The organism is Gulosibacter sp. 10 (assembly GCF_900163695.1).
Classification (GTDB): Bacteria; Actinomycetota; Actinomycetes; order Actinomycetales; family Microbacteriaceae; genus Gulosibacter.
This window is the reverse complement of record NZ_FUIC01000038.1, coordinates 1-57,398: the sequence shown is the minus strand read 5'-3', so window position 1 is coordinate 57,398 and position 57,398 is coordinate 1. Positions and strand designations below refer to the sequence as shown.

The window sequence follows — 57,398 nt, the reverse complement described above, 5'->3', positions numbered from 1 at the left end:
GCTGCGCGCGCCTACGAGTCGGTGGACTCGGTCATCCAGTCGGGGCAGGACCCGCGCCGCTTCGTCGAGGACCTGCTCGAGCGCGTGCGCGATCTCATCGTCGTCAAGGCGCTGGGGGAGTCGGCCGGCGCCGTGCTGCGCGGCGCAGCGCCCTCGGACCTCGAGCAGATGCGCGAGGCGGCCGGGCGGTTCTCGCCGAACGCGCTCAGCCACATCGCCGACGCCGTCAACGCGACCCTCACCGAGATGAGCGGCGTCACCGCGCCCCGGGTGCAGCTCGAGCTCATGGTCGCGCGCATCCTCGTGGGCATGCGCGCCGTCTTCGGCGGGGAGGCGGCGCCCGGGGGATCGTCGGGCGCGCAGACGGCCGGCATGCAGGCCCCGGGTGGACAGACTTCTGGCGGGCAGGCTCCGGCTGCGGCGCAGGCCGCTGGCGGACCGTCGGCGGGGGAGCAGCACGCCGCGCAGCGGCAGACGCAGGATTCGGAGCCCGGCCAGGCCGGCGCGGGCACCTCGCGGTCCGCGGCGGACGGGGCGACCGGCCGTGGCGCCGCGCCCGCGGAGGCCGCCCCGGGCACCCGAGACCGCGCCGCCGAGCCGTCGGGCAACCCTGCCGCCGCAGCGGCCGCCGCGTGGGATGCGGTGACGCCGGGCGCCGATGAAGCTCGGACCGACGATGCCCGGCCCGCCGAAACGGGCCCCGGTGACGTTTCGAGCCCCGTCGCATCGGGACCCGGTGCCTCGAGGCCCGATGATGCTTCGAGCGCCGCCGATGCCTCGAACCGCGCTGCTGCTTCGAAGCGCGCCGGTGCCTCGGACTCCGGCGCGGCCGGGCCGGACCCGGGGATGGAACCGACCGGCGGATCGGACCGGCGCCCGGCCTCGCAGGACGAGGAGTCGACGGCGGATGCGCAGCAGACCGCCCCCGCAGGTCCTGGACCGGCCGAGGATCGGCCCGCGCCCGAGGAGGCGCCGGACGGCTCGCCCTCGGAGGCGGAGCCGAATCAGAGCGCCTCCGACGCGGCGCCCGCCGACAGCCGATCGGAGCCGGCACCCGCAGATCCCGATGGCGCCGCCCCCGACCTGCCCCCGGAGGAGGCCGAGCGCACGGCGACGGCCGAGCCCGCCCCCGGGCAGGACCGGCCCGCATCCGGCGAGCCCGAGGACCGGCACGGCGCCGAGCAGTCGCCCGCCGAGGTCCTGGGCGGGGTGGACCCCGCCACCGTCGACCTCAGGCGGGTGCGCGACACCTGGCCCACCGTCGTCGAGCAGGTCAACGGCATCGGCGGCCGCAGCTCCTGGAGCGTCATGAACTCGGTGCACCCCATCGAGTACACCGACGCGAAGCTGCGCATCGAGTTCCCGAACCGCGGCGTGTTCGAGCAGTTCGCGCACGGGCGCGAGCGGGGCGACTCCGTCGGCGACCACCTCAAGCAGGCGCTGCGGGAGGTCTTCGGATTCGAGATCACCATCTATCCGCGCGTGCGCCAGAACGACGCCGACGCGGCGCCCCGGCAGGAGGGCGCGCCGCCTTCGGACCCCGAGCGCCACCGAGCCGGTCCGGGCGGCTCCGAGCCCGGGCCCGATCCGGCCGCCGGGGGAGCGGCCCCGACCGCGTCCGGCACAGCGCCGACGGATGACTCCGCGCCCGCCGCCGGCCCCGCATCCGCCCGCGAGCAGACGAGCCCGTACGCGAGCTCGGCGACGGCGCACCTGGCCCCGGCCGATGAGCCGGCTCGGGACCGACGCCCCGCCGCCTCGACGCCCGCCGCCCGCCCCGCGGCGCAGCGCCCTCCGGCCGAGGGGCAGAGTTCGCCCGCTCCGGAGGCCTGCGTCGCGACCTGGGACGTCGTCGCGATCCCCGGATCCGCCGACGGCCCCGGCTCGGGCTGGGACGAGTACGCCACCGGCTCGGGCGAGGACTCGCCCTCGCAGCCCGAGGCGTCCGAATCGCCGGCCGCGACGCGCGCCGGTGCAGTCGCCTCCCCGCAGGGCGCCGACGGGCGCGCCGAGGCTCCGGCGGAAGCCGAGGGCGGCGAGGTCATCGAGATGAACCGCTGGTCGCGCACCCGGCCGGGAAGCGGGCAGGAGACGGCGGCGTCCTCGCCCTCGTCAGCGCCCTCGGAGCAGGCCGCGCCCTCCGAGCAGGCCGCACCCCCGGAGCAGGTGGCGCCTCCTGCCCCGGCCGCGTCCCCGGCGCCCAAGGCGCCGCCAAAGCGGCATCCCGCCCTCGCGGCCGGCTCCGAGCGCTACGGCGAGTCCGTCATCAGGGAGAAGCTCGGCGCCCGGTTCGTTGGCGAGGAGATCATCGAGACCCCCATCGAGTCCCCGATGGACCCGGGGGACATCCCACCGGACGACTTCGAAGCACCGCCGGAGGAGTACTAGACCGTGTACGAGGGAATCGTCCAGGAGCTCATCGACGAACTGGGCCGACTGCCGGGCGTGGGCCCGAAGTCGGCCCAGCGCATCGCGTTCCACATCGTGCAGACCCAGAGCTTCGACGTGAGCAGGCTCGCGAAGGTGCTGCTCGAGGTGCGCGACCGCGTGCGCTTCTGCAAGTACTGCGGGAACGTCGCGGAGTCCGAGGTCTGCAACATCTGCGACGACCCGGAGCGCGACCGCACGCTCATCTGCGTCGTGGAGGAGCCCAAGGACGTGGCCGCGATCGAGCGCACCCGCGGCTACGAGGGGCTCTACCACGTGCTGGGCGGCGCGATCTCGCCCATCGACGGCATCGGGCCGGACCAGCTCAACATCCGCGGGCTCATGCCGCGGCTCGAGACGGGCGAGGTGGCCGAGGTCATCATCGCCACCGACCCGAACCTCGAGGGCGACGCGACCGCGAGCTACCTCTCCCGGCTGCTCGCGGCCGTCGGGGTGCGCGTCTCGCGCCTCGCCTCGGGCCTGCCCGTGGGCGGCGACCTCGAATACGCGGACGAGGTGACGCTCGGCCGGGCGTTCGCCGGTCGGAGGATCATCGGCGAGTAGCCGCTCCGGCGGCTCCTCGAGGGCGGCCCCGCGGATCTCGGCAGCACCGTTCCCGACGGCTGCTCCCTCCCGGCCCCGCTTCGGCCCGTCTCCGCCCGGGAAACCGCGGCTCTCGGACTGCGTGTCCGCCGCGCGGCGACTAGAATCGGCCGGGGGCCGCATCCGCGCGCCCGAACCACCTACCGGGAGCGAGGGTACGTGAGCCTCATCGTGCAGAAGTATGGCGGATCGTCGGTCGGCGACGCCGAGGGCATCCGCCGCGTCGCAAAGCGCATCGTCGACACGAAGCGCGAGGGGCACGACGTGGTCGTGACCGTCTCCGCGATGGGCGACACCACCGACGACCTGATCGACCTCGCGCACCAGATCGCGCCGATCCCCGACCCGCGCGAGTTCGACATGCTCGTGACCACCGGCGAGCGCATCTCGATGGCGCTGCTCGCGATGGCCATCAAGTCGATGGGCTACGACGCCCGCTCCTACACCGGCAGCCAGGCCGGCATGATCACCGACGCGAAGCACGGCGACGCACGCATCGTCGACGTCACCCCCATCCGCGTCCGCGAGGCGCTCGACGAGGGCGCCATCGCCATCGTCGCGGGCTTCCAGGGCTTCAACCGCGACACCAAGGACATCACGACGCTCGGCCGCGGCGGATCCGACACGACCGCCGTCGCGCTCGCGGCCGCGCTCAAGGCCGACCGCTGCGAGATCTACAGCGACGTGGACGGCGTGTTCTCGGCCGATCCGCGCATCGTCCCCAAGGCGCGCAAGCTCGACCGCGTCTCGAGCGAGGAGATGCTCGAGCTCGCCGGCAGCGGCTCCAAGATCCTGCACATCCGCGCCGTCGAGTACGCGCGGCGCCAGGGCGTCACGCTCGTCGTCCGGTCCTCGTTCTCGAGCGACCCAGGAACCATCGTCTACAACCCCAACGAGGAGAACCAAGTGGAAGAAGCCACCATCGCGGGCGTCGCGCACGACCTCAGCCAGGACAAGATCACCGTGGTCGGCCTGCCCGACGTCCCCGGTTCGGCGGCGACGCTCTTCAACATCGTCTCGCAACAGGGCGCGAACATCGACATGATCGTGCAGAACGTGCAGACCCAGAACGACGGCGTCACGGACATCTCCTTCACGCTGCCCAAGACCTCCTCGGAGCAGGTGCTCAAGGCGCTCGACTCGGCCAAGGCCGAGGTCGGGTACGAGGAGCTCCGCTTCGACGACCACATCGGCAAGGTCTCGCTCGTGGGCTCGGGGATGCGCACCAACATCGGCGTCTCGACGACGCTGTTCGAGTCGCTCTCGAGCGCGGGCATCAACATCGACATGATCTCCACCTCCGAGATCCGCATCTCGATCGTCACCAACGCCGACCTCGTGCCCGAGGCCGCCCGCGCCATCCACGCCGCATTCGGCCTCGACGGCGAGTCGGAGGCCGTGGTCTACGCCGGCACCGGCCGATAGCCGAGCGCCGCGGTCCCGACCGCCGAAGGCCCGCCGCGCATCGGCGGGCCTTCGGCCTATCCGAGCCGTGCCGCCCGCGATACGCTTGAACCCCCGCGCATCCGCGCGAACCGCCACCGCTGATCCCGTTGAAGGGTGGCCGACACCGAAGGAGTGCCCTGAGAGATGACTGACCAGTTCACCGTTGCCGTAGTCGGTGCAACCGGACAGGTCGGCGGCGTCATGCGCCGCCTGCTTGCCGAACGCGACTTCCCGATCGCGAAGATCCGCCTCTTCGCCTCGGCCCGTTCCGCCGGCAAGCAGATCGAGTTCAAGGGCGAGCAGATCACGGTCGAGGACGTCGCGACCGCCGACCTCGACGGCATCGACATCGCGCTGTTCTCGGCGGGAGGCGCCACCTCCAAGGCGCAGGCCGAGCGCTTCGCGGCGGCCGGCGCCGTCGTGATCGACAACTCCTCCGCCTGGCGCCTCGACCCCGATGTGCCGCTCGTGGTCTCCGAGGTCAACCCCCAGGACATCGCGGAGCGCCGCAAGGGCATCATCGCGAACCCCAACTGCACCACGATGGCGGCGATGCCGGTGCTCAAGGCGCTGCACGACGAGGCCGGACTCGAGCGCCTCGTCGTCTCGACCTTCCAGGCGGTGAGCGGCTCCGGCCTCGCCGGCGCGCGCGAGCTGTCGGGCCAGATCGTGGCGGGCGCGGACCAGGGCGAGGACGCGCTCCTCGGCCTCGTCGAGGACGGCTCCGCCGTGGAGCTGCCCGAGCCGCAGAAGTACGTGCACCCGATCGCGTTCAACGTGGTCGCCCAGGCCGGCGACTTCGTCGACGACGGCACGGGCGAGACCGACGAGGAGCAGAAGCTCCGCAACGAGTCGCGCAAGATCCTCCACGCGCCGGACCTGCTCGTGAGCGGCACCTGCGTGCGGGTGCCGGTGTTCACCGGCCACTCGCTCACGGTCAACGCCGAGTTCGCCCGCGACATCAGCCCGGAGCGTGCGCGCGAGGTCCTCGCCGAGGCGCCCGGGGTCGAGCTCGTGGACGTGCCGAGCCCCCTCGCGGCGGCCGGGGCAGACCCGAGCCTCGTCGGCCGCATCCGCCGCGACCAGTCGGCGCCCGAGGGCAAGGGCCTCGTGCTCTTCATCTCGAACGACAACCTGCGCAAGGGGGCGGCCCTCAACACGGTGCAGCTCGCCGAGCTCGTCGCCGAGGACCTCAAGGCGCGCGCGACCGTCTGACGCGTCCAGCACCCCTCCGGAAGGGCGACCGCGGATCCCGCGGCCGCCCTTCCGCATTTTCCGGGGCCGGATGCGGGGGCCGGTGGGGCAGAGAGCACCGCGGGGCAGAGGACACTGCGGCGGGGCGCGTGGATGCCGGCGGTCCCGCCGCGGAATGCGGGCCGAAGTGCGCCCGGAATGGGGTGCATGGCTGTGCGATCGCGGTATTCGGGGTGGCTCGGTTATACGCCCCGATCCGGCCGCGGGTTCGGGTGCGGTGCGGCATGGGGAGACCCGCGTCGCGAGGCGGAGGGGTGAGGGGCGGGGAAGCAGACAGGCGTCGGCGCGCCCGGATCGGGATACATGGCTGCGCCGTCGCGGTATTCGGGGTGGCTCGGTTATACGCCCCGATCCGGTCGGCGGGTTCGGGTGCGGTGCGGCATGAGGAGGCCCTCGTAGCGAGGTGGAGGCGAGACCCCGTAGTGAGGCGGAGGTGGCGGGGAGACAGCCGGGCCGAAGTGTGCCGAATTGGGGTGCATGGCTGCGCGGTCGAGGTATTCGCGCCTGCCCGGCTATACGTCCCGATGGGGGAGGCCCGGCGCAGGCGGCGCCGAAGAGTTGCCCGCACCCCGCACAAGAACGGGCGCGACTGCTACGCTGTTTCATGTAAAGAAAAAAAGATTCCGCAATGCGGAACAATTAGGAGAAAGTGAGGAGAAGCATGGTGCAACGACTCGAAGTCGGAGCCGCCGCTCCGGAGCTCTCGCTCTCCACCGCCGGTGGGGAGCGGGTTTCGTTGAGCGACTACCGCGGTCGCAAGGTGATCGTCTACTTCTACCCCAAGGCCTTCACCCCGGGCTGCACGACCGAGGCCTGCGACTTCCGCGACAACCTCGCCTCGCTCCGTGGCCAGGGCTACGAGGTGCTCGGCGTCTCGGCCGATCCGGTCGAGCGGCTCGCGGAGTTCGCCGAGGCGGAGCAGCTGCCCTTCCCGCTGCTCAGCGACCCCGATGCGGAGACGGCCAAGGCCTGGGGCTCCTGGGGTGACAAGGTGCTGCCGGACGGCAAGGAGATCACCGGCGTGCTCCGGAGCACGTTCGTGGTCGACGAGGCCGGCGCCCTCGAGCTCGCCGAGTACAACGTCCCCGCCGAGGGGCACGTCCGCGCCCTGCGCGAGCGCCTGGGCGTCTAGGCGCCCCGCGGAGCCCTCGGCGCGCGGCCGGAGTGCGAAATCCCACCCCCGGAAACGTTGCATCCTCCGAGGATCCATGCTTAACTAACTCCTACATTACGGAATAAAGATTCCATAATGTGAAAGTCGAAAGGTGAGCAATGTCGCTTACAGTATTCAATCGTCTCGATGCCGACGCGGCGGCGGACATGATCCGCCCGTGCGCCGACATCCCGAGGTGGATTGAAACCGTCGTCTCGAGTCGTCCGTACTCCAACGTGGAGGAGGCTCTGTCCGTGGCGAAGAACGCCACTGCGGAGTGGTCGGCGCAAGAGGTGGACGGGGCTCTGTCGGGTCACCCCCGCATCGGCGAGCGCGCCGATGGGGAGGATAAGGAAGCCGAACTCTCCCGGGCCGAGCAGGCCGGCGTGGAGGCCGAGGATGCGCAGGTCCTGGCGGACCTCGCTCGCGGCAACCGCGAGTACGAGGAGCGGTTCGGGCACATCTTCCTCATCCGCGCCGCGGGCCGGAGCGCCCGCGAGATGCTCGACGAGCTGCACCGACGACTCAGCAACTCACCCGAGGACGAACTCGACGAAAGCGCAGGCCAACTGCGCGAGATCGCCCTGCTTCGACTGGAAGGAATCCTGAACGCATGAGCCAGATCACCACCCACATCCTCGACTCGACCGCGGGCCGACCCGCAGCCGATGTCGCCGTGGACCTCGTGACGGGCGCCGGAGAGGTGCTCGCGACGGGTCGCACGAACGACGACGGCCGCATCCCGGACCTCGGCCCCGAGTCGCTGGAGCCCGGCACGTATCGACTCGTGTTCGCGGTCGGCGAGTACTTCGCCCGCCTCGAGCAGGAGGCCTTCTATCCCTCCGTCACGATCGACTTCACGGTCGCCGACGGCGAACAGCACTATCACGTACCGCTGCTCATCTGTCCGTTCGCATACTCAACGTATAGAGGTAGCTAATAATGTCTGACAACAACAACACCTGCTCCAACACCCTCCAGACCGCGCCCGACGCCGCCCCCGTCCTCGGGTTCAACCAGTACGGCAAGGACGAGGTCCACGTCGTCAAGGTCAACCGCGACACCGAGCGCCACGCCATCGAGGACCTGGTCGTCCGCAGCCAGCTGCACGGCGACTTCGACTCGGCCTACTACGACGGCAACAACGAGCACGTCGTCCCCACCGACACGCAGAAGAACGTCGTGTTCTCCTTCGCCAAGGACGGCATCGGCTCGCCCGAGGAGTTCCTCCTGCGTCTCGGCAAGCACTACCCGGAGAACTTCGAGTGGGTCACCGGCGGCCGCTGGTCGGCCCGTCAGGTGACCTGGGACCGCATCCCCGTCGAGGGCGAGGAGCACGACCACTCCTTCTACCGCGGCGGATCCGGCGGAGAGACCCGCACGGCGGTGCTCAAGGTCGACGGCGACCGCAAGTTCCTCATCTCGGGTCTCGAGGACCTCTCGGTGCTCAAGACCACGCAGAGCGGCTTCGTCGGGTACCCGAAGTGCAAGCACACGACGCTGCAGGAGACCGAGGACCGCATCCTCGCGACCTCGGTCACCGCCCGCTGGCTCTACAACACCACCGACGTCGACTTCAACGCGGTCTACGAGTCCGCGCGGAAGATCCTCCTCGAGGTCTTCACCAACCACTACTCGCGCGCGCTGCAGGAGACGCAGTGGCTCATGGGCCAGGCGCTGCTCGCAGCCCACCCCGAGATCGCCGAGGTGAAGTTCTCGATGCCGAACCTCCACCACTTCGTCGTGGACCTCTCGCCCTTCGGGCAGGAGAACCCCAACGAGGTCTTCTTCGCATCGCACTCGCCCTACGGACTCATCGAGGGCACCATCCGCCGGGACGGCCTCGCCGACACCGACGCCATCTGGTCCGGAACCCCGGACTTCATCTAATCCCCGTCGAGGGGAGCCGCGGACTACGAGCTCCGCGGCTCCCTCCCCGGCTAGGAGGGCGGTGGGGCGCGCAATCGCGCCCCGCCCCCTCCGTCTACCGACAACGAGGTCGTTATGGCAAAGAATTCAGCAAACCCGTCGAAACCCAAGAAGCAATTCCCCGGCACGATCGATGTCCAGGGCGAGCCCGAGGACGAGCGGATCGGCTTCGGGCGCACCATCGCCTACGGCCTGCAGCACGTGCTCACCATGTACGGCGGCATCATCGCACCGCCGCTCATCATCGGCGGCGCCGTCGGCGCCAGCTCCGACGAGATCGCGATGCTGATCGCCTGCTGCCTGTTCATCGGCGGCCTGGCCACCATCATCCAGAGCTTCGGCCTGCCCTTCTTCGGCTCGAAGCTGCCCCTGGTGCAGGGCGTCTCCTTCGCCTCGGTCTCCACGATGACCGCCATCGTCGACGGCGGCGGCACGATCAACGAGATCTTCGGCGCCGTGCTCGTCGCCTCCGTGCTCGGATTCATCATCACGCCGTTCTTCGCGCAGATCATCCGATTCTTCCCGCCGGTGGTCACCGGCGTCGTGATCACCTCCATCGGGCTCACGCTGATGCCCGTCGCGGCGCGCTGGATCATGGGCAACAACCCGGACGTCGAGTACTACGGCTCCATGAAGGCCATCGGCCTCGCCGCGGCGACGCTGCTCGTGGTCATCGTCTGCTCGAAGCTCGGCCGCGGCATGATCTCGCGGCTCGCGGTGCTCATCGGCCTGGTCGTGGGCACGATCATCGCGATCCCCATGGGGATCGCCGACTTCTCGAACGTCCCGAACGGGCACATCTTCGAGCTGCCCACCCCCTTCGCGCTCGGCTTCCCGGAGTTCAAGGTCGCCTCGATCATCTCGATGTTCATCGTGGTGATGGTGATCCTCACCGAGACCGCCGCCGACATCCTCGCCGTCGGCGAGATCACCGGCTCCAAGGTCAACCGCAAGCGGATCTCGAACGGCCTGCGCGCCGACATGATCTCGAGCATCGTCTCGCCGATCTTCAACTCCTTCACGCAGTCGGCGTTCGCGCAGAACGTCGGTCTCGTCGCGATCACCGGCGTCCGCAGCCGCTTCGTCGTCACCGCCGGCGGCGTCATCCTCGTGGTCCTCGGCCTGCTGCCCATCATGGGCCGCGTCGTGCAGGCGGTGCCGTTCCCCGTCCTGGGCGGCGCGGGCATCGTCCTGTTCGGCTCCGTGGCGGCCTCCGGCATCCGCACGCTGTCCAAGGTGTCGTACAAGGACAACATGAACCTCATCATCGTGGCCGCGTCGCTCGCGTTCGGCATGCTGCCGATCGTGATGCCGGACATCTACCACGACTTCCCGGACTGGTTCCAGGTCATCTTCCACTCGGGCATCTCGTCGGCCGCGCTGATGGCGATCCTGCTGAACATCATCTTCAACGAGCTGAAGTTCGGCAAGGGCCGCAACAAGAACACCTTCGCGGCGAGCCCTCCCCGGATGGTGCGCGAGGACGAGATCCAGTCGCTCGAGGACGGCGACACCTTCGTCGGCGGCAAGCTCTACTCGAGCGACGGCGAGGAGATCCCGATCGTCCGCGTCAACGAGAGCGGCAGCCAGACGACCTCCCTGCACATCCCGTCCGCGGACAGGATCCGGCCCGATACGGGCAACCACCGAACCAAGTAACCGACTCCCATCGGAGGGCGGGCGATCCTCGCCCTCCGATCGGGCGCATCACAGAGGAATAGGCGTACAGGTGAACAACCCCAACGTTTCCCAGCTCCAGCACAACCAGGCCGATTCGGACCCCGAGGAGACCGCCGAATGGCTGGAATCCCTCGACGGCCTCCTCGCCGAGCGCGGCAAGGACCGCGCGAAGCGCATCGTCGAGCAGCTCGGCGCACGGCTCGGCGACGCGGAACCGGCGCCGCGCGGAGCCGGCCCGGTCACCACCGACTACGTCAACACCATCAGCCCCGAGGATGAGCCCGCCTACCCGGGCGACGAGGAGCTCGAGCAGCGCATCCGCTCCTACGTGCAGTGGAACGCGTCGGTGCTCGTGCACCGCGCGCAGCGCCCCGACCTCGCGGTCGGCGGCCACATCGCCACCTTCGCGGGCGCGGCCACGCTCTACGAGGTCGGCTTCGAGCACTTCTTCCGCGGGCGCGATCACGCCTCGGGCGGAGACCAGGTGTTCTTCCAGGGGCACGCCTCGCCCGGCATCTACTCGCGGGCCTTCCTCGAGGGCCGGCTCGACGAGGCCGCCCTCGACGGCTTCCGCCAGGAGCGCTCGCGCCCCGTCGGGCTCTCGAGCTACCCGCACCCGCGGCTCATGCCGGAGTTCTGGCAGTTCCCGACCGTCTCGATGGGCATCGGGCCGATGAACGCCATCTATCAGGCGCAGTCGAACCGCTACCTGCAGGCCCGCGGCATCCGCGACACCGCCGATCAGCACGTGTGGGCCTTCCTCGGCGACGGCGAGATGGACGAGCCCGAGTCGCGCGGCCTGCTGCAGCTCGCCGCGAACGAGGGGCTCGACAACCTCACGTTCGTCGTGAACTGCAACCTGCAGCGGCTCGACGGCCCAGTGCGCGGCAACCAGAAGATCGTGCAGGAGCTCGAGGGCTTCTTCCGCGGCGCCGGCTGGAACGTGGTCAAGGTGCTGTGGGGCCGCGAGTGGGACGACCTGTTCGCCCGCGACCGCGAGGGCGCACTCACCGAGCTCATGAACCGCACGCCGGACGGCGACTTCCAGACCTTCAAGGCCGAGAGCGGCGCCTTCGTGCGCGAGGAGTTCTTCGGCCGCGACCCGCGGACCGCGGCGCTCGTGAAGGACTACACGGACGAGCAGGTCTGGAACCTCCGCCGCGGCGGCCACGACTTCGCCAAGGTGCACGCCGGCTACGCGCGCTCGCGCGAGCGCAACGGCAAGCCCACCGTGGTGCTCGTCAAGACGGTCAAGGGCTACCAGCTCGGCCCGTCCTTCGAGGGGCGCATGGCCTCGCATCAGATGAAGAAGATCGCCAACGACGACCTTCTCGCCTACCGCGACGCCCTGCGGCTGCCGATCTCCGATGCCGAGATCACGGCCGATCCGTACTCGCCGCCGTACGTCAAGCCCGCGCCGGGCTCGGACGAGGAGACCTATCTCCTCGACCGACGTCGCGCGCTCGGCGGGCCGGTGCCGGCGCGCCGCTCGAAGTACACGCAGATCGAGCTGCCGAAGGAGGCCTCCTACGGGGCCGCGCGCAAGGGCTCGGGCAAGCAGGCGGCGGCGACCACGCAGGTCTTCGCCCGCGTGCTGCGCGACATCATGCGCGACGGCGAGTTCGGCAAGCGCATCGTGCCGATCATCCCGGACGAGGCGCGGACCTTCGGCATGGACGCGTACTTCCCGACGCAGAAGATCTACAACCCGCACGGCCAGCAGTACGTCTCGGTCGACCGCAACCTGCTGCTCGCCTACAAGGAATCCGAGTCGGGGCAGATCCTGCACATGGGCATCAACGAGGCCGGGGCGGTGGCCGCGTTCACCGCGGCCGGCACGGCGTACTCGACCCACGGCGAAGTGCTCGTGCCGGTGTACATCTTCTACTCGATGTTCGGCTTCCAGCGCACCGGCGACGGCTTCTGGGCGGCGGGGGATCAGATGACCCGCGGCTTCGTGGTCGGCGCCACGGCGGGCCGCACCACGCTCACGGGCGAGGGGCTGCAGCACGCCGACGGGCACTCGCCCATGCTCGCCGCAACCAACCCCGCGGTCGTCAGCTACGACCCGGCCTACGGCTACGAGCTCGCGCACATCGTGCGCGACGGCATCGAGCGGATGTACGGCGGGCAGCACCCCGACCCGAACGTCATGTACTACCTCACGGTCTACAACGAGCCGATCCCGCAGCCGGCGGAGCCCGAGGGCGTCGACGTCGACGGCATCCTCAAGGGCATGCACTGCGTGCAGCCGGCGCCGGAGGGCTCGGCCGACCCGGTGCGCATCCTCGCCTCGGGCGTCTCGGTGCCCTGGGCCCGCGAGGCCGCCCGGGTGCTCGAGGAGGACTGGGGCGTGCGGGCCGCCGTGTGGTCGGTCACCTCGTGGACGGAGCTGCGGCGCGAGGCGCTGCGCGCGGACTCGCGATCGATCGCGGAGCCGGGCGCCGAGAACACCGAGCCCTGGTTCGTCTCGCGGCTGCGCGAGCAGGGGAGCGGCCCGGTGGTCGCGGTGAGCGACTACATGCGGCAGGTCCCCGACCAGCTCGCGCAGTGGATGCCCGCCACCTACCGCTCGCTCGGCGCCGACGGCTTCGGGTTCTCGGACACGCGGGCGGCGGCGCGGCGGCACTTCCGCATCGACATCGAGTCGATCGTGGTGCGGGCGCTCGAGGCGCTGGCCGCCGACGGCCGGGTGGACGCCGGGACGCCCGCGCAGGCGGCGCAGCGGTACGCGCTCGACGAGATCGCCCGCGGCCGCACGGGCGGCGGAGGCGGCGACGCCTGAGAGACCGGCCGGGCCCTCGGGGGCGGGTCCGGCCTCATAGCGAAGCCCGGCTCGGGCGGACGGCGGTCCGTCCGAGCCGGGCTTCTTCGTGCGCCGCGGCGCGGGCCTCGGACGAGAACCGCGCGGACGAGAACCGCGCGGACGAGAACGGCGTGAACGAGAATGGGGCGAACAGCCGCCGCATCCCCGATACGGGTGCGGCCGGGCTGTTCGCCCCTTTCCGGGCGGCGGCTAGCTGTCCTCGATGGAGGCGACGATGCGGGCCGCGGCCGCCTGCAACAGCGGCACGGCCTGCACCGTGAGCTCCTCGGTGACGCGGGTGTTGGGCCCCGAGATCGAGATCGCCGAGGGCGTGGGCGCGTTCGGCAGCGGCACGGCGATGCAGCGCACCCCGAGCTCCTGCTCGCCCTCGTCGATCGCGTACCCGCGCTCCCGGGTGAGGGAGAGGTCGGCGAGCAGCTCCTCTACGGTGCCGAGGGACTGCTTCGTGGGGGTCGGCATGCCGGTGCGGCCCACGATGGCCCGGACCGCGTCGTCGTCGAGGGTCGAGAGCATGGCCTTGCCCACGCCGCTCGCGTGGGGATGCACGCGCTGGCCCACCTCGGTGAACATCCGCATCGCGTGCGGCGAGGGCGCCTGGGCCACGTAGAGCACGTAGTCGCCGTCGAGCACCGCCATGTTCGCGGTCTCCTCCATGTTCTTCACGAGCTCGTGAAGCTCGTGCTTCGCATTCGCGCCGAGCTGGCGGCCGGCGGCGTCGCCGAGGCGGATGAGGCGCGGCCCGAGTGCGTACTTGCGGTTCGCGAGCTGGCGGACGTACCCCTTGCTGAGCAGGGTGCGCAGGAGCCGGTGGATGGTGGGCAGCGGCAGCTCGCTCTCGGTGGCGAGCTCGCTGAGGGTTGCGGTGCCGCCCTGGCCTGCGATGATCTCCAGGAGATCGAATACCCGCTCGACCGATTGAACGCCGCCGCCCGATTGCTGTGCCATGAAGGTCCCTCCGTATTTCCTTGTTCGAGCCTACGTCCTCGTGACCCGGGGAGGGTGCTTGCGCGACCGCCTCCTGAGTTCTAGTATTTCACAGAGCAGAAGTTTATATCCATATGGCGAAACTTCCGCGCATCGCGACCGGTCCGATACCGCGGCCCGCGAAAAGCTGCGAACGCAGCGGCAATCCGATCAAGGAGGATCACATGGCCATCAACCCCTCACCCGGACACTCGATCATCATCCGCGTCGACGCGCCAGTCGGCTACCGGACCACGAGCGAGATCGCGGAAGCGGTCGGCCGTGCCGGAGCGCAGGTGACCGCGCTCGACGTGGCCGAGTCCCAGCACGACAAGATCGTCGTCGACGTGAGCGCGAACACCTCGAACCAGAGCCAGATCGACGACATCCGCGCGGCGATCGAGGAGATCGAGGGCGCCCACGTCCGCGAGGTCAGCGACCGCACCTTCCTCATCCACCTCGGCGGCAAGCTCAGCGTCGAGCCCCGCGTGACGCTCCGCAACCGCGACGACCTCTCGCGCGCCTACACGCCCGGCGTGGCCCGCGTCTGCACCGCGATCGCCCAGGACGTCAGCAAGGCCCGCAGCCTCACCGTCAAGCGCAACACCGTCGCGGTCGTCACCGACGGCACCGCGGTGCTCGGCCTCGGCGACATCGGCCCCGAGGCCGCGCTGCCGGTCATGGAGGGCAAGGCCGCCCTCTTCAAGCAGTTCGCCGGTGTCGATGCGTGGCCCGTCTGCCTCGACACGAAGGACACCGAGGAGATCATCCGCATCGTCAAGGCCATCGCGCCCGTGTACGGCGGCGTGAACCTCGAGGACATCGCGGCGCCCCGCTGCTTCGAGATCGAGCGCCGCCTGCGCGACGAGCTCGACATCCCGGTCTTCCACGACGACCAGCACGGCACCGCCATCGTGGTGCTCGCCGCGCTGAACAACGCGCTGCGCGTGGTCGACAAGAAGATCGAGGACATCAGCGTCGTCGTCTCGGGCGTCGGCGCCGCCGGCAACGCGATCATCCAGCTGCTGATCGCCTCCGGCGTCTCGAAGATCCGCGCCGCGGGCCGCGAGGGCGTCATCGCCCGCGGCGTCGAGCAGCGCGACGAGCACCGCGCCTGGATCGCGGAGCACACCAACGAGGAGGGCTTCACCGGCTCCCTCAAGGAGGCGCTCGTCGGCGCCGACGTGTTCATCGGCGTGAGCGCGCCGAACGTCATCGACGGCGACGACGTGGCCGCGATGGCCGACGACGCGATCGTCTTCGCCCTCGCGAACCCGGACCCGGAGATCAACCCGAGCGACGCGGCCGAGCACGCCGCGGTCATCGCCACGGGCCGCAGCGACTACCCGAACCAGATCAACAACGTCCTCGCCTTCCCGGGCCTCTTCCGCGGCCTGCTCGACGTGGGCGCCTCGAAGATCACGACCGACATGCTCGTGGCCGCGGCGGACGCGATCTCCTCCTGCGTCACGGACGAGGAGCTCAACTCCTCCTTCATCATCCCGAGCATCTTCAACGCCGAGGTCACCCAGCGCGTCGCCGCGGTCGTGGCGGAGGCCGCCGAGCGCAACGGCGACCGCACCGTCTCCGAGCGCGCCAGCGAGTTCGACACCGCCGGCCTCACCGAGCGCGCATAGCCTCGAGCCGTCCGCGCCGCCGCGCACCCAGCCCACGATTCAAGGAGCCCCAGCCATGACCATCACCATCACCGACCCGAACCCCTGCGCGAACGCCGAGGACATCCTCACCGACGAGGCCCTGGCCTTCGTCGAGGCGCTGCACGAGCGGTTCGGCGCACGCGTGCCCGAGCTGCTGCAGCAGCGCGCCGAGCGCCGCGACCGCATCTCGCGCACCGGCACGCTCGACTTCCGGAGCGATACCGCGCACATCCGCGAATCCGACTGGCAGGTCGCGCCGATCCCGGAGCCGTTCGCGGACCGCCGGGTCGAGATCACGGGGCCCGCGAGCCCCGAGAAGATGGCGATCAACGCGCTCAACGCGGGCGCGAAGGTGTGGCTGGCCTGCCTCGAGGACGCGTCCTCGCCGACCTGGCACAACGTGATCGACGCGCAGGTGAACCTCAAGCAGGCCGCCTCGCGCCGCATGGAGCACACCTCGCCCGAGGGCAAGCAGTACCGCCTCCGCGAGGACGGGGGCGACGCGATCGTCGTCGTCCGCCCCCGCGGCTGGCACCTGCCCGAGCGGCACGTGCGCGTGGACGGCGGGGACGCCGTGGCGGCCTTCGTGGACTTCGGCCTCCACTTCTTCCACAACGCGAAGACGCTGACCGAGCAGGGCCGCGGCCCGTTCTACTACCTGGCCAAGCTCGAGGCGAGCGAGGAGGCGCGGCTCTGGAACGACGTGTTCTCCTTCGCGGAGGAGTACATCGGCATCCCGCACGGCACCGTGCGCTCGACCGTGCTCATCGAGACGATCACCGCGGCCTTCGAGATGGACGAGATCCTCTACGAGCTGCGGGAGCACGCCGCCGGCCTCAACGCGGGCCGCTGGGACTACCTGTTCTCGTTCATCAAGAACTTCCGCGACGCGGGCGAGGGCTTCGTGCTGCCGGACCGCGCCGACGTCTCGATGACCGCGCCGTTCATGCGCGCCTACACCGAGCTGCTCGTGAAGACCTGCCACCGCCGCGGCGCCTTCGCGATCGGTGGCATGGCCGCGTTCATCCCCGACCGCAACGACCCGGAGAAGGCCGCGCAGGCCTTCGAGAAGGTGCGCGCGGACAAGCGCCGCGAGGCGAACGACGGCTTCGACGGCTCCTGGGTGGCCCACCCGGCGCTCGTGCCGATCGCGCAGGAGGTCTTCGACGACGTGCTGGGCGCCAAGCCCAACCAGATCGACCGCAAGCGCCCCGAGGTGGAGGTGACCGCCCAGCAGCTGCTCGACGTGAGCTCGGCGCCGGGCCGCCGCACCGAGGAGGGCCTCAAGGACAACCTCTACGTGGCCACCTGGTACATCGCCGTGTGGCTGCAGGGCAACGGCGCGGTGGCGATCCACAACCTCATGGAGGACGCGGCCACCGCCGAGATCTCGCGCTCTCAGGTGTGGCAGCAGCTCAACGCGGGCACCGTGCTCGAGGACACCGGGAGCACCGTGACGGTTGAGCTCGTGAACCGCCTGCTCGACGAGCAGCTCGAGGTCATCCGCGGCCAGGTCGACGAGGACGCGTTCACGCGCTTCTTCTCGCCGGCGGGCGAGCTCGTGCGTGGCATCACCACGAGCGAGGAGTACGTGGACTTCCTCACGCTCCCCGCCTACGACATCGTGTGCGCGAACGAGGCCGCGGCGGAAGGCGGTCGGGCGTGACGACCACCGCGATCAGCGACCCCTTCTCCGAGGCCGCCCTCAGCCGGGTCGAGGAGCAGCTCGCCGGCACCGACTCGCTGCTCGCGAACGCCTACCCGGGTGACACGGCCGACCGCCAGCCGGTGCATACCGTCTACGTGGCGGCGCACCTGCTCACCGCCGACACCGTCGCCGAGTGGGGCCGGGCCGCGCTCGCCGCGGTGGACGGCGTGGGCGGGCTCGAGCGCCTCGCGGGGCACCTGGGCGAGGAGCTCGGCCTCGACGCCGATGCCGACCTCGACCCCGCCGTCCTCGCGCGGCTCGTCGAGGCGAAGCTCGCGAGCGAGCCGATCGAGGACCTCCGCGTGGACTTCGAGGACGGCCTCGGCGCCGTCTCCGACGCCGAGGAGGACGCCGCGGTGGCCTCCTCGCTCGCGGCGATCGCCGCGATGCGGGAGCGCGGCGCGCTGCCCCCGCACGTGGGCCTGCGCTTCAAGTGCTTCGAGAACGACACCCGGGCCCGCGGCATCCGCACCCTCGGGCTGTTCATCGCCGGGCTCGCGGAGCAGGAGGGCGGCCTGCCCGAGGGGCTCGAGATCACGCTCCCCAAGGTCACCACGGTCGAGCAGGTCGAGGCCATGGTCTACCTGTGCGAGCAGCTCGAGGAGCGCCTCGGCCTGCCGGCCGGGCGGCTGCGCTTCGAGGTGCAGGTCGAGACCCCGCAGGTGGTCATCGACGCCGAGGGCCGCGTGCCGCTCGCGCGCCTCATCCACGCCGGCGGCGGCCGCGTCTCGAGCCTCCACTACGGCACCTACGACTACTCGGCCTCGCTCGGCGTCGCCGGCGGCTACCAGTCGATGGAGCACCCGGTCGCCGACTTCGCGAAGTCGTTCATCCAGGTGGCCGCGGCGGGCACCGGCGTGCGCTACTCGGACGGCTCGACCAACATCGTGCCGGCCGGGGACGGCCTCCAGCGCCTCGACGCCTGGGCGCTCCACGCCCGCCTCGTGCGCCGCTCGCTCGAACGCGCGATCTACCAGGGCTGGGACCTCCACGCCCACCAGCTCCCCACCCGCTACCTCGCGAGCTTCGCGTTCTTCCGCACCGGGCTCTCGAGCACGATCACGCGGCTGGACAACTACCTGGGCGGCAAGGACTCGGCCGTGATGGACGAGCCGGCCACGGCCCGCGCGCTCGCGGCCTTCCTGGTGCGCGGCGTCAACTGCGGCGCCGTGCCGGAGCAGGAGCTCTCCGAGCGCATCGACGTCTCGCCCGACGCGATCCGCGCCCTCGCCTACCCGAACCGCTCGACGAAGGAATAGATTCTTGACGAAGAACACGAACGCCACGTACCCGAAGCTCGACACCCCGCTGCCCGAGCAGCACGAGCACCTCTCCTCGGCCGCCGTCGTCAAGGACGCCTACACCTTCATCCCCGCCTCGGTGATGCGCGACATCGTCGCGAGCGTGCTCCCCGAGTTCACGGGCGCGCGCGCCTGGGTCCTCAACCGGCCCGTGGCCGGGGGAGCGACCACCTTCGGCCAGATGCTCGTCGAGCTCGAGCCGGGCGGCGGGTCGGATGCGCCCGAGCCGCAGCCCGAGGTCGCGAACTTCGTGTTCGTGCAGCGCGGCACCGTCTCGGTCGTGCTGGACGAGGGCCGCGAGCCCGTGGAGCTGGGGGAGGGCGGTTACGCCTTCGCGCCGGCCGGGTCGAACTGGTCGATCCGCAACACGGGCGACGGGGTCGCCGAGTTCATGTGGGTGCGCAAGCGCTACGAGGAGTACGACGGGCCCAGGCCCGCCGCGTTCTCGGGGCACGAGCAGGACATCGAGCCGACGGCCATGCCGGGCACCGACGGCCGCTGGGCGACCACGCGCTTCATGGATCCGGAGGACGTCGCGCACGACTTCCACATGACGGTGGTCACCTTCGAGCCGGGCGCGAAGATCCCGTTCCTCGAGACCCACGTCATGGAGCACGGCATCTACATCCTCGAGGGCAACGCCGTCTACCGGCTCAACGAGGACTGGATCGAGATGTCCGCGGGCGACTACTTCTCGCTCCGCGCCTTCTGCCCGCAGGCCTGCTACGCCGGCGGGCCGGGCAAGTTCCGCTACCTGCTGTACAAGGACGTCAACCGGCAGATCCGTCTCTGAACCGTCGCCGCCGCCTACCTGGCGGTCCGCTGAACACCGATCGCCCGGGGGTTGCCCCGGGCGATCGTTGTACGCTACGCTTTCATTATTCAGAAGTTATCTTCCGTAATGCGAAATCAACCAGCAAGACCCACAGCACAGTGAAGACCGCGATGCCACCATCGCTCAGCAAAGACAAGGGAGTCTGATGACGTACACCGTGAACTGCTCGATCCTCCTCACCGAGCTGCCCCTCCTCGACCGCGCCCGCGCCGTCCGCGAGGCGGGCTTCGACCAGGCCGAGTTCTGGTGGCCGTTCGCGAGCTCGACTCCGGCCGCCGACGAGATCGAGGCATTCGAGGCCTCGCTCCGCGACGCGGGCGTCAGCCTCACGGGCCTCAACTTCAACGCGGGCGACATGCCCGGCGGCGAGCGCGGCCTCGTCTCCCTCCCGAACCGCGAGCAGGAGTTCGTCGACAACCTCGACGTCGTCACCGGCATCGGCGAGCGCACCGGCTGCCGCGCCTTCAACGCCCTCTACGGCCTGCGCGACGCGGAGTTCACCCCCGAGCAGCAGGACGAGATCGCCGTGGAGCAGCTCGCCCGCGCGGCCGACGCCGTGGCACGCATCGACGGCACCGTGCTTCTCGAGCCCGTATCCGGCGCCGAGGAGTACCCGCTCAAGACCGCCGCCGACGCCCTCGCCGTCATCGAGAAGACGGGGCGCTCCAACATCAAGCTGCTCGCCGACTTCTACCACCTCGCCGCCAACGGCGACGACGTCCCCGCCGTGATCGAGGCCCACGCGGCCGAGTTCGGCCACATCCAGATCGCGGACTTCCCCGGCCGCGGCGCCCCCGGCACCGGCGACCTGCCGCTCGCCGAGTGGATCACGCGCTCGCGCGAGCTCGGCTACCAGGGCCCGATCGGCCTCGAGTACAAGCAGGCCGAGGACCCGTTCGGCTGGGTCGCCCAGGGACTGCTGCCCGGGCTTCCCGCCGAGACCGGGCGCTGACGCGCCGCCGCGGCACCGAACACGCTTCAGACTGAAAGGTACGACATGACCACCATCGCATTCATCGGACTCGGGATCATGGGCCTGCCCATGTCCAAGAACCTCGTCCAGGCCGGCCACAAGGTCGTCGGATACAACCGCAGCCCGCAGAAGGTCGAAGAGCTCGTCTCGGCCGGCGGCACCGGCGCCTCGGCCATCGCCGAGGCGGTGGCCGAGGCCGACGTCATCGCCACGATGGTGCCGGACTCGCCCGACGTCGAGGCCGTCGTCTCGGGCCCCGAGGGCGTCTTCGCGAACGCGAAGGACGGCGCGCTGTGGATCGACTTCTCGTCGATCCGCCCCGACGTCTCGGCGCGCCTCGCCGACGACGCCCGCGAGGCGGGCGTCCGCCCCCTCGACGCCCCCGTCTCGGGCGGCGAGCCCGGCGCGATCGACGGCGTGCTCTCGATCATGGTCGGCGGCGAGGCCGCGGACTTCGCCGAGGCCGGACCCGTGTTCGACGCGGTCGGCAAGACCATCGTCCACGTCGGCCCCTCGGGCGCCGGCCAGACGGTCAAGGCGGCGAACCAGCTCATCGTGGCCGTGAACATCCAGGCCCTCGCCGAGGCCGTGACCTTCCTCGAGGCCTACGGCGTGGACACCGACGCCGCGCTCAAGGTGCTCGGCGGCGGGCTCGCCGGCTCGAAGGTGCTCGACCAGAAGGGCCAGAAGATGCTCGACCGCAACTTCGACCCCGGCTTCCGCCTCGAGCTGCACAACAAGGACCTCGGCATCGTCACCTCGGCGGCCCGCGAGGCCGGCGTCGTGGTGCCCCTCGGCTCCGCCGTCGCGCAGCTCGTGTCGGCCCTCGTCGCCCGCGGAGACGGCGCGCTCGACCACTCGGGCCTGTTCAAGCTCGCCACCGAGCTCTCGGGCCGCGACGGCGCCTGACCCCCTCGGAGCCCGGCTGCGCACATCCCCGTCGCGGCCGGCTCCCACCCCCATCACCCGATCGGGGCAACGCCGCCCCGATCCCCAATCGTTCTGATAGCTCAGGAACCCCTGAGGACAAGGAGACACCCCCATGGCAAAGATGCGCGCTGTCGACGCAGCGGTACTGATCCTCGAGAAGGAGGGCGCCACGCAGGCGTTCGGCCTTCCCGGCGCCGCAATCAATCCCTTCTACTCCGCGATGCGCGCCCACGGCGGCATCAAGCACGTGCTCGCCCGCCACGTCGAGGGCGCCTCGCACATGGCCGAGGGATACACCCGCACCCGCCCGGGCAACATCGGCGTGTGCATCGGCACCTCCGGCCCCGCCGGCACCGACATGATCACCGGCCTCTACTCGGCCTCCGCCGACTCGATCCCGATCCTCTGCATCACGGGCCAGGCGCCGGTCGCCAAGCTCGACAAGGAGGACTTCCAGGCGGTGGACATCGCCTCCATCGCGAAGCCCGTGACCAAGCTCGCGAAGACCGTGCTCGAGGCCGGCCAGGTGCCGGGCGTGTTCCAGGAGGCCTTCCGCCTCATGCGCTCCGGCCGCCCCGGCCCGGTGCTCATCGACCTGCCGATCGACGTGCAGCAGACCGAGATCGAGTTCGACATCGACAGCTACGAGCCGTCGCCCGTGGCGAAGCCCGCCGCGACCCGCGCGCAGCTCGAGCGCGCGCTCGAGCTCATCGAGGGCGCCGAGCGCCCCCTCCTCGTGGCCGGCGGCGGCATCCTCAACGCCGCGGCGGAGGCGGACTTCCGCGCCCTCGCCGAGGAGCTGGGCATCCCCGTCGTGCCGACGCTCATGGGCTGGGGCATCATCCCCGACGACCACCCGCTGCACGCGGGCATGGTGGGCCTGCAGACCTCGCACCGCTACGGCAACGAGAACCTCCTCGCGAGCGACCTCGTGTTCGGCATCGGCAACCGCTGGGCCAACCGCCACACCGGCGACGTGGACACCTACCGCAAGGGCCGCACCATCATCCACGCCGACATCGAGCCGACCCAGATCGGCCGCGTGTTCGCCCCCGACTACGGCATCGTCTCCGACGCCGGCGAGCTCATCCGCGGCCTGCTCGAGCTCGTGCGCGAGCGCAGCGGCTCGCTCCGCGACCGCAGCGGATGGGCTGCCGAGTGCCAGGACCGCAAGGCCCGTCTCCAGCGCAAGACCAATTTCGACAACGTGCCGATCAAGCCGCAGCGCGTGTACCAGGAGATGAACCGCGCCTTCGGCGAGGACGCCCGCTACGTCACGACGATCGGCCTCTCGCAGATCGCCGGCGCGCAGATGCTCCACGTGTTCAAGCCGCGCCACTGGATCAACGCGGGCCAGGCCGGCCCCCTCGGCTGGACCCTGCCCGCCGCCCTCGGCGCCGCGGTGGCCGAGCCCGAGACCCCGGTCGTGGCGCTCTCGGGCGACTACGACTTCCAGTTCCTCATCGAGGAGCTCGCGGTCGGCGCCCAGCACCGGATCCCCTACGTGCACGTCGTGGTGAACAACTCCTACCTCGGCCTCATCCGCCAGGCCCAGCGCGGCTTCGAGATGGACTTCGAGGTGTCGCTCGCGTTCGAGAACATCAACTCGAGCCTCGAGGTGCAGGGCGAGACGGTCAAGGGCTACGGCGTGGACCACGTCAAGGTGGCCGAGGGCCTCGGCTGCAAGGCCATCCGCGTGGAGGACCCCTCGAAGCTGCAGGAGGCGTTCGCGCAGGCGCAGGAGCTCGCCGCAGAGCACCGCGTGCCCGTGGTGGTCGAGGTCATCCTCGAGCGCGTGACGAACATCTCGATGGCCGGCGCCTCGATCGACGCCGTGAACGAGTTCGAGGAGATCGCCGAGACGGCCGAGGACGCGCCCACCGCGATCCTCCCCATCGGCTCCCGCGAGCAGGCCGCGGCGCCCGTGGCCTCCGGGGCCTAGGGAAGGCTCGGGCGGGCATGAGGATCGTCATCGCACCGGACAAGTTCAAGGGCTCCGCGAGCGCGGTCGAGGCCGCCGAGGCGCTGGCCGAGGGCGTGCGCGAGGCGCTCGAGGGCGCGGAGGTGCGCTGCCTGCCCATGGCGGACGGGGGCGAGGGCACCGTGGACGCGGCGATCGCCGCGGGCTACGAGCCCCTCGCCACCCGGGTCCGCGGACCCCTCGGCGCGCCGGTCGAGGCGCGGTGGGCGATGGACGGCCGGACGGCCGTGATCGAGATGGCCACCGCCTCCGGACTCGAGCTCGTGCCCGAGGCCGAGCGGGATGGCCCGGCCGCCACCTCCTTCGGCACGGGCGAGCTCATCACCGCCGCGCTCGATGCCGGGGCCGACCACATCGTGCTCGGCATCGGCGGCAGCGCGTCGACCGACGGCGGCGCCGGGATGCTCGAGGCCCTCGGCCTGCGGCTGCGGGACGCGTCCGGCCAGCCGGTCGGGCCGGGCGGGCTCGGCCTGCTGCGGCTCGCCGAGGTGGACGCCTCCGAGCTCGACCCGCGCATCCGCGACACGCGCTTCACCCTCGCGAGCGACGTGGACAACCCGCTGTGCGGGCCGCGCGGCGCCGCGGCGGTGTTCGGCCCGCAGAAGGGGCTGGCGCCGCGCGAGGTCGAGCAGGTCGACCAGGCGCTCGCCCGCTGGGCCGAGCTGCTGTGCACCGCCCTGGACCGGCCCAAGAACTTCGGCAACCGGCCCGGCGCGGGCGCCGCGGGCGGGGTGGGCTTCGCCGCCCTCACCGCGCTCGAGGCGTCCGCCCGGCCGGGTGCCGAGCTCGTGGCGGAACTCGTGGGGCTCGACGCCCTGCTCGAGGACGCCGAGCTCGTGATCACCGGCGAGGGCAGCTTCGACGAGCAGTCGCTCGGCGGCAAGACCCCGATGGGCGTGCTCGCCGCGGCGAAGCGCCGTGGCGTGCCCGCGGTGGTGGCCTGCGGCCGCTCGCTGCTCGAGGAGCGGCAGTGGCGCGAGGCCGGATTCGCGGCCTGCTTCGACGTGCTCGGACGGGCAGGATCCACCGAGGAGAGCATCCGGGGCGCGCTGCCGCTGCTGCGGGGCATCGGCGCCGAGATCGCGCGCACCGCGCCGTTCGCGCAGACCGCCGCGGCGGCGGACGGATAGGCCGCTCCGCGGCGATGCGGGACGCGGGCGAGGGCCCGCGTCCCGCATCGCCCGTTTCCGGGCCGGGCGGCCCGGGGCGGGAGCGGGGACCGCGGCCATCCGGCGCGGTCCCGGGCGCGGCCGAGGGCGCCCCGTGCGATAGGGTGACCTATGTGACAAACGCGAACGTTTATGATGCAGTGCTCATCGGCGGCGGCGCCATGTCGGCGACGCTGGCGGCCTTGCTCCTCGAAGTCGAACCCGACTGGTCCATCAAGATCATCGAGCGGCTCGACGACGTGTCCCAGGAGTCCTCCGGGCCGTGGAACAACGCCGGCACCGGTCATTCGGCGCTCTGCGAGCTGAACTACACGCCCGAGAAGAACGGCGAGATCGACATCTCGAAGGCGCTCAGCGTCAACGAGCAGTTCCAGGTGTCGCGCCAGTTCTGGGCCTCGCTCGTCGAGCGCGGCGACCTCAGCACGCCGTCGGACTTCATCAACCTCGTTCCGCACATGACCTACGTCAACGGCGCCGAGAACGTCGAGTTCCTCCGCCGCCGCTACGACCTGCTGCGCGAGCAGCCGCTGTTCTCCGGCATGGAGTTCAGCACCGACCCGGCCGAGATCTTCGACTGGGCCCCCGCGCTCGTCGTGGGCCGGCCCAAGGACGAGCAGATCGCCGTGACCCGGGCCGAGCACGGCACGGACGTCGATTTCGGCGCGCTCAGCCGCAAGCTCATCCAGTCGGCCATCGACCGCGGCGCCGTCGTGCGCCTGGGCACCGAGGTCACCGATCTGCGCCAGCGCCCCGACGGGATCTGGCAGGTCGCCACGCAGGTGCGCTCCGGCGCCGAGAAGGGCCGCCGCAACGTCACGCAGGGCCGGTTCGTGTTCGTCGGCGCCGGCGGCGGGGCGCTCCCGCTGCTGCAGAAGTCCGGCATCGACGAGATCAAGGGCTACGGCGGCTTCCCCATCTCGGGCGAGTTCTTCCGCACCGACAATCCCGAGGTGGTCGCCCGCCACCAGGCGAAGGTGTACGCGATGCCCCCCGTGGGCGCGCCCCCCATGTCGACCCCGCACCTCGACACCCGCGTCGTGAACGGCAAGAAGTCGCTGATGTTCGGCCCCTACGCCGGCTTCAACACCCGCTACCTCAAGCAGGGCTCGCTCGCCGACATGTTCAAGGCGCTGCGCTTCGACAACATCCCCACCTACCTCGGCGTGGGCGCGACAAACCTCGACCTCGTGAGCTACCTCGCGGGGCAGCTCCTCGCCTCGCCCGACAAGAAGTTCGAACAGCTCTACGGCTTCTTCCCCGAGGCCGAGCGCGAGGACTGGCGCCTCATCACCGCGGGCCAGCGCGTGCAGGTGATGAAGAAGAACCCCGCGGGCAAGGGCTACACGCTGCAGCTCGGCACCGAGCTCGTCGCCAAGGGCGACGGCTCCATCGCCGGCCTGCTCGGCGCATCCCCCGGCGCCTCGGTCGCGCCGCAGATCATGCTCGACCTGTTCAAGCAGTGCTTCCCCGACAAGATCGCCGAGTGGGAGCCGAAGATCAAGCAGCTCATCCCCACGTACGGGACCTCGCTCAACGACAACCCGGCGCTCGCGAAGTCGGTGCAGAACTCGACCGCCGAGATCCTCGGCATCGGGAAAGTCGACTAGCGCGATGACGGCGCCGTTCGTGGTCGGCATCGCGGGCGGGTCGGGGAGCGGCAAGACCGAGCTCACACGCTCGCTCGCCGGCCGCTTCGGCGACGACGCGGCACTGATCTTCCACGACGACTACTACTGCAGGCAGGACGAGCTCACCTACGAGGAGCGCTGCCGCACCAACTACGACGCGCCGGAGTCGCTCGATACCGCGCTGCTCGTCGAGCACCTCGACCGGCTGTGCGCGGGCGAGGCCGTCGACATACCCGTGTACGACTACGCGCAGCACAACCGCTCCGACCGCACGCAGCGCATCGAGCCCGCGCCCATCGTCTTCGTCGAGGGCGTGCTCCTGTTCGTGGAGGAGGAGCTGCGAGAGCGGCTCGACCTCAAGCTCTTCGTCGACACGGACGCCGACGTGCGCATCCTGCGCCGGCTCAAGCGCGACGTGGTCGAGCGCGGGCGCACCGTCGAATCGGTCGAGGCGCAGTACCTCGCGACGGTCAAGCCCATGCACGACCGCTACGTCGAGTCCTCGAAGCTGTGGGCGGACGTGATAGTGCCCGAGGGCGGCTACAACCACGTCGCCCTCGAGACCATCGCGGGCGGCCTCGCGGCCAACGTCGCGAAGCTCGCCGCGCGGGACTGACCGGGCCGCGCGAGGCCCGGCCGTCCGGCGGCTCTCCGTCAGTCGCGGACGACGAGCACGAGCTTGCCCGTGGTGCGGCCGGTCTCGCCCGCCTCGTGGGCGTGGGCGGCCTCGGCGAGCGGATAGGTGTCCGCGATGGTCGCGCGCAGCCGGCCCGCCTCGACGAGCCCGGCGATGGACCGCATCCCGGCGTGATCGGCCTCGACGAGGATGAGCTCCGCGCGCACTCCCGCGCGCTCCGCCTCCTCGTGCAGACCCTCGGCGGGCACCGGCAGGGTCGAGACGAGCACCCCGCCGGGGCGGAGCGCGCGCAGCGAGCGCAGCTGGTAGTCGCCGCCGATCGTGTCGAACACGACGTCCGCGTCGCGCACCGCCTCGGCGAAGTCGGTCGAGCGGTAGTCGATCATCTCGTCGGCGCCGAGCCCCCGCACGAACTCGTGCTTCGGAGCGCTCGCGGTGCCGATGACGTGCGCGCCGCGGGCCTTCGCGATCTGCACGGCGAGGTGGCCGACCCCGCCCGCGGCTGCGTGGACGAGCACCCGCTGGCCCGCCTCGAGGCCGGCGGTGTCGACGAGCGCCTGCCACGCGGTGAGCGCCGCGAGGGGGAGCGCGCCGGCCTGGACGTGATCGATGCCGAGCGGCTTGGATGCGAAGGCGCGGGCGGGCCCGACGACGTATTCGGCGTGCGAGCCCGCCCCGTGCGGATAGGGCAGCATGCCGAAGACCTCGTCGCCGGGCTTCCAGATGGTCACGCCGAGACCGACCCGCTCCACCACGCCCGAGACGTCCCAGCCGAGCACGTAGGGCGGCTCGCCCAGGAACAGGCGCGAGGCGCGGTGCTTCCAATCGGTGGGGTTCACGCCCGCGGCGTGGACGCGCACGAGAATCTCGCCGAGGCCCGGCTCCGGGCGCGGCACCTCGATCGGCTGCAGCACCTCGGGGCCGCCGAATCGCTCCTGGCGGATCGCCAGCATCCGCGGTCGTTCGTCTCCGGTCTGGTTCGTCGTCATCGCACTCCTCGGATTCGTCGGGACGGCTCGGATCTCTCTACGATGGAGCGTCGCGGAAACGCTCCGGCGCCCACGGCACCCCTGCCAGGATGGCAGGGCGACCTGTGCACCTCTTGACCGGCCGAGCGCCGATCCTCGCGAAAGGACCCTCGTGGCGAAGCTGTATTTCCGGTACGGCGCGATGAACTCGGGCAAGTCGACCGTGCTGCTCCAGACCGCCTTCAACTACGAGGAGCGGGGCCACCGCGTGCTGCTCGCGAAGCCGGTGATCGACACCAAGGGCGCCGACTCGATCTTCTCCCGCCTGGGCATGGACCGGCGGGTCGACTTCCTCATCGACGAGCGGGATCGGCCGCGGGAGCAGTTCCACGCACTCGTGGGCGACCGTCCCGTGTCGTGCCTGCTCGTGGACGAGGCGCAGTTCCTCTCGGCCGCGCAGGTGGACGAGCTCTTCCGCGTCGCCGTGCTCGACGGCATCCCGGTGCTCTGCTACGGCATCCGCACCGACTTCCAGACCGTCGCGTTCCCCGGATCGCGGCGCCTGCTCGAGATCGCGCACTCCATCGAGGAGCTCAAGACCATCTGCCGCTGCGGCCGCAAGGCGGTGCTCAACGGCCGGATGGTCGGCGGGCGCTTCATCTTCGACGGCGCCCAGGTCGCGATCGACGGCGAGGCCGTGGGTTACGAGTCGCTGTGCGGCCAGTGCTACCTGAGGGAGTCCGGTGGGCGCCTCGCGAGCGACGTGTAGCCCGACGGCGTCGCCCCCTGCTCGCGGAGGTGCGGCCTGTCCGGATGCGAGGCTCGTGCGGATGTGAGGGTTATGCGGATGTGAGGCGTATGCGGGGTTTGCGGGGCGGATAGTGTGCGTTTCCCTCGCATCCGCGGGAGTGCGGGGTGTTTCCCTCATATCCGGTGCGGCAGGAGACGTTTCTCTAATATCCGCAGATGCAGGCGGCATTTGCCTCGCATCCGCGGTGCCACCCCGGGGAATGAAAGGGCGGTTTCACGGGCACTGATCGTGTGGCGTTGACACCTTGCCTGCGGACGTGAGCCTCGTGCGAATATGAGCCTCGTGCGGATGTGAGGGTTATGCGGATGTGAGGTGTATGCGGGGTTTGCGGGGCGGATAGTGTGCGTTTCCCTCGCATCCGCGGGAGTGCGGGGCGTTTGTCTCACATCGGCGGAGGCGTGGAGCATTTGTCTCACATCGGCGGAGGCGTGGGGCGTTTGCCTCACATCCGGCTTGAGGCGCGAGACGTTTCCCTCGCATCCGCGGGAGTGGGAGACGTTTGCCTCACATCCGGCCGGGGACGCGGCGGCTCCCTCATAGCCCCGGCGCCGGCCGTGGGGAATGCGAAGGAGATATCGCCCGGGATGGCGACTCGCGAGCGGCGCCGCCCCGAACGCGACGCGCCCCTCGACTCCGCGGACGGAGACGAGGGGCGCGAGGACGGGCGGGCGTCAGCGCGAGCGCTGCTGGCCGCCCTGGGGCTGGCCGGAGCGCTGACCGCCGCGACCGCGGCCGCCGCGCGAGCCGCGCGACTGCTGCGAGGCGGGCTGACCGCTGCCCTGGCCCTGGGGCTGACGGCCGCCGGCCTGGCCCTGGCGGGCGGCGCGGGCCGCCCGCTTGCGGCGGGCGTTGGCGCCGTTCGAGCTGCCCGAGGGCTGGGCCACGGGAGCATTGCCCGCGCCGGGGCCGCCGGGGACCGGGGCCACGTGCGGGGCGGTCTCGCCCACGAGCTCGTTCACGAACGGCGACTCGGCGTGCGCCTGGCGCGGCTGCACCGAGATCTGCGCGCGGCGCAGCAGCTGCATGGTGTCGCGGCGCTGCTCGGGCAGCATGATGGTCACCACGTCGCCCTCGGCGCCGGCGCGGGCCGTGCGGCCGGAACGGTGCAGGTAGGCCTTGTGCTCCGCGGGCGGGTCGACGTGCACGACCAGCTCGATCGCATCCACGTGCACGCCGCGGGCGGCCACGTCCGTGGCCACGAGTACGCGCACCTCGTTGCTCGAGAACGCCGCGAGGTTGCGGTCGCGCGCGTTCTGCGACAGGTTGCCGTGGAGGTCCACGGCGGGGATGCCGGCGGCGGTGAGCTGCTTGGCGAGCTTCTTCGCCTGGTGCTTGGTGCGGGTGAAGAGGATGCGCTTGCCGAGCCCGCTCGCGAGCTTGCGGATGAGCTTGGTCTTCTCGGCGGTGCCCTCGACCTCGTAGAGGTGGTGGGTCATCGCGGCGACGGGGGAGTTGGCCTCGTCGACCGAGTGCAGCAGCGGCTCGTGCAGGAAGCGCTTCACGAGCTTGTCCACGCCGTTGTCGAGCGTGGCGGAGAAGAGCATCCGCTGCCGGCCCTTCGGGGTCGCGTTGAGGATGCGGGTGACGACGGGCAGGAAGCCGAGGTCGGCCATATGGTCGGCCTCGTCGAGCACCGTGACGCTCACGTCGCCGAGGTCGACGACGCCCTGCTTCATGAGGTCGTCGAGCCGGCCGGGGCAGGCCACGACGATGTCGACGCCCTTGCGCAGGGCGGTCTCCTGCGGGCCCTGCTTGACCCCGCCGAAGATGGTGGTCACGGTGAGGCCCTCGGCGGCCGCGAGGGGGCCGATGACGGCCGCGACCTGGGTCGCGAGCTCGCGGGTGGGCAGCAGCACGAGGCCGGTGGGGCGGCGGCCGGGGCGGCGCGCGCCGCGGGTCAGCTCGGCGACGCGCACCACGAGCGGGATCGAGAACGCGAGCGTCTTGCCCGAGCCGGTCTTGCCGCGGCCGAGGACGTCCTTGCCCGCGAGGGTGCTGGGCAGGGTGGCCTGCTGGATGGGGAATGCCTCGTGCCGGTCGGCGGCGTCGAGGACGGCTACGAGCGACGACGGAACTCCGAGGTCGGCGAATGCAGTGGACATGAAAACCTTTCGATATGGGGGTGCTCGGATCGCGCGGTCGGACCGTGCATTGGGGCGGTTTCCGACTGAGGAGCGTGCGAATCGCACGGCGCTGAATCCGGCAAACGGGAACAGCCCGGACTCTCGATGGAGAGTCCGGGCTGATCCATTCGTCGGGATGACAGGATTTGAACCTGCGACCTCCTCGTCCCGAACGAGGCGCGCTACCAAGCTGCGCCACATCCCGATGTCGTCGAATCGACAACTCAACGATAATAGCGCACTTCGAGATGCGCCGCACCTCCGACGCGTTCGCGGACGGCGGCGCGGGGCGCGGGCTCGCGCGCTACTCGGCGGGCAGCAGCCGCAGCAGATTCGCCTCGGGCGGGCAGAAGAGCCGCACCGGGGCGTAGATGGAGGTGCCGAGCCCGCGCGAGACGTGCAGCGGCGCGGCGCGGCCCCCGGCCTCCCACGAGGAGAGGCCGCCGACCTGGTCGAGCGGCAGATCACAGTTCGCGACGAGCGCGCGTCCCCCGGGCAGACAGACCTGCCCGCCGTGCGTGTGGCCCGAGAAGATCGCATCCACGCCCGCCTCGGCCACGAACGGGTCGAGGATGCGCCGGTACGGCGCGTGCACGAGCCCGAGCGTCACGTCCCACTCGCCGTGCGCGGAGACCTCCTCGAGCGAGGCGAGGGCCTGGCCGAGCCGGTCCGCCTCGATGTGCGGGTCGTCGACCCCGATCGCGCGGATGCGGAGCCCGCCTGCCTCGACGATGGCCGCCGAGTTGGTGAGGTCGATCCAGCCGAGCCCGTCGAAGAGCGTCATCCGCAGCGCGAGCTCGTCGAGGTCGCGCTCCCGCCTCGTGTGCGGCCGGTTCGGCAGCAGGTAGGTGAGGGGGTTCTTCAGCACGGGGCCGAAGTAGTCGTTGGAGCCGAACACCGACAGCGCGGGTACGCCGCGGAAGGGCTCGAGCATCTCGGCGAGGTCGGGGATCGCATCCCGGTGCCCGAGGTTGTCGCCCGTCGCGATGACGAGGTCGGGCTCTAGCCCGGCCAGCGACTGGACGAAGCGCCGCTTCTTGCGCTGCCCGGGGGCGAGGTGGAAGTCGGCGAGCTGCAGCACGTCGACGGGACGGCTCCCGGGCGGCAGGATGCGGAGCTCGTGGGTGACGAGCCGGAAGCGGCGGCGTTCGACGCCCGCCGCCCAGCCGAAGGCGGCGAGGCCGCCGGCAGTGATGCCGGCGGCCCCGATCAGCGCGGTGCGAAGGTGCTTATTCAGCTTGGATCCTGACGGTCGAGTCGGGAGCGACGTTCGAGCCCGCCCCCGGCGTCGTGCTCTTGACGGTGCCGCCCTCGGGGCCGCGCCACTGGAAGGTGGCACCGATATCGCCGAGGCCGGCGTCGCTCAGGGCGCTGACCGCCTCGTCCTTGGACATGCCCTTGATGTCGGGCATGGGGATGCCCTCGCGATCATCGTCTTCGTCGCCGCCGTCGCCCTTGCCGTCGGAAGGACGGATGGTGACGGTCGAGCCCTTCGGCACGCTCGTGTTCGAGGACGGGTTGGTGCGGCCCACCGTGCCGGCCTTCTCATCCGACTTGACCTCGTCGCCGACGGCGACCACGAAGCCCGCGGCCTCGAGGGTCGAGGTGGCCTCGGTGACCGACATGCCGCGCACATCGGGCACCATCACGTTCTCGACGCGCATCGACTCGGCGGATGGATCGGGGAACGAATCCGCGCCGTACTCGGGGATCGCGGCGGACATGAGCCCGTTGGTGATGCCGTGCCGGGCGTTGTTGTAGCCCGAGTGCAGCATCGAGGCATCGCCGGTGACGTTGCCGACCCACACCGCGGAGGCGACGCCGGTGGTGGCCGCGATCATCCAGGTGTGCTTGTCGCCCGACTCGGTACCGGTCTTGCCGATCAGCGGCCCGAGACCCGGGTTCGAGGCCGCGCCCGTACCGCCGCTGGTCACCGACGCCATCGCGTAGGCGACGCCGTTCGCGACATCGGGGGACACCGCCTCCTGGCAGTTGCTCTCGGGCGGCGCCACCTCGGTGCCGTCGCGCATCGTGATCTTGGAGATCGCGATCGGCGAGCAGCTCACGCCCTCGTTCGCGATCGCGGCGACGGCCGTGGCCATCGACAGCGGGGCGATGTTGTTCGCGCCGAGGATGGCCGAGGGCATCGTGTTCATCGGGTTGCCCTGCGCCTCGTGCGCGCCCAGCGACTCGGCGATATCGGCCGTGACGCACTGGTCGAGCTGCTCGCCCATGGCGGCGTACGCCGTGTTGATCGAGTCGCGCGTGGCGGTCACGGCATCCACCGAGTTGTATCTCGCGTCGCCGTAGTTCTGGATGTCCCAGGTGCCGCCCCACGGCCCGTTGCACGAGTCGGCGAAGTTGGCCTGGTTGAACGGCCGCTTCTGGGCGTTGATCTGCTCGCGCAGGGAATGGCCGGATTGCAGCCAGTTCGCGAGGGTGAAGATCTTGTACGTCGAACCCACCTGGAAGCCGACGGATCCGCCGTAGTCGTAGTCGGTGTTGTAGTTCACCGAGGTCTTCGTCGGATCATCGGCCGCGGCCTCGGTCTCGTCGAAGTCCTTGTTCTGCTGCATCGCGAGGATGTGGCCCGTGCCCGGCTGGACCACCGAGGCGGCGGCGCCGATGTCGATGCCCTCCACCGAGTGCGGCACGGTGTTGTTGATGGTCTCGGTGAGCGAGGCCTGCAGGTCGAGGTCGATCGTGGTGTCGATCTGGTAGCCCTTGGTGCGGAAGTTGAACAGCCGCTCCTCGTAGGTCGAGCCGAAGGTCGGGTCGTTGAGCATGACCTTCTGCACGTAGTCGCAGAAGAACTGCGAGTTCTCCTCCGCGTTCATGCAGCCGTGCTCGGGCTGCGTGATCTTCGGCTCGATCGGCGTGTTCTTGGCCTCCTCGTACTCCTCCGTGGTGATCGCGCCCTCGTCGTGCATCCGGTAGAGCACATAGTCGCGGCGCATCGTGCTCGCCTCGAGGTTGCTCTCGTCGTCGATGCGGAAGGCGTTCGGGTTCTGCACCATGCCCACGAGCGTGGCCGATTCCGCGAGGGTGAGGTCGGCGGCCGGCTTGCTGAAGTAGTACTGCGAGGCCGACTCGATGCCGTAGGTGGTGCCGCCGAAGAGCGCGATGTTCAGGTAGCCCTCGAGGATCTGCTCCTTCGAGTACTGCTGCTCGACGCCGATCGCGAGCCGCATCTCCTGCAGCTTTCGACCGATCGTCTCGACCGTGGCCTCCTCGTACGCCTGCTGCCGCTCGACCGGGTCGAGGATCGCCTCGGCCGCCTGGACGCGCTGGTTGCGGACGTACTGCATCGTGATGGTCGACGCGCCGCCGCCGTCGCCGATGAGGCCGACCAGCGCCGCGCGGACGGCCGAGACGACGTCCACGCCGCCGTGCTCGTAGAAGCGCGGGTCCTCCGTGGAGATCGCGGCGTCGGCGACGTAGGGCGAGATGTCGTCGAGGGAGACCTCGACGCGGTTCTGGAGGTAGAACTCGGCGATCTTCTCGCGTTCCCCGTCCCGCTGCCCGTACAGTTCGGTCTTCTGCTGCAGCGGCTGGATCTGGAGGTACGTCGGCAGGGACTCGAAGAGGGTGATCGTCGAATTCGCCGCGACGCCCGCCACCGCGATCACGGGCGTGATCAGCGCTGCGACGAGGATCCCGGCGATACCGCTCATACCCAGCATGCCCAGCACGGTGGCCAGCACATTCCGCTTGGGCGCAGTCGAGGAGTTCGTAGGCATAGGAACTAGGGTAAATCGAAAACGTCGATTCGGGCACCGATTCCCAGTCTTTGGTTCGCTGGTAGCACACGCGAATGGGCCGGTGACCGCACAAAACGAAAGGCTGCCGCATGCAGAAATGGGAGTACTTCATCACGCCGTTGCCGCTGCACACCCCCGGCGCGATCCTCAACAACTGGGGCAAGCAGGGCTGGGAGCTCGTGCAGATCGTCACCAACGAGCAGGGCGGCACGGTCGCGTACATGAAGCGCCCGCTTGCCGAGGAGGCCGGCGCATGAGCCGCACCGAGACCCGGCTCGGCGAGCTGAGCCTGAGCCTGCCGCCCGTGGCCGCCCCGGCCGGGGTCTACGTGCCGGCCGCCGGGCACGACGGCCTCGTGCACACGTCGGGCCAGCTGCCCTTCGTCGAGGGCGCGCTGCCCGCGACGGGCAAGGTGGGCGCCGAGGTGCCGCTCGAGCAGGCGCAGGAGTTCGCCGCCATCGCGACGCTCAACGCCCTCGCGGCGATCAAGCAGGAGCTCGGCGATCTCGACCGCGTCACGCGCGTGCTCAAGGTCACGGTGTTCGTCGCCTCCGACCCCTCGTTCACCCAGCAGCCGCAGGTGGCCAACGGCGCCTCCGAGCTGCTCGGCGAGGTCTTCGGCGAGGCGGGCACGCACGTCCGCTCGGCGGTGGGGGTCGCGGTGCTGCCGCTCGACTCGCCCGTCGAGCTCGAGGTCGTCGTCGCGTACGAGTAGAACCTGCTCCGCGATGGCGACGGGCCGGGACCCCGGCTCGTCGCCATCACGGAACGCCCCGGTGTCAGCCGCGGGCGCGCACCTGCTCGGTGATCGCATCCATCACGCTCGCGTCGGTGAGGGTGGAGGTGTCGCCGGCGGGCTTGCCCTCGGCGACGTTCTTGAGGAGGCGGCGCATGATCTTGCCGGAGCGGGTCTTCGGCAGCTCGGCGACGGGGTACACCGCGCGCGGACGGGCGATCGCGCCGATGCGCTTGGCCACGTGGCCGCGCAGCTCGGCCTCGACGTCGATCGAGGCGGCGGCCTCGCGCTGCGAGTCCTTGAGCACGACGAAGGAGACGACCGCCTGACCGGTGGTCTCGTCCTCGGCGCCGACCACCGCGGACTCCGCCACGAGCTCGTGGTCGACGAGCACGGATTCGATCTCGGTGGTCGAGAGCCGGTGCCCCGAGACGTTCATGACGTCGTCCACCCGGCCGAGCAGCCAGAGATCGCCGTCGAGGTCCACGCCGGCGCCATCCCCGGCGAAGTAGCGGCCGGGGAACTGCGACCAGTAGGTGTCGATGAACCGCTGGTCGTCGCCCCAGATGCCGCGGGCCATCGAGGGCCACGGCTCGGTGATCGTGAGCAGCCCCATCTCGCCGGGGTTCACGCGCTCGCCCTGCTCGGTGATGACCTCCACCGAGATGCCGGGCACGGGCTTCTGGCCGGAGCCTGGCTTGAGCGCGTCCTGCGTCGCGATCGGCGCGATCATGTGCGCCCCGGTCTCGGTCTGCCACCACGTGTCGACGATGGGGGTCCGGTTCGAGCCGATCACCTCGCGGAACCACTCCCAGGCCTCCGGGTTGATGGGCTCGCCCACCGAGCCGAGCAGCCGCAGGCTCGAGAGGTCGTGGCGCTGGGGGATCTCGCGGCCGCTCTTCATGTAGCCGCGGATCGCGGTGGGCGCGGTGTAGAAGGCGGTGACCCCGTACTCCTCGATGATCTCGAACCAGCGGTCGAGCGAGGGGAAGTCGTGCGCGCCCTCGTACATGATCTGGGTCGCCCCGTTCGCGAGCGGCCCGTAGACGATGTAGCTGTGGCCCGTGACCCAGCCCACGTCGGCCGAGCACCAGAACACGTCGTCCTCGCGCTGGTCGAAGGAGGTGCGGAACGTGAAGGCGGTCTGGGCGAGGTAGCCGCCGGAGGAGTGCCAGAGCCCCTTCGGCACGCCCGTGGTGCCGGAGGTGTGCAGGATGAAGAGCGGATGCTCGGCCGGGAAGCCCTTCGCCTCGTGCGAGTCGGAGACGCCCTCGAGCTGCTCGTGCCACCAGAGGTCGCGGCCCTCGACCATGTCGACCTCGTGCTCGGCCCGCTGCACCACGAGCACCTGCTCGACGGGGTGCCCGGGCTCGGCGAGCGCCTCGTCCACGGTCTCCTTGAGGGGGAAGACGCGGCCCTTGCGGTTCGAGCCGTTCGCGGTGATGACGAGCTTGGCGCCCGAGTTCTCGACCCGCGAGCGGATGGCGCTCGCCGAGAAGCCGCCGAAGATGACCGAGTGGGTGGCGCCGATGCGCGCGCAGGCGAGCATCGCGAAGACCGTCTCCGGGATCATCGGCAGGTAGAGCGTCACGACGTCGCCGGCCCGCACGCCGAGCTTCTCGAGGAGGTTCGCGGCGCGCTGCACCTCCCGGTGGAGGTCGGCGTAGGTGATGGTGCGGGTGTCGCCGGGCTCGCCGATCCAGTGGATCGCGACCTTGTCGCCGCGGCCGGCGGCGACGTGCCGGTCCACGCAGTTGACGGCCACGTTGAGCTCGCCGTCGGCGAACCAGCGCGCGAACGGCGGATTAGACCAGTCCAGCACCTCGGTGAAGGGCTTCGACCACTCGAGCTCCCGGGCCTGCTCGGCCCAGAAGCCGAGGCGGTCGGCGGCCGCGCGCTCGCGGAGGTTCTCGGGGATGCTCGTCCCGGCCACGAACTCGGGCGCGGGCGGGTAGCTCTCGATCGGGTTGATGAGCTTGTCGATCTTGTCGCCCTCTGGTGCTGACATCCTCGTCCTCACTATCGTCTTCGTCACCGCGGCGTCTTCGCCGCACCAGGGAAGTCTACGACTGCTGCTCGGCAGTTCGCGACGGCGGCGTTCAGCCGCCGCACGGGCCGCGCCGGGGCCAGTAGCATGGCGAGCGTCGGATGAAGGAGGCGAGGATGGCTGCGGATTCGACGGGAGCGCCGGGCGCGGGGGCCGCGCCGGGCGGAGGCTCGGCGCGGCCGGGCGGCCGGGGCGCGGGCAGGCCGCGCGTCCCGGTGCTCGACCGCGAGCGCATCACGACCGCCGCCATCCAGCTCCTGCGCTCGGGAGGGCTCGCGAAGCTCACGATCAACGCGCTCGCGGCCCGGCTGGGGGTCTCGCCGAGCGCGATCTACAACCACGCCGACTCGCGCGCGACCATCCTCGTGCGGGTGCAGGAGCGGCTCGTGGTCGAGATCGACGCCTCAGGGTTCGAGCGGCTGCCGTGGCGGGAGGCGACCGAGCGCTGGGCGCGCAGCTACTTCCTGATGCTGCGGCGCAATCACGCGCTCGTCGAGGTGACGGCGACGGTGCCGATCAGCGAGGCGCTCGAGTCGGCGCGGATGTACGAGCGGGTGGCCTACGGGCTGCGGCGCGCGGGCTGGTCGGTGCGCGACGTGCTGCCGACCATCTCGGCGATCGAGGCCTTCATCTTCGGCGCCGCGCTGGACTCGACCGCGCCCGCCGACATCTACTCGACGGGCGCGCATCGAGGGAAGACCCCGCTGCTGACGGCGATCGTCGGCGTGCACGAGGAGCACCTGCGGGAATCGGGCTCCTCGGCCGCCGACGTCGCGTTCGAGCTCGGGCTCGGGGCCCTGCTCGACGGGTTGCACGCCCGTCATTCGAGTCCGACCGTGTCGGAGGACTAGCCGCCCTCGCCGGTCCGGTGGGCCGGCGCCTCCTCGATGCGCTGCGCGGAGGCCTCCGCCGTCGCGCTCGCGTCGAAGGGCACCATCTCGGTCTCCTGCAGCACCGAGCCGACCTCGATCTCCTTGCCGCGGAAGAACCCGGGGTTCACAAAGGAGTAGATGAGCATCAGGAGCGCCCCGCCGCCGAGGATCACGAGCCCCGCGACGAACACGACGCCCACGCCGCCCTCGACGGTGCCGTCCGGCAGCGTCGTGCCGAATATCGCATTGCCCGAGCCGAAGTCGGGGTCCATCGAGTCGTAGAGGGTGATGCCGAACATCACGGTGAGGGAGAGCCCGCCGAGCAGCGGCAGCAGGAAGCGGCGGAAGAAGTTCCCCACGTTCGCGAACCAGGTTCCGCGGAAGTACCAGAACGCGGCGAGCCCGGTGATGCCGTAGTAGAAGCACACCATGATGCCCATGGCGGTGATGGTGTCCCACAGCGCATCCTCGGAGATGACGCGCATGAGCACGTAGAACAGCACCGAGGCCGTGGCGGCCCAGAACGTGGGCGCCCCGGGGGTCTTGTACTTCGAGAGGCGCCCGAAGGCCTTCGGCACGGCCCCGTAGTGCGACATCGCCTGCAGGGTGCGCGAGGGCGAGACGAGGGTGGACTGCAGCGAGGACGCCGAGCTCGCGAAGATCGCGAGCGACATGAGCAGCGCGAACGGGCCCATCACCTCGGGCGCGAGGGCGGCGAACAGCGACTCCTGCAGATCCGGGTTGCCGGCGCCGAGCCCCGTGGTCCCGATCCCGGCGTAGCTGAGCAGCACGATGGTCACGGTGAGGTAGGTGACCACGATGATGGCGATCGTGAGCAGCGCGGCGCGGCCAGGCGTGCGGCGCGGGTCCTTCGCCTCCTCGTTCATCGTGACGATCACGTCCCAGCCCCAGAACATGAAGATCGACAGCGAGAGCCCCGCCATGAGCACGCTGAAGCTGAACCCGTCGGGCCCGAGCATCGCGGGGTTGAACCAATCGAGGCTCACGGGCGTGTAGTCGTAGGCCTCGCCGTTCCGGATCTTCACGATCGCGGCGACCACGAACCACACGAGCGCGATGGCCTGCAGGCCCACGAGCGTGTACTGCACGCGCTTGGTCTCCTCGACGCCGCGGTACGCGACGTACGCCGCGAGCGCGGTGAGGAGCGCCACCACGGGGATGTTGATCCACAGGTTGCGCGTGAGGTCGGCGAGCTCCGGGTTCCCGAAGATCTGCGCGAGCGCGATGAAGAGGAAGTCCACGGCCACCGCCGCGAGGTTCGAGAGCACGAGCGCCGTGGCCGCGACGAGGCCCCATCCGCCGAGCCAGCCGATCCACGGGCCGAAGGCGCGCGAGGACCACGTGAAGGTGGAGCCCGAGTCCGGCATCGAGGTGTTCAGCTCGCGGTACCCCATGAGCACGAACAGCATCGGGATGAAGCCGATGAGCAGGATGAACGGGGTCTGCAGTCCGGCCTCGGAGATGGTCGGGCCGATGCCCGAGGTCATCGTGTAGGCCGGGGCGATGCAGGAGATGCCGATGATGGCGCCCGCGAACGCGCCGATCTTGCCCTTCTGGAGCCCCTTGAGCGTGAGGCTCTTCGTCGTGGTCGCGGGCTCGCGCACGGTACCGCTCACCGCTCGGCCCGATCGTCGCCGCCGGCGTCGAGGATGCGCGCCGCGGTGTCCTGGCCGATGCGCACGGCGCCGTCCACGTGCTGGTAGCCGACGCCCTGGATGTCCGAGCTCGCGAAGAGGATCGGGCCGACGGCGCGGTTCTGGGTGGCGCCCCAGCGGCTCAGGCCGCCGAGGTCGTAGCTGCACGCGTAGGCGCCGCGGGTCCATTCCTCCGCGCCCCAGTCCGAGAGGTAGAAGGCGACCGGGTCGAGCGCCTCCTCGCCGACGTACTTCGCGAGCGACTCGAGGATGGTGCGCTTGCGCTCCTCATCGGGCAGCGCCCACATCGCCTCGGCGGTGGTGTCGACCACGAAGCCGACGAGCGTGCCGCGCTCCTCGCCGTGGTTCGAGTTGTCGTAGACCTCCTGCACGATCTCGTGGAAGCCGAAGCCCGTGCCCGAGAGGCCCTGCTCGCGCCAGAACGGGCGGTCGTAGGCGGCGTGCACCTTGATCACGAGGCCCATCGAGTGGTGCTGGTGCACGATCTGCTGGGTGCGGGGGAGGGCGGGGACGTACTGGATGCGCGAGTAGAGGTTCGGCGGGATGGCGAGGATCGCGTGGCGAGCGCTCACGCGTACGCGGTCGGCGACGACGGTGACGGCGGCCGGGCGGCCCTCGCCCTCGTCCTGCCAGTGGAGCTCCCGCACGGGGCTGTCGAGGAAGAGGTGCTCCTCGCCGAGCTCCTCGGCCATGCGGATCGAGACGCGCTGCATGCCGCCGACCACGCGCTTGTCGAGGATGAAGTCCTCGTCGAGCAGGTTGTCGAAGGAGCCGGCGGAGGCGGCCATGAGCAGCGCCTGCAGCAGCGAGAAGGCGTGCGCGGGCTTGGTGAGCATGCCTCCCGCGATGAAGGCGCCGATGCTGCGGATCGCCTCGGGGTCGTCGCTGCGCTGCTGCAGCCACGCCTGGAACGACACCTCGTCGTACTCGGCGGCGCGCGGGTGGTCCCAGGGCGCGGCCGGGTCGACCTCGGCGGCGAGGCGGTTGATCTCCTCGCCGAGGCGGTTCATCTCGGCCTGGGTACGCTCGGGCACGGGGAAGTCGAGGCCGTCGTACACGTGGCGCCCGCCCTCGGCGTCGAGGTAGACGTTGGCGCCTTCGCGGTAGCGGTCGAACAGCTCGAGGCCGAGCTCCTCCGCCATGCCGGCGACGGCGGTCTGATCGGGCGAGATCCACTGGCCGCCGATCTCGAAGAACGCGCCGTCGATCGTGTCCGACCAGGTGCGGCCGCCGACGCGGACGCGGGCCTCGACGACGGCGACCGTCTTCCCTGCCTGGACGAGGCGGCGGGCGGCGGTGAGGCCGGCGGGCCCGGCACCGACGATCACGACGTCACGAGTGATTTCCTGCATGTTGACTCCTTCGTCTCTATGGATGCGGGACACCGTAGGGCGCGTTCCGGGGAGCCGCGGGGCGCTGCTCCCCGGTTTCGGCGAACGGGATTCATTTATGCGCGCCCGGGCTTCATGCGGTGCGGCGCAGAAGATATTTCCGGGATTCATTTATTGGTGCGGTGCGGGATCCCGATGCGGTGCTTGTGCTGGCCTGCCGCGTCGCTGTGCGGATGTGCGGTGTGTGCTGTCCTGCCCGTGCGGATGTGAGGTGTGTGCTGTCCTGCCGCGCGGATGTGAGAGATATGCGGGGAATGCGAGCCCCATTCCCGGCACGGGGCTCACATCCGTGTGGAATTGCGGCATACGCCTCACATCCGCGGCGACCGGCGCATGGTCCGGTCCACGGGCGGCTGCGAGGGCGGCGCTTCACCGCTTGCAGCGCGCGGAGGTGCAGAGGTCCTCCCCCTCGACGGCGGCGCTTTCGCAGCCCGCGGCGCATAGTCCGCAGCCCGCTGCGCGCACGGCAGCGCACTCGGCTGCTGTGGATGCCCGCCCCTCCACAGGCCCGGATCCGCGCCGCGCGGGAGCCGCATCCACGCGCCTACGGTGTGCGGCATGTACTCCGAATTCAGCGTTCAGGAAGCCGAGCCGAGAGAGCGGTTCGTCGTCCGCCCGGCGGCGGCGCGGCCCGCCGCGGTCGAGCTCGCCCCGCTGCCGGGCGCGGACGACTCGGGCCGTGAGCGGCGCGCGCTCACGCGGGGCGAGGCCGAGGCCCTCGGACCGCTCGCCGGCTTCGTCGCCGACGGCGAGGTCACCGATCTCTTCCTCAACGGCATGGCCGGCCTGTGGGTGGACCGCGGCAGCGGCCTCGAGCGCGACCGTTCGTGGCGGGCACCGGGGGAGCGCGCGCTCCGCGACCTCGCGGTGCGCATCATCGCGGCGGGCGGCAGGCACCTCGACGAGGCGAGCCCGTGCGTGGACGTGCGCATCGGCGACGGCATCCGCGCGCACGCCGTGCTGCCTCCCGTCTCGACGAGCGGTACCCTGCTGTCGATCCGCGCGCCCCGATCCGCCCGCCTCGACTTCGAGCAGCTCCGCGCCGCGGGCTTCTTCTACGAGGGCGCCGACGAGATCGTGCGACAGGCGCTGCAAGGCCGGGCCAACCTGCTCATCACCGGCGCCGGGGGCTCCGGCAAGACCACACTGCTCGGCGCCCTGCTCGGCGAGGCCGCGCCCGAGGAGCGCATCGTCGTCATCGAGGACGTCGCGGAGCTGCGCATCGCGCATCCGCACGTCGTCTCGCTCGAGGCGCGGCAGGCGAACGTCGAGGGTGCGGGGGAGGTGCCGCTCGCGCGCCTCGTGCGCGAATCGTTGCGGATGCGCCCCGACCGGCTCGTGCTCGGCGAGTGCCGGGGCGCGGAGCTGCGCGAACTGCTCGCCGCGCTGAACACGGGGCACGACGGCGGCGCAGGCACGCTGCACGCCAACTCGCTCCACGACGTCCCGGCCCGCCTCGAGGCGCTCGGCGCGCTCGCGGAGATGTCGGCGGACGCGATCGCCCGTCAGACGGTCTCGGCCATCGACCTCGTGATGCACGTCGAGCGGCGCAAGGGCGTGCGGCAGCTCGTGGACATGGGCGAGTTCTGGCTCGACGAGGCCGGACGGCTGCGCGTCACGAGCGTGCGCACCGGCGCGAAGCTGGAGCGGGCATGAGCGCCGCGCAGACGTACCCCGCCGAGGAAGCGGCGGCGGTCGTGGAGCGCCTCGCCTCGCTCCTCGCGGGAGGCGGCGCCCCGATCAGCGCGTGGGAGCAGCTGGCCGAGTACTCGCGCGCGGAGGCCCGGGCCGAGGGACGGGACGGAACGCGGCGCCGGTTCCCGCCATCGCGGCGACGGCGGGAGCAGCCCGAGCGCGTGGAGGCGCTCGTCGCGCGGGCGCTGCGCGGCGGCGCCGATGCGGCGGAGCTGCTGCGCGAGCATCCGGTCACGGCCTGGCGGGCCCTCGGCGCGACCTGGCGAGTGGCCGAGATCGCGGGCGCGCCGCTCGGCCCCGCCCTCCGGGAGCTCGCCTCGGGATTCCGCGATATCGGGCAGTCGGAGCGCGACGTGCAGATCGCGCTCGCGGCGCCGAGCACGGCGAGCCGCATGGTGCTCGCGCTGCCGCTCATCGGTCTGCTGCTCGGCACGCTGCTGGGCTTCGACACGATCGGCGTGCTGTTCGGCGGCCCCGTGGGCTGGGCGCTGCTCGCCGCTGGCACTCTGCTCGTGGTGCTCGGCCGGTGGTGGAACCGCAGGATGATCCGCGCCGCCTCCGACCGGCCCAGCACGCCCGGATTCGCGCTCGACCTCGTCGCCATGGGCATGCTTGGAGGCGGCTCCGCGAGCGCGGTCCGCAAGACCGTGGGGGACGTGCTGCGCGAATGGCGGCTCGGGCTCTCCGGCCTCGACCGGGCGCAACCGGTGCTCGACCTCGCGGTGCGGGCCGGGGTTCCGGCCTCGGAGCTGCTGCGATCCGAGGCGGCGCTCGAGCGACGCAGGGCGCGCACCGATGCCGCTCGCGCGGCCCAGCAGCTCGGCGTCCGCCTCATGCTGCCCCTCGGCGCCTGCATCCTGCCCGCCTTCCTCGCGCTGGGCGTGGCCCCGCTCGTGATCGCGGTGCTGGGACGCGTGTTCGGCTGAGCCTGCTGTCCCCGTCACCTGCCGCCCTGCCGGCCCGGGCAACCGCCGCTCCGCCGACCCGAGCAGCCGCCATCCGCCTCAGATCTTCCAGACGTGCCGTGCGAATCCGCTGTCGAACCGAACAACGAAAGGCAACATCATGAACCGATACCGTCCCACCGCCCTCCGAGCACGGCTCGACCGGGCCCTGCACCGCATCCGGCACGACGAGGAGGGAGCGGAGACCGCCGAGTACGCCATGGTCATCATGGCGGCCGTGGCCCTGGCCGGAGTGCTCATCGCCGTCGTGCAGTCCGGCGCCGTGAGCGGCATCATCGAAGACCTCGTCGTCTCGGCGTTCCAGCGCTGATGGCGAGGCGGGGATGGCGGCTGCGGGCCGAACGCGGCTCGGTCGCCGCCGAGTTCGCGGCCGCCATGCCCGCCGTCGTGCTCGTGCTGGCGCTGTGCCTCGGCGCGGTGGCCGCGTCGAGCGCGTTCGTGCGGGTGCAGGATGCGGCGGGCGAGGCCGCGCGGCTCTCGGCCCGCGGGGACGCGCCCGAGCAGGCGCTGTCGATCGCGGGGAACGGCGCCGGCCTCGAGACGTGGGACTCCGGGGAGTTCCGCTGCGTCCGGGTCTCGGCGCCCATCCGGATCGTCGGACTCTCGACGGGCGCGAGGGCGGAGGGGGAGTCGTGCGCGCTCAGGGACACGGACGCATGAGCGGTGCGCGGGCCTCCCGGAACAGCGTGCCGCGGCCGGCTGCGCGCTGCCGCCGCGCACTGCGGGACGACCGCGGCAGCGGCTCGGTGCTCGCGATCGGGATCCTCACCGCCACGATCGCGCTCTCGATCGCTCTCATCGCCGCGCTCGGGGCCTTCGCGCTGCACACCCGCGTCTCGGTAGCCGCCGATGCCGCGGCGCTCGCGGCCGCCGACACCGCCTCGCACCGGGTGCCGGGCGAGCCGTGCGCTCGGGCGCACGCGGCGGCGGCGCTGCACGGCGTCGAGCTCGTGGCCTGCGAGTCCGGGTATCGCGAGTCCGTGGTCACGGTCTCGGCGGGCTTCGGCCCGCTCGAGCTCAGCAGCTCGGCACGGGCCGGCCTGCCGCGATGAGCGGCTCCCGGCGCGCCGCGGGCGTGATGAAGCGGAGCACGATCTTCGAGAGCAGGCCGAGGCGGCGGCTCCCGGCGCGTCATGGGCGCGGCACCGGCGCGGGCGCGCGTATATATCGCATGCGCATCCGCGACTCGCCAGGGCGAACTGGAGGCGAGCATGGTGGTATATGGTGCAACCGAACGCCTCATCGATTTCCATACCTTATATATGGGGCTGTCTACTCCCGCTGCCTACCCCCGAGGAACGCATTTTGTCGAACTCTCTCGTGATCGTCGAGTCGCCGACCAAGGTCAAGAGCATCTCCAAGTACCTTGGCGACGGCTACACCGTGATGGCCTCCGTCGGCCACATCCGCGATCTCATCGAGCCCAAGAACCTTCCTCCGGAGCAGAAGCAGGGCACCCTCGGCAAGTTCTCGGTCGACGTCGAGAACGGCTTCCAGCCCTACTACGCGGTCTCGGACGCGAAGAAGAAGACGGTGACCGAGCTGCGCCGGGCGCTCAAGAGCGCGGACGAACTCATCCTCGCAACCGATGAGGACCGCGAGGGCGAGGCCATCGCGTGGCACCTGCTCGAGGTGCTCAAGCCCAAGGTGCCCGTCAAGCGCATGGTCTTCCACGAGATCACGCAGGAGGCCATCGAGGCAGCCAAGGAGCAGACCCGCGACATCGACGCCCACCTCGTCGACGCGCAGGAGACCCGGCGCATCCTCGACCGCCTCTACGGCTACGAGATCTCGCCCGTGCTGTGGCGCAAGGTCGGCCCGGGACTCTCGGCCGGCCGCGTGCAGTCGGCCGCGACCCGCCTCATCGTGCAGCGCGAGCGCGAGCGCCTCGCCTTCGTCGCGGCCTCCTACTGGGGCGTCGAGGCGGATCTCTCCGCCGACGGCCAGGCGTTCGGCGTGCGGCTGACCAAGCTCGACGGCAAGCGGCTCGCCACGGGACGGGACTTCGACGACGCCGGAAAGCTCAAGAACGACGCGCTCGTGCTGCGCGAGCCCGCGGCGACCGCGCTCGCCGACGCGCTGCGCGCCGGCGACGTCGAGGTGAGCGTCACCTCGATCGAGTCGAAGCCCTACACGCGCCGCCCCGCCGCGCCGTTCACGACCTCGACCCTGCAGCAGGAGGCCTCGCGCAAGCTCGGCTTCTCGGCGCGGCAGACGATGTCGGTCGCCCAGTCGCTGTACGAGAACGGGCACATCACCTATATGCGTACGGACTCGTACAACCTCTCCTCGCAGGCGCTCAACGCCGCCCGATCGCAGGCGCGCGAGCTTTACGGCGCCGACACCGTGCCGGAGAAGCCCCGCTACTACGGGGCGAAGGCGAAGAACGCGCAGGAGGCGCACGAGGCCATCCGCCCCGCAGGCAGCGAGTTCGCCCGACCGCGCGACCTCCACGGCGTGAGCGACCAGGAGCGCAAGCTCTACGACCTCATCTGGAAGCGCACCGTCGCCTCGCAGATGGCCGACGCCAAGGGGCAGACCGCCACCGTCACCCTCGCCGGCGCCGCGACCGAGCTCCCCGACGAGGCCGGCACCCTCGCGCCCACCACGAGCGAGTACCAGGTCTCGGGCACCGTCATCACCTTCCGCGGCTTCCTCGCGGCCTACGAGGAGGGCCGGGACGAATCCCGCAACGGCGGCGACGCCAAGGAGTCCAAGCTCCCGCCGCTCAAGGAGGGCGAGGTCGTCGCGGTCGAGGGGGCCGAGGCGAAGTCCCACGAGACCAGCCCGCCGCCGCGCTACACCGAGGCGAGCCTCGTGAAGATGCTCGACGACCTCGGCATCGGCCGGCCCTCCACGTACGCCTCGATCATCGCGACGATCATGGACCGCGGCTACGCCATCAAGCGCGGCTCGGCGCTCATGCCCGGATGGACGGCGTTCAGCGTCGTCCGGCTCCTCGAGGAGCACTTCGAGGACCTCGTGGAGTACGACTTCACCGCGCAGATGGAGGCCGACCTCGACCACATCGCCGCCGGCGACCAGGATCGCGTCCAGTGGCTCGGCGACTTCTACTTCGGCGGCGAGGAGCACCCCGGCCTGCGGAAGGTCATCGACAACCTCGGCGAGATCGACGCCCGGGCCATCAACTCGATGCCCATCACCGACAAGGCCACCCTCCGGATCGGCCGCTACGGGCCGTACCTCGAGGTGGACGAGGGCGGCGAGACACCCCGGCGCATCAACGTGCCCGCCGACCTCGCACCCGACGAGCTCACGCCCGAGAAGGTGCAGGAGCTCATCGACGCCCCGGTGGTCACCGACCGCGTGCTCGGCCAGGACCCCGAGACCGGCCACGACATCGTCGTGAAGGACGGCCGCTTCGGACCCTACGTCTCCGAGGTGCTCCCCGAGCCCGAGGACGCCGGCACCGGCAAGCGCAAGAAGGCCGCGCCCAAGCCCCGCACGGCCTCGCTGTTCAAGTCCATGTCGCCCGAGACGGTCACGTTCGAGGAGGCGCTCAAGCTGCTGTCGCTGCCCCGCGTGGTGGGCGTCGAGGAGGAGAGCGGCAAGGAGATCACCGCGCAGAACGGCCGCTACGGCCCCTACCTCAAGAAGGGCACCGAGACCCGCACCCTGCCCGACGAGGACTCGATCTTCACGATCGACGTGCCCGGCGCGAACGAGCTGTTCGCGCAGCCGAAGTACCGGGGCCAGCAGTCCAAATCGGTGCTGCTCGACTTCGGCGAGCCCGATCCCGTCTCGGGCAAGGCGATCAAGGTCAAGGACGGCCGCTTCGGCCCCTACGTGACGGACGGCGAGACCAACGTCACGGTGCCCCGCGGCACGGATCCCATGACGGTCACGTTCTCCCGCGCGGTCGAGATGATCGCCGAGAAGCGCGCCAAGGGCCCCGCGAAGCGGCGCAGCACGGCCAAGAAGACCACCGCCTCGAAGACCACCGCCTCGAAGAAGCCGGCGCCCAAGAAGACCAGCACGGCCAAATCGAGCACGGCCAAGACGAGCGCCGCGAAGAAGACCACCGCGAAGCCCTCCACCGCGAAGTCGAGCACGGCGAAGACCGCGACGCGCAAGGCCCCGGCCAAGAAGACGAGCACGGCGAAGTCCGCCGGCACGGGCACCGACGAGAGCTAGGGGAGCGTGGCAGCGGAACACGAAGCGGCGCCGCCCTCGGAGCGGGGCCTGTTCATCGTCTTCGAGGGCGGGGACGGCGCCGGGAAGACCACCCAGGTCGGCCTCCTCGCCGAGCACCTGCGGGCGCGCGGGCACGAGATCCTGCACACCCGGGAGCCCGGCAGCACGGCCGTGGGCCTCGAGCTGCGCCGCGCCGTGCTCCACAGCGAGGACGAGATCGCGCCGCGCGCCGAGGCGCTCATCTACGCCGCGGACCGCGCGAACAACATCGCCACGCAGGTGCGGCCCGCGCTCGCGAAGGGCGTCACGGTGCTCCAGGACCGCTACATCGATTCCTCCGTGGCCTACCAGGGCTCCGGCCGCGACCTCGGCGCCGAGGAGGTCCGAGACCTCTCGCTCTGGGCCACCGAGGGGCTCCTGCCGGACCTCACGGTGCTGCTCGACCTCGCGCCCGAGACCGGGCGGGAGCGCGTCGCCCGCAGCCGGGGCGGATTCGACCGCCTCGAATCTGAGGGGAAGGCGTTCCACGACCGGGTGCGCGAGCAGTTCCGCGCGCTCGCGGCCGCCGCGCCCGAGCGCTACCTCGTGATCGACGCCTCCGGGGCGCCCGAGGAGATCGCCGCGCGCATCCGCGACCGCGTCGAGGGGCTGCTCGAGGAGCGGGGATGATCGTGCGGACGGGGAGGATCGTGCCGTGAGCGTGTGGGACGAGGTGACCGGGCAGCCGGAGGCCGTCGCCACGCTGCGGCGCGCCGTGGCCGGCGCGCATCGCGGCGCCGTCGACCCGCAGGCCTTCACGAACTCCTGGCTCATCACCGGCCCGCCCGGATCGGGGCGCTCGACGGCGGCCTACGCGTTCGCCGCCGCGCTGCTGTGCCCGGTCGACGGCTGCGGCGTATGCCCGTCCTGTCAGCAGGTGCGCGCCCGCTCCCACCCGGACCTCACCGCGGTGGCCACCGAGACCGTGATCATCGATATCAAGACCGCGCGCGAACTCGTATCCCGCGCATCCCGCTCGCCGATGAACGCCGACTACCGCGTGATCGTGGTCGAGGACGCAGACCGCATGGTCGAGCGCACCTCCAACACGCTGCTCAAGGCCATCGAGGAGCCCGCGGAGACCACCGTGTGGGTGCTGTGCGCGCCCAGCGAGGCCGACCTGCTGCCGACGATCCGCTCCCGCGTCCGCTCGATCGGCCTGCGCACCCCCGAGGTCGAGGACGTCGCCGAGCTGCTCGTGCGGCGCCACGGCGTCGACGCGGACACCGCCCGCCGCGCCGCCGCCGAGTCGCAGAGCCACGTGGGCATGGCGGCGCGGCTCGTCACCTCGCCCGAGGCGTGGCGGCGGCGCGATCGCGCGCTCGACGGGGTGCTGGGGCTGCGCACGGTCGGGGACGCGGTGCGCAAGGCCGGGGACTGGCTCGCCATCGCGGAGGAGGACGGCAAGGCGGCCTCCGAGGACCGCAACGAGCGCGAGCGGGAGGAGACCTTCCGCTCCCTCGGCCTCGACCCGAAGCAGGCCATCCCGCGGCAGCTCCGCGGGGTGTTCCGCGAGCTCGAGGAGAATCAGAAGAAGCGCGCGAAGCGCGCCACGCTCGACGGCGTCGACCGCATCCTCACCGACGTGCAGTCGCTCTGGCGCGATGTGCTCATGCTCGAGTTGCAGTCCGGCGTCAGCCCCGTGAACGAGTCGCGCCTGCGCGACATCGAATCTGCCGCCCGGGCGAGCGACCCGGCCCGAACCATGGCTAGCATTGAAGCAATCAGCGTCGCACGGAAGCGGCTCGCCGCAAACGTTCCGCCCGCCCTCGCGCTGGAGGAATTGCTCGTTGGTTACGTCGGAAGACACGCACAGGCCTGAGGGCCGGATGGAGGCACACCCATGACCGCTCGTTCCCGGCGAGTCCGCGCCAAGCTGCTCGGGCTGGGCTCCATCGCGTCGGTGATGACGCTCGCGCTCAGCGGATGCGTCCTCATCCAGGAGCTCCAGTCGCCCGGCGGCGGTCAGGGCGGCGAGGGCGAAGCGCCCCCGGCCGACGCCGAGGGGCCGCTGTACGACGAGGACCTCGCGCCCGAGCTCGTGCCGTTCTACGAGCAGGAGCTCGAATGGGGCGAATGCCCCGCCGAATACGCCGCGGTCGAGGGCGCCGAGTGCGCCACCGCCACCGCGCCCATGGACTGGGAGAACCCGGGCGAGTTCGAGGACATCGAGCTCGCGCTCGTCCGTCTGCCCGCCACCGGCGAGTCGCAGGGCTCGCTGTTCACCAACCCCGGCGGTCCCGGCGCGAGCGGCGTCGACTTCGTCGCCCAGTCGGGCGACTACTTCTTCTCGCCCGAGCTGCGCGAGAACTACGACATCGTCGGCTGGGACCCCCGCGGAGTCGGATACTCGAGCGCCGTGGAGTGCGTCGACGACGAGGGCATGGACGAGTACCTCTACGGCGTGCCCGAGGGGGCCGACGAGATGACCGAGGAGGAGGCCTTCGAGTTCGCGCAGAAGCAGGCCGTGGAGTTCGGGGCGAACTGCCTCGAGAACACCGGCCCGCTGCTCGAGTTCGTCGACACCAAGTCGACCGTCAACGACCTCGACATGCTGCGCGCCGCGGTGGGCGACACCAACCTCGTCTACTTCGGCCTCTCCTACGGCACCGACATCGGCGCCCAGTACATCGACCGCTACCCCGAGCGCGTCGGCCGGATCGTCCTCGACGGGGCCACCGACCCGACCGTGCCCATGTTCGACGTGGTCGTCGACCAGCAGGAGAAGTTCGCCGACGCCACCATGAACTACCTGGAGGACTGCCTCACCACCGAGGAGTGCCCCTTCTCCGGCCGGGGCGGGGTGAACGGCGCGATCGCCGAGATCCAGACCATCATGGACACGGTGGACGAGACGCTGCCCACCGCACCCGACGGCCGCACCCTGACCTCGGGAGTGATCTCCACGGCGATCTCCTCGGCGCTCTACTCGGAGGACAGCTGGCCCTACCTCTCGCAGGCGTTCGCCATGTGGATGGACCAGCAGGACCCCTCGCTCTTCTTCCTGCTCGCCGACTCCTACTACGGGCGCGACCAGAACGGCAACTACGACTCGAACATGTTCGAGGCGTTCCCCGCCATCAACTGCCTCGACTATCCCCTCGTGACCGACGAGGCCGCCATCAAGGACTTCAACGAACGGCTCAACGAGGTGCAGCTGTTCGGCACCGAGATGACCGACGCCGAGCTCACCGTGGGCGACCTCACCTGCGAGAACTGGCCGGTGCAGTCCCGCGTCGAGCAGCAGGAGCCCGTGACCGGCGAGGGCGCCGCCCCCGTGCTCGTGGTCGCCACCACGCACGACCCCGCGACGCCGCTCAAGTGGGCCGTCGCCGTGGCCGAGCAACTCGAGTCCGGCGTGCTCGTCGAGTTCGAGGGCGAGGGGCACATCGCCTACAGCCAGGGCGATCCCTGCGTCGTCGACGCGGTGGACGACTACTTCATCGAGGGCGCCGTGCCGCAGGACGGGCTGAAATGCGGCTAGGGGCCCCGCCGGTTTGATGTGGTGAGTGTTTCCTGGTTATGATTGCGTGTCGCTTGCGCGAGCACGCGTCAGCCGCCTTAGCTCAGTCGGTAGAGCGATTCACTCGTAATGAATAGGTCGCCGGTTCGATTCCGGCAGGCGGCTCCAAGGAAAAGCCCCGGTCAGCGTCACAATCCGTGAACGCTGGTCGGGGCTCTTTCACGCTCTCAGGCGGAAACCACACCCCTATACCCACCCCTATGGCCGGAACAGCTTGCCCATCATCTCCGTCGCGGCGCGCTTCTTCTCCTCGAGCGGATGCACGTACGTGCGCATCGTGAAGCTTGAATCCGAGTGCCCCAGCACCCCCGCCACAGTCGACGCGTCGATCCCGTTCGCGATGAGCATCGTCGCTGCCGTGTGTCGGCCCACGTAGGGCCGCTGGTACTCGACGCCCGCCCGCTCGAGCAGGCGCCGCCAGTGCGTGGCATCCTGCCTGGGTCGGATCGGGTGCCCGTACCGGTCGGTGAAGAGCATCAGTTTCGGCTCCTCCGCCCCGGGTGGTGTCCATGTCGTCCACTGCTCGCCCGCGTCGGCCATCCACTCGAGCTGCTGCTTGCGGTGCGCCGCGAGGAGTTCCGCGAGGAAATCATCCACGTCGAGATCTCGGAGACCCTCCTGCGTCTTCGTCATCGGCTTGAGGGTCACGGGCTCGCCCACGAGCTGCTGCAGCTGCCGGCGGATGCGGAGCTTGCGGCTCTCGTACATGTCCCAGCCGAGGCCGAGCGCCTCACCGGGGCGGACGCCGTAGACGATGGACAGCGCCCACCGTGCGCCTTCGCCGTCGCGGATGGCTTGCTCGATGACGCGCTGCGCGTCTCGCTCGCGCATGGACCCGACCTTGCTCGGCTGTTTCTTCGGTGGGGTGACGTGCTCGAGCGGGTTGCGGAGCGCCTGCCGCCGCTGTTTCGCGACCTTCATCGCCCGCGAGAGCACACGGTGCACTTTGAGGATGCTGGACTCCGACATCGGCTTCACGGTCTCCACGCTGCCGTCACGCCGCACCTTGGGCTTGCGGTGGGTGCCCTCTCGCATGGTCTTGTAGAGGCGTTCGATGTGTTCTGGTTGTAGCCGGTCGAGGCGGAGTTTCCCGATGGCGGGGTACACGGCGGGTTTGAGGAGGAGCCGGTATCCCTGCCGGGTGCTGGCGTCGCGGTTGTCGATGTGCTCGATCCAGTGCTCGAGCCAGGCTTGCACGGTCCAGTCTCGGGGGACGACGCCGAGGGCGGAGTATTCCTGTAGGTCTGCGAGGGCTTGTACGGCTTCTGAGCGGCTTGTTCGGTCGCGGGTGAGTTCGTGTCCGTCGATGCGGATTCGGGCTCGCCAGCGGCCGTCGGGGAGTTCGAGGAGGGTGCCTTCGCCCTTGGTTCTGCGGGCCATGAGGGTGCCTTTCTATGCGGCCTCCCGGTAGAGCCGGTCGGCGTGGTCGTAGTTTCCTGGCGTGCGGAGCCAGGTGAGGAGAAGCTTGGGGGTGACGGAGAGATCGACGGCCCACCGTCCGGGGTGGTCGGGGTAGGCGCGCGCTGCGGCGGCTACCTGCTCCGCGGTGAGCAGATGTCCCGCTGCCCACTGGTTGGCTTCGCGTTCTGCGGCGTCGGTGTCGCAGCCGTGGCCGTGGTGGGCGTGCCCGAGCTCGTGCGCGAGCACGCACCGCTCGAGCGTTGGCGGGAGGTTGTAGGAGAGCGCGATGATCCGGGGCCGCGGGTACCAGCGTCCCCGCTCGGGCTGGGACTGGTACACGACGCGGATGCCCTGGGCTGCTGCGTGATCGTAGGGGCACCACATGCCCTGATCGTGCAGGCAGCCCCCGACATTAGAGGTCGTCCGGGTCAAGCTCGCTCATGCCCTGGTCGGTGCGCTCCGCGACGTAGCGTTCCCCGGCGAGTTCCTCTTCGATCGACTTCGGCGCGGAGAACGGCGCGTCCCTCCGACCGAAGCGGTCCTCGGCATAGGTGACGTTCGTCTGAGTGGCCGCGACGAGTAGGTCGAACATGTCGATGCCGACCGCCGCGGCGATGCGGGACAGGTCGTTCGTGTTGAACGGCATCTCTCCGCGGAGGCGCTTGTAGTAGTAGTTCCGCGAGATCCCAGCGTCTTCGAGGACGTCCGCGATGGGGCGCCCCGACTTCCCTACTGCGTCCTGCACCAGGTCGATTACGCGCTGACTGTAGGCGTCGGCAGGGTCTTGAGCTCTCTTAACCATCATGCGGCAAGCGTACCTAATTGAGGTACTTTGCGCAATATGTACCCAACTGGGTTGCACATGTGTACCCAACTAGGTACTGTGGGTGTCATGCAGAACGAAGCACTAGACCCGGACTCGCTGGCCCTCATCGGCGCAGTGAAGGCAGAACTGGGGCGTCGGGGAGTAAGCGGCGTTGCGCTTACCGACGTACTCGACCTCGGACGCAACGCCATCTACGAACGCCTTCGCGGAAAGAAGGCCTTCACGACCACTGACCTCATCAAGATCTGCCAGTACCTCGACATCTCTCTCGAGACTCTGATCGCATCGGCGCGAGTCGGGGCGGCATCGTCTGGCCGGCAGCAGGTTGCAGCGTAAAGCAAAGCACCCAGCAGGATCTAGCTGCTGGGTGCCGGAGAGATAGGAAGTCTCATGGAGATTGTACAGCAGATCAATGGTGAACCGCGAGTCTCATCGGAGGCGATCGCGGAGCACACCGACAACCAGCACAAGAACGTGCTCGGTCTCGTCCGAAGCCACGTCGCGGACTTCGAGCGGTTCGGGGAGGTCGCGTTTCAAACGCGACCTGGCTACAACAACTCGATCGTGCAGGTCGCGCAGCTCAACGAGCAGCAGGCGACGCTTCTCATCACCTACATGCGGAACAGCGATAAGGTCCGCGATTTCAAGCTCCGCCTGGTGGAGGAGTTCTACCGGATGCGGCAGGCGCTCGCGGCGCCGGCTCGGGAGCTGTCGCCGCAGGAACTCATGGCCAGGGCAGTGCTCGAGGCCGACAGGCAGATCAAGGCGTTGGAAGCGACCGTGGCGGAGGCGCAGCCGAAGGCGAGCGCGTGGGATCACATCGTGAGCAGTGCCGGGTCCTGGTCGTACGAGGAGGCCGCGAAGGTGCTCTTCGAGCAGGGCGTGGTGTCGGTCGGGCAGAAGCGCCTGGTGCGTGACCTCGTGGGCTGGGGGTTCCTGTATCGGGACCACAAGGGCCGCCCGCACGTGTACCAGCGGTACCTCGAGCAGGGCCTTTTCGTGACGAAGGCGCGGGTGTACACGGATCAGGTGACAGGCGAGGTGCGGGAGTCGTCGGCTCCGCAGGTGCGGGTCACGGGCAAGGGCCTCGACATGCTCTACACGCGGTACCGCCGCGGTCACCTACAGGTGGTGGCGTGATGAACCCGTTAGAAGTCGGGGCGATGGTGGCCGCCGTCGCTGTCGGGTTCTTCGTCCGGTTCGGTGTCGATCGAGCGGCGAAGAAACAGGTAGCCCGATTGCAGGACCGAGTAAGCGATCGCGCCGATGGCGAGGCAGTTAGCAAAGGTGACGATGAGGCCGAACGCATCGGAGAACGCGGGATCCCCGGACCCATCGTCTCGAAGGTTTATGAGGGCGATGAAGTTGAACGCGACGACCACAATTGCGAACGCATTCGCGCCGAAATCGACCCAGGCCTTGTATCTGGGGAACGGGTGCTTGGCGGGGACGCGAACGGACCCGTATCCCTCGGCGTAGACCGGTCGGGTGGAGAGTGCTCCTCGCCTGTCGGGGTCGAAGAGTGTTGCGAGCACGAGCACGAGAAGTATCTGCGTTGCTACTTCAAGCGCTGCGGGGTTGAAGGTCAAGAGGGTGCTCCTATTAGGCCCCTGGGTGGGGTTGTGGTGTGTGGCGCTCCCAACCCTACCCAGGACATGACGGTGGAGGAGTCGGAGCAGGACGGGCGTGAAGGGGGTCGTGATGTCTGAGCGGTTGTTGACGTTGCCGGAGGCTGGGGAGCGGCTGGGCTGCTCGCTGTCGACGGTGTACCGGCTGGTCAGGTCTGGGGAGCTGCGGGTGGTGCGGTCGAAGATCCGCAACGCTTCCGCGCCGGAGGGGGTTTTGCGGGTGCCGGAGTCGGCTATCGCGGAGTCGGTCGAGGAGGTGACGGTGTGAGCGCGCGGATTGTGGACGGGTTTGACCGTCAGCCGTTGTCGCCCGTGCTGGTGGAGTTCTACGGCCGGATGTTCCGGGGTGACGAGTGGGCGAGGGCGCTCATCAAGCACACGTCCAGCTTCGAGGTTGCTCGCGACGTGCACCGGCATAGGCCGGGTCAGTTGTGGGAGCGGCTGGCGGAGCAGGGGGAGGCGCGTCGTGGCTGACCGGGTGGAGCAGGCTCGTGCGGAGCGGGATCTGGTGGAGGCGTTCATCGCTTCTCGGCGGTGGTCGGACGCGACGTACCGGCGGCTATCGCAGGTGGTGCATCAGTTGAATTCCGATATCACGTTCTGGTCAAAACGGGAATAACACTTCTTCCTAGTGGCTATCGATAAGAGATAGCGCGGGCGTCATGGCCTGGCTAGGAGCGGGGTTTGTCGCACCCTTTAACGCGGCGAATTCAATTACATATCTGCGAGGGGGATCAGCCTCCTACAGGGTCCGATGCGAAAGCCCGGTCAGTACCCTCGCAGCGTTTTATAGGCTTCCCGGTTTGATCGGCGGCGTGAGTGTAGGTCCTCATGACTGTCATATGCGGGGAGAGTAGCCCTACGGGGCCGGAGTGCGTACCCGCTAACCGGTCCTACACGAGCTGGCGGTGACCGGGGAGCGCGGTAGCTGGTTTAGGTAGGGGCGGCGGCCTATCCGGGTGGTATGGGCGGGTTCGATTCCCGTCATAGGCGCGTAGTTATTCCGGTAATTCAGAAAGGGCATTCATCATGGCTAATAGCAAATTCGAAATCACCGACGAGCGGCACCCGATCAACCCGGCGCTTCGGCGTATCCGAGCGCTCCGGGACATCCCCCGTGTAGGGGTGAAGGCTGGCGACCTCGGCGGCTGGATCGAGCACGAGGAGAACCTTTCCCACGAGCACGACGCCTGGGTCTTCGACAACGGGAGCGTCTTCGACAACGGGAGCGTCTTCGACAACGGGAGCGTCTTCGACAACGGGAGCGTCTTCGGCAACGGGCGCGTCTTCGGCAACGGGAGCGTCCAGTCTGATGCCCATGTCCTGCACGCGCTAGTGCAGGCATCCGAAATGTTTCGGGCCACGTTGTTCCGCACCTCTGGCGAGCCAGGGCATCACCTCATCGTCGGCTGCTGGCAGGGCGCCGTGCCGGATTTCCGGGCCATGATCGAGTCCGACACGTGGGTGGAAGCGACGCCGGAGCAGATCGAGCGTCACCGGCCGGAGCTGATCGCGTTCGCGTCGATGTGTGAGGCGCGTATCGCGACGTGGGAGCCGGTGTCGTCGTGAGGTCGCTAGCATATTGGGTGGCGATTCTGCTGCTGTTTATCACCGGGTGTATTTGCCGGCTCTTCTCGAACGAGGGTGTAGTCCGTTGAGCGCGTCGCTGTCCGTGTAGG

General features: G+C 70.3%; 49 protein-coding genes, 2 tRNA genes and 1 pseudogene (1 of these 52 running past the window's edge). 39 read left to right on the top strand and 13 right to left on the bottom strand.

Annotated features, from left to right (window positions below):
* The 10 genes from FM112_RS17450 to aceE all read left to right on the top strand — a co-directional run.
* A protein-coding gene (locus tag FM112_RS17450) for a DNA polymerase III subunit gamma and tau (RefSeq protein ID WP_217874602.1) crosses the window boundary here: on the top strand, positions 1-2,388 show its 3' portion. 786 nt of this gene lie to the left of the window's left edge; 2,388 of the gene's 3,174 nt are visible here — the last part of the coding sequence; its start codon lies beyond the left edge, outside the window; it ends in the stop codon at positions 2,386-2,388.
* A 3-nt stretch (positions 2,389-2,391) separates the two neighbouring features.
* Positions 2,392-2,991: a recombination mediator RecR gene (gene recR, locus FM112_RS14055; RefSeq protein ID WP_087008687.1), complete on the top strand. Its 600-nt coding sequence runs from the start codon at positions 2,392-2,394 to the stop codon at positions 2,989-2,991.
* Positions 2,992-3,189: 198 nt separating this feature from the next.
* Entirely contained in the window at positions 3,190-4,455 is a 1,266-nt protein-coding gene (locus FM112_RS14050) for an aspartate kinase (RefSeq protein WP_087008685.1), read from the top strand.
* A gap of 165 nt (positions 4,456-4,620) precedes the next feature.
* Positions 4,621-5,691, top strand: a complete 1,071-nt coding sequence (locus tag FM112_RS14045) for an aspartate-semialdehyde dehydrogenase (protein WP_087008683.1) — start codon at positions 4,621-4,623, stop codon at positions 5,689-5,691.
* Positions 5,692-6,391: 700 nt separating this feature from the next.
* Positions 6,392-6,862: a thioredoxin-dependent thiol peroxidase gene (gene bcp / locus FM112_RS14040; protein WP_087008680.1), complete on the top strand. Its 471-nt coding sequence runs from the start codon at positions 6,392-6,394 to the stop codon at positions 6,860-6,862.
* Between the two features lie 140 nt (positions 6,863-7,002).
* Complete coding sequence (gene uraD / locus FM112_RS14035; RefSeq protein ID WP_087008678.1) at positions 7,003-7,500, top strand: 2-oxo-4-hydroxy-4-carboxy-5-ureidoimidazoline decarboxylase; 498 nt, start codon at positions 7,003-7,005, stop codon at positions 7,498-7,500.
* A complete protein-coding gene (uraH, locus tag FM112_RS14030; protein WP_087008676.1) occupies positions 7,497-7,823 on the top strand; it encodes a hydroxyisourate hydrolase in 327 nt (108 codons plus the stop codon). Before uraD ends, uraH begins: the two co-directional genes overlap by 4 nt.
* A gap of 2 nt (positions 7,824-7,825) precedes the next feature.
* Positions 7,826-8,773, top strand: coding sequence for a factor-independent urate hydroxylase (pucL, locus tag FM112_RS14025; protein ID WP_087008674.1), 948 nt, complete (start codon positions 7,826-7,828; stop codon positions 8,771-8,773).
* Positions 8,774-8,887: 114 nt separating this feature from the next.
* Positions 8,888-10,471, top strand: a complete 1,584-nt coding sequence (locus FM112_RS14020; protein WP_087008672.1) for a nucleobase:cation symporter-2 family protein — start codon at positions 8,888-8,890, stop codon at positions 10,469-10,471.
* A 70-nt stretch (positions 10,472-10,541) separates the two neighbouring features.
* Complete coding sequence (gene aceE / locus FM112_RS14015; protein ID WP_087008670.1) at positions 10,542-13,277, top strand: pyruvate dehydrogenase (acetyl-transferring), homodimeric type; 2,736 nt, start codon at positions 10,542-10,544, stop codon at positions 13,275-13,277.
* Between the two features lie 231 nt (positions 13,278-13,508).
* Here aceE and FM112_RS14010 read toward each other — a convergent pair whose 3' ends face one another.
* Positions 13,509-14,264: an IclR family transcriptional regulator gene (locus tag FM112_RS14010; protein WP_087008668.1), complete on the bottom strand. Its 756-nt coding sequence runs from the start codon at positions 14,262-14,264 to the stop codon at positions 13,509-13,511.
* Between the two features lie 203 nt (positions 14,265-14,467).
* On the opposite strand from FM112_RS14010, the gene FM112_RS14005 reads away from it, so the two are divergent.
* From FM112_RS14005 to udk, 10 genes and pseudogenes are all read left to right on the top strand, one after another.
* A complete protein-coding gene (locus tag FM112_RS14005) occupies positions 14,468-15,919 on the top strand; it encodes an NAD-dependent malic enzyme (protein WP_087008666.1) in 1,452 nt (483 codons plus the stop codon).
* A 55-nt stretch (positions 15,920-15,974) separates the two neighbouring features.
* Positions 15,975-17,606, top strand: coding sequence for a malate synthase A (gene aceB / locus FM112_RS14000; RefSeq protein ID WP_087008664.1), 1,632 nt, complete (start codon positions 15,975-15,977; stop codon positions 17,604-17,606).
* Entirely contained in the window at positions 17,603-18,907 is a 1,305-nt protein-coding gene (locus tag FM112_RS13995) for an aldolase/citrate lyase family protein (protein ID WP_254910512.1), read from the top strand. Before aceB ends, FM112_RS13995 begins: the two co-directional genes overlap by 4 nt.
* 4 nt (positions 18,908-18,911) lie before the next feature.
* The gene (locus FM112_RS13990) at positions 18,912-19,742 is read left to right on the top strand and encodes a bifunctional allantoicase/(S)-ureidoglycine aminohydrolase (protein WP_087008662.1); all 831 of its coding nucleotides are present in this window, start codon (positions 18,912-18,914) and stop codon (positions 19,740-19,742) included.
* A gap of 187 nt (positions 19,743-19,929) precedes the next feature.
* A complete protein-coding gene (locus FM112_RS13985) occupies positions 19,930-20,736 on the top strand; it encodes a hydroxypyruvate isomerase family protein (RefSeq protein ID WP_087008659.1) in 807 nt (268 codons plus the stop codon).
* A 33-nt stretch (positions 20,737-20,769) separates the two neighbouring features.
* Positions 20,770-21,666: pseudogene (locus tag FM112_RS13980) on the top strand (2-hydroxy-3-oxopropionate reductase); the annotation flags it as partial.
* Between the two features lie 133 nt (positions 21,667-21,799).
* On the top strand, positions 21,800-23,629 hold the full coding sequence (gcl, locus tag FM112_RS13975; protein ID WP_087008655.1) for a glyoxylate carboligase: 1,830 nt from the start codon (positions 21,800-21,802) through the stop codon (positions 23,627-23,629).
* A gap of 17 nt (positions 23,630-23,646) precedes the next feature.
* Positions 23,647-24,798 carry a glycerate kinase gene (locus FM112_RS13970; RefSeq protein ID WP_087008653.1) on the top strand — a complete coding sequence of 384 codons (1,152 nt, stop codon included), beginning with the start codon at positions 23,647-23,649 and terminating at the stop codon, positions 24,796-24,798.
* 152 nt (positions 24,799-24,950) lie between these two features.
* The gene (gene mqo / locus FM112_RS13965; RefSeq protein WP_254910510.1) at positions 24,951-26,444 is read left to right on the top strand and encodes a malate dehydrogenase (quinone); all 1,494 of its coding nucleotides are present in this window, start codon (positions 24,951-24,953) and stop codon (positions 26,442-26,444) included.
* A 4-nt stretch (positions 26,445-26,448) separates the two neighbouring features.
* Positions 26,449-27,081, top strand: coding sequence for a uridine kinase (udk, locus tag FM112_RS13960; RefSeq protein WP_087008649.1), 633 nt, complete (start codon positions 26,449-26,451; stop codon positions 27,079-27,081).
* A 38-nt stretch (positions 27,082-27,119) separates the two neighbouring features.
* Here udk and FM112_RS13955 read toward each other — a convergent pair whose 3' ends face one another.
* Positions 27,120-28,091: an NADP-dependent oxidoreductase gene (locus FM112_RS13955; RefSeq protein ID WP_217874600.1), complete on the bottom strand. Its 972-nt coding sequence runs from the start codon at positions 28,089-28,091 to the stop codon at positions 27,120-27,122.
* Positions 28,092-28,242: 151 nt separating this feature from the next.
* On the opposite strand from FM112_RS13955, the gene FM112_RS13950 reads away from it, so the two are divergent.
* Positions 28,243-28,839 carry a thymidine kinase gene (locus FM112_RS13950; protein WP_087008647.1) on the top strand — a complete coding sequence of 199 codons (597 nt, stop codon included), beginning with the start codon at positions 28,243-28,245 and terminating at the stop codon, positions 28,837-28,839.
* 713 nt (positions 28,840-29,552) lie between these two features.
* Here FM112_RS13950 and FM112_RS13945 read toward each other — a convergent pair.
* The 4 genes from FM112_RS13945 to FM112_RS13930 form a co-directional block, all read right to left on the bottom strand.
* A complete protein-coding gene (locus FM112_RS13945) occupies positions 29,553-30,983 on the bottom strand; it encodes a DEAD/DEAH box helicase (protein WP_087008645.1) in 1,431 nt (476 codons plus the stop codon).
* A gap of 152 nt (positions 30,984-31,135) precedes the next feature.
* A tRNA-Pro gene (locus tag FM112_RS13940) sits at positions 31,136-31,209 on the bottom strand.
* 99 nt (positions 31,210-31,308) lie between these two features.
* Positions 31,309-32,085 (bottom strand): metallophosphoesterase, encoded by a 777-nt coding sequence (locus tag FM112_RS13935; RefSeq protein WP_254910508.1) that lies wholly within the window; start codon positions 32,083-32,085, stop codon positions 31,309-31,311.
* Positions 32,086-32,233: 148 nt separating this feature from the next.
* A complete protein-coding gene (locus FM112_RS13930; RefSeq protein ID WP_087008643.1) occupies positions 32,234-34,744 on the bottom strand; it encodes a transglycosylase domain-containing protein in 2,511 nt (836 codons plus the stop codon).
* A gap of 110 nt (positions 34,745-34,854) precedes the next feature.
* On the opposite strand from FM112_RS13930, the gene FM112_RS16960 reads away from it, so the two are divergent.
* On the top strand, positions 34,855-35,022 hold the full coding sequence (locus FM112_RS16960) for a DUF4177 domain-containing protein (RefSeq protein ID WP_140400704.1): 168 nt from the start codon (positions 34,855-34,857) through the stop codon (positions 35,020-35,022).
* Complete coding sequence (locus FM112_RS13925; protein ID WP_087008641.1) at positions 35,019-35,480, top strand: RidA family protein; 462 nt, start codon at positions 35,019-35,021, stop codon at positions 35,478-35,480. Before FM112_RS16960 ends, FM112_RS13925 begins: the two co-directional genes overlap by 4 nt.
* 64 nt (positions 35,481-35,544) lie before the next feature.
* On the opposite strand, the gene acs is transcribed toward FM112_RS13925, so the two are convergent.
* On the bottom strand, positions 35,545-37,509 hold the full coding sequence (gene acs, locus FM112_RS13920) for an acetate--CoA ligase (protein ID WP_087008639.1): 1,965 nt from the start codon (positions 37,507-37,509) through the stop codon (positions 35,545-35,547).
* Between the two features lie 155 nt (positions 37,510-37,664).
* Here acs and FM112_RS13915 point away from each other — a divergent pair, with 155 nt between their 5' ends.
* Positions 37,665-38,399 (top strand): TetR/AcrR family transcriptional regulator, encoded by a 735-nt coding sequence (locus tag FM112_RS13915; protein ID WP_176386841.1) that lies wholly within the window; start codon positions 37,665-37,667, stop codon positions 38,397-38,399.
* Here the strand turns inward: FM112_RS13915 and FM112_RS13910 are convergent.
* Complete coding sequence (locus tag FM112_RS13910) at positions 38,396-40,057, bottom strand: APC family permease (RefSeq protein WP_087008635.1); 1,662 nt, start codon at positions 40,055-40,057, stop codon at positions 38,396-38,398. The genes FM112_RS13915 and FM112_RS13910 overlap by 4 nt on opposite strands.
* Positions 40,054-41,448, bottom strand: a complete 1,395-nt coding sequence (locus tag FM112_RS13905; RefSeq protein ID WP_087008634.1) for an NAD(P)/FAD-dependent oxidoreductase — start codon at positions 41,446-41,448, stop codon at positions 40,054-40,056. Before FM112_RS13905 ends, FM112_RS13910 begins: the two co-directional genes overlap by 4 nt.
* 597 nt (positions 41,449-42,045) lie before the next feature.
* On the opposite strand from FM112_RS13905, the gene FM112_RS13900 reads away from it, so the two are divergent.
* The 10 genes from FM112_RS13900 to FM112_RS13855 all read left to right on the top strand — a co-directional run bounded on the left by FM112_RS13900 (position 42,046) and on the right by FM112_RS13855 (position 51,972).
* On the top strand, positions 42,046-43,143 hold the full coding sequence (locus FM112_RS13900) for a TadA family conjugal transfer-associated ATPase (RefSeq protein WP_087008632.1): 1,098 nt from the start codon (positions 42,046-42,048) through the stop codon (positions 43,141-43,143).
* The gene (locus tag FM112_RS13895; protein WP_087008630.1) at positions 43,140-44,108 is read left to right on the top strand and encodes a type II secretion system F family protein; all 969 of its coding nucleotides are present in this window, start codon (positions 43,140-43,142) and stop codon (positions 44,106-44,108) included. Before FM112_RS13900 ends, FM112_RS13895 begins: the two co-directional genes overlap by 4 nt.
* A 139-nt stretch (positions 44,109-44,247) precedes the next feature.
* Positions 44,248-44,457 carry a DUF4244 domain-containing protein gene (locus FM112_RS13890; protein ID WP_087008627.1) on the top strand — a complete coding sequence of 70 codons (210 nt, stop codon included), beginning with the start codon at positions 44,248-44,250 and terminating at the stop codon, positions 44,455-44,457.
* Positions 44,457-44,807, top strand: a complete 351-nt coding sequence (locus FM112_RS17675; RefSeq protein ID WP_087008625.1) for a TadE family type IV pilus minor pilin — start codon at positions 44,457-44,459, stop codon at positions 44,805-44,807. Before FM112_RS13890 ends, FM112_RS17675 begins: the two co-directional genes overlap by 1 nt.
* A complete protein-coding gene (locus FM112_RS13880; RefSeq protein ID WP_087008623.1) occupies positions 44,804-45,199 on the top strand; it encodes an Rv3654c family TadE-like protein in 396 nt (131 codons plus the stop codon). Before FM112_RS17675 ends, FM112_RS13880 begins: the two co-directional genes overlap by 4 nt.
* Positions 45,200-45,452: 253 nt before the next feature.
* Positions 45,453-48,302, top strand: coding sequence for a type I DNA topoisomerase (gene topA / locus FM112_RS13875; protein ID WP_254910507.1), 2,850 nt, complete (start codon positions 45,453-45,455; stop codon positions 48,300-48,302).
* A gap of 6 nt (positions 48,303-48,308) precedes the next feature.
* Positions 48,309-48,971, top strand: coding sequence for a dTMP kinase (tmk, locus tag FM112_RS13870; protein ID WP_087008618.1), 663 nt, complete (start codon positions 48,309-48,311; stop codon positions 48,969-48,971).
* Between the two features lie 25 nt (positions 48,972-48,996).
* Entirely contained in the window at positions 48,997-50,163 is a 1,167-nt protein-coding gene (locus tag FM112_RS13865) for a DNA polymerase III subunit delta' (protein ID WP_087008616.1), read from the top strand.
* Between the two features lie 21 nt (positions 50,164-50,184).
* On the top strand, positions 50,185-51,825 hold the full coding sequence (locus FM112_RS13860; RefSeq protein ID WP_087008614.1) for an alpha/beta hydrolase: 1,641 nt from the start codon (positions 50,185-50,187) through the stop codon (positions 51,823-51,825).
* A 71-nt stretch (positions 51,826-51,896) separates the two neighbouring features.
* Positions 51,897-51,972 (top strand) — tRNA-Thr (locus FM112_RS13855).
* A 90-nt stretch (positions 51,973-52,062) separates the two neighbouring features.
* On the opposite strand, the gene FM112_RS13850 is transcribed toward FM112_RS13855, so the two are convergent.
* From FM112_RS13850 to FM112_RS13840, 3 genes are all read right to left on the bottom strand, one after another.
* On the bottom strand, positions 52,063-53,061 hold the full coding sequence (locus FM112_RS13850; protein WP_176386840.1) for a site-specific integrase: 999 nt from the start codon (positions 53,059-53,061) through the stop codon (positions 52,063-52,065).
* 195 nt (positions 53,062-53,256) lie between these two features.
* Positions 53,257-53,697, bottom strand: coding sequence for an ImmA/IrrE family metallo-endopeptidase (locus tag FM112_RS13845; RefSeq protein ID WP_140400703.1), 441 nt, complete (start codon positions 53,695-53,697; stop codon positions 53,257-53,259).
* Entirely contained in the window at positions 53,678-54,070 is a 393-nt protein-coding gene (locus tag FM112_RS13840) for a hypothetical protein (protein WP_140400702.1), read from the bottom strand. The genes FM112_RS13845 and FM112_RS13840 overlap by 20 nt, the downstream gene beginning before the upstream one ends.
* 87 nt (positions 54,071-54,157) lie before the next feature.
* Between FM112_RS13840 and FM112_RS13835 the strand changes: the two genes are divergently transcribed.
* A complete protein-coding gene (locus tag FM112_RS13835) occupies positions 54,158-54,427 on the top strand; it encodes a helix-turn-helix transcriptional regulator (protein ID WP_140400701.1) in 270 nt (89 codons plus the stop codon).
* A gap of 54 nt (positions 54,428-54,481) precedes the next feature.
* On the top strand, positions 54,482-55,231 hold the full coding sequence (locus FM112_RS13830; RefSeq protein ID WP_087008605.1) for a phage regulatory protein/antirepressor Ant: 750 nt from the start codon (positions 54,482-54,484) through the stop codon (positions 55,229-55,231).
* 8 nt (positions 55,232-55,239) lie between these two features.
* Here FM112_RS13830 and FM112_RS13825 read toward each other — a convergent pair whose 3' ends face one another.
* Positions 55,240-55,680 carry a hypothetical protein gene (locus FM112_RS13825; protein WP_140400700.1) on the bottom strand — a complete coding sequence of 147 codons (441 nt, stop codon included), beginning with the start codon at positions 55,678-55,680 and terminating at the stop codon, positions 55,240-55,242.
* A gap of 112 nt (positions 55,681-55,792) precedes the next feature.
* Between FM112_RS13825 and FM112_RS13820 the strand changes: the two genes are divergently transcribed.
* The 3 genes from FM112_RS13820 (at position 55,793) to FM112_RS17290 (ending at position 57,288) form a co-directional block, all read left to right on the top strand.
* Positions 55,793-55,987 (top strand): helix-turn-helix domain-containing protein, encoded by a 195-nt coding sequence (locus FM112_RS13820; RefSeq protein WP_140400699.1) that lies wholly within the window; start codon positions 55,793-55,795, stop codon positions 55,985-55,987.
* A complete protein-coding gene (locus FM112_RS13815; protein WP_087008599.1) occupies positions 55,984-56,193 on the top strand; it encodes a hypothetical protein in 210 nt (69 codons plus the stop codon). The genes FM112_RS13820 and FM112_RS13815 overlap by 4 nt, the downstream gene beginning before the upstream one ends.
* A 555-nt stretch (positions 56,194-56,748) precedes the next feature.
* Complete coding sequence (locus FM112_RS17290) at positions 56,749-57,288, top strand: hypothetical protein (RefSeq protein ID WP_176386839.1); 540 nt, start codon at positions 56,749-56,751, stop codon at positions 57,286-57,288.
* Positions 57,289-57,398 lie beyond the last annotated feature (110 nt).

What these genes read in the sequence shown, in the direction of transcription:
- FM112_RS14045 (WP_087008683.1), top strand. Translation starts at nt 4,621, where the DNA reads ATGACTGACCAGTTCACCGTTGCCGTAGTCGGTGCAACCGGACAGGTC.
- bcp (WP_087008680.1), top strand. Translation starts at nt 6,392, where the DNA reads ATGGTGCAACGACTCGAAGTCGGAGCCGCCGCTCCGGAGCTCTCGCTC.
- uraD (WP_087008678.1), top strand. Translation starts at nt 7,003, where the DNA reads ATGTCGCTTACAGTATTCAATCGTCTCGATGCCGACGCGGCGGCGGAC.
- uraH (WP_087008676.1), top strand. Translation starts at nt 7,497, where the DNA reads ATGAGCCAGATCACCACCCACATCCTCGACTCGACCGCGGGCCGACCC.
- pucL (WP_087008674.1), top strand. Translation starts at nt 7,826, where the DNA reads ATGTCTGACAACAACAACACCTGCTCCAACACCCTCCAGACCGCGCCC.
- FM112_RS14020 (WP_087008672.1), top strand. Translation starts at nt 8,888, where the DNA reads ATGGCAAAGAATTCAGCAAACCCGTCGAAACCCAAGAAGCAATTCCCC.
- FM112_RS14010 (WP_087008668.1), bottom strand. Translation starts at nt 14,264, where the DNA reads ATGGCACAGCAATCGGGCGGCGGCGTTCAATCGGTCGAGCGGGTATTC.
- FM112_RS14005 (WP_087008666.1), top strand. Translation starts at nt 14,468, where the DNA reads ATGGCCATCAACCCCTCACCCGGACACTCGATCATCATCCGCGTCGAC.
- aceB (WP_087008664.1), top strand. Translation starts at nt 15,975, where the DNA reads ATGACCATCACCATCACCGACCCGAACCCCTGCGCGAACGCCGAGGAC.
- FM112_RS13985 (WP_087008659.1), top strand. Translation starts at nt 19,930, where the DNA reads ATGACGTACACCGTGAACTGCTCGATCCTCCTCACCGAGCTGCCCCTC.
- gcl (WP_087008655.1), top strand. Translation starts at nt 21,800, where the DNA reads ATGGCAAAGATGCGCGCTGTCGACGCAGCGGTACTGATCCTCGAGAAG.
- FM112_RS13970 (WP_087008653.1), top strand. Translation starts at nt 23,647, where the DNA reads ATGAGGATCGTCATCGCACCGGACAAGTTCAAGGGCTCCGCGAGCGCG.
- udk (WP_087008649.1), top strand. Translation starts at nt 26,449, where the DNA reads ATGACGGCGCCGTTCGTGGTCGGCATCGCGGGCGGGTCGGGGAGCGGC.
- FM112_RS13955 (WP_217874600.1), bottom strand. Translation starts at nt 28,091, where the DNA reads ATGACGACGAACCAGACCGGAGACGAACGACCGCGGATGCTGGCGATC.
- FM112_RS13945 (WP_087008645.1), bottom strand. Translation starts at nt 30,983, where the DNA reads ATGTCCACTGCATTCGCCGACCTCGGAGTTCCGTCGTCGCTCGTAGCC.
- FM112_RS13930 (WP_087008643.1), bottom strand. Translation starts at nt 34,744, where the DNA reads ATGCCTACGAACTCCTCGACTGCGCCCAAGCGGAATGTGCTGGCCACC.
- FM112_RS16960 (WP_140400704.1), top strand. Translation starts at nt 34,855, where the DNA reads ATGCAGAAATGGGAGTACTTCATCACGCCGTTGCCGCTGCACACCCCC.
- FM112_RS13925 (WP_087008641.1), top strand. Translation starts at nt 35,019, where the DNA reads ATGAGCCGCACCGAGACCCGGCTCGGCGAGCTGAGCCTGAGCCTGCCG.
- acs (WP_087008639.1), bottom strand. Translation starts at nt 37,509, where the DNA reads ATGTCAGCACCAGAGGGCGACAAGATCGACAAGCTCATCAACCCGATC.
- FM112_RS13915 (WP_176386841.1), top strand. Translation starts at nt 37,665, where the DNA reads ATGGCTGCGGATTCGACGGGAGCGCCGGGCGCGGGGGCCGCGCCGGGC.
- FM112_RS13905 (WP_087008634.1), bottom strand. Translation starts at nt 41,448, where the DNA reads ATGCAGGAAATCACTCGTGACGTCGTGATCGTCGGTGCCGGGCCCGCC.
- FM112_RS13900 (WP_087008632.1), top strand. Translation starts at nt 42,046, where the DNA reads ATGTACTCCGAATTCAGCGTTCAGGAAGCCGAGCCGAGAGAGCGGTTC.
- FM112_RS13895 (WP_087008630.1), top strand. Translation starts at nt 43,140, where the DNA reads ATGAGCGCCGCGCAGACGTACCCCGCCGAGGAAGCGGCGGCGGTCGTG.
- FM112_RS13890 (WP_087008627.1), top strand. Translation starts at nt 44,248, where the DNA reads ATGAACCGATACCGTCCCACCGCCCTCCGAGCACGGCTCGACCGGGCC.
- FM112_RS17675 (WP_087008625.1), top strand. Translation starts at nt 44,457, where the DNA reads ATGGCGAGGCGGGGATGGCGGCTGCGGGCCGAACGCGGCTCGGTCGCC.
- FM112_RS13880 (WP_087008623.1), top strand. Translation starts at nt 44,804, where the DNA reads ATGAGCGGTGCGCGGGCCTCCCGGAACAGCGTGCCGCGGCCGGCTGCG.
- FM112_RS13860 (WP_087008614.1), top strand. Translation starts at nt 50,185, where the DNA reads ATGACCGCTCGTTCCCGGCGAGTCCGCGCCAAGCTGCTCGGGCTGGGC.
- FM112_RS13840 (WP_140400702.1), bottom strand. Translation starts at nt 54,070, where the DNA reads ATGATGGTTAAGAGAGCTCAAGACCCTGCCGACGCCTACAGTCAGCGC.
- FM112_RS13835 (WP_140400701.1), top strand. Translation starts at nt 54,158, where the DNA reads ATGCAGAACGAAGCACTAGACCCGGACTCGCTGGCCCTCATCGGCGCA.
- FM112_RS13830 (WP_087008605.1), top strand. Translation starts at nt 54,482, where the DNA reads ATGGAGATTGTACAGCAGATCAATGGTGAACCGCGAGTCTCATCGGAG.
- FM112_RS13820 (WP_140400699.1), top strand. Translation starts at nt 55,793, where the DNA reads ATGTCTGAGCGGTTGTTGACGTTGCCGGAGGCTGGGGAGCGGCTGGGC.
- FM112_RS17290 (WP_176386839.1), top strand. Translation starts at nt 56,749, where the DNA reads ATGGCTAATAGCAAATTCGAAATCACCGACGAGCGGCACCCGATCAAC.